This is a genomic window from Paraburkholderia sp. GAS448 (assembly GCF_050435685.1).
Classification (GTDB): domain Bacteria; phylum Pseudomonadota; class Gammaproteobacteria; order Burkholderiales; family Burkholderiaceae; genus Paraburkholderia.
This window is the reverse complement of sequence record NZ_JBNDKT010000024.1, coordinates 56117-112046: the sequence shown is the minus strand read 5'-3', so window position 1 is coordinate 112046 and position 55930 is coordinate 56117. Positions and strand designations below refer to the sequence as shown.

Below are 55930 nucleotides of genomic sequence, written 5' to 3'. Positions count from 1 at the left end.
CTTGAACGTCCCCAGCGCGAACTCGCCGAGCGTCACAGGATGATCGACGAGCTCATCGTAGTTATGCGCGCGATACTCGCCGAAGCCGTAGCGACGCGTGCCGCGCGCCTCGGGCAACGCGGTCGCGACGCGCCAGTTGCGGTATTCGTTGCCCGCAGGCTTCTGGATGTCGACGACACACTGTGCTTCCTCGTGCCCTACCGCCGATAGAAACACGCTCGTGCCGTTGAAGAATCCCGTCGTGTCGTCGAGATGCGCAGCACGCACCGATATATCCCACGCGTAGACCTCGTAACGCAGCGTCAGCTCGCCTTTGACCGGTGCGGCCTGCCACGACTGCTTGTCGGTTTTCTCGATGCGGACCTTGCGGCCCGCGTCGTTGAAGGCGCGCAGCGTTACGATGTTGCGCGCGAATTCGCGCACCATGTAGCTCCCCGGAATCCACACGGGCAGCATGAAACGCTGGCCGGCCGGATCGGGATCGGCGACGGTGACGGTGACTTCGAACAGATGGGCGGCGGGTTGCTTCGGGACGATGGTGTAGCGGATCGGCTTCATCGGCAGGACATCCGGCAAGGGGCGTTAAAACGGCAGGAGGCGCATGATGCGCCTCCTGATCGACGACGGGCGATGCGCGCCCTCAATGGACGGCGGACAGTTCCTTGTCCAGCCGGTCGGCCGGCACGGCGCCCGGCAGGCGGCGGCCGTCCGCGAGGAACACCGTCGGCGTGCCGTTGACGTTCATCTGCTGGCCAAGCGCCAGGTTCTTGTCGATGGCGGTCGTGTCGCAACTGGCAGCCGCCGTCGGCACACGACGGTCGAGCATCCACGATTCCCACGCCTTCGCGCGATCGGCCGAACACCAGATCGACTTCGACTTCGCCGTCGAATCGGCCGACAGCACCGGATACAGGAAGGTGTAGACCGTGACGTTATCGATCGACTTCAGCGTCGTCTCGAGCTGCTTGCAGTACGGGCAGTTCGGGTCGGAGAACACGGCGATCTTGCGCGCGCCGTTACCCTTCACGACCTTCACGGCGTCGCCGAACGGCAGGTTGGCGAAGTCGATCTTGTTGATTTCGGCCAGACGCGCTTCGGTGAGGTTGGTGCGCGACTTCGCATCGACGATGTCGCCCAGCACGAGGTAGTCGCCGGTTGCATCGCTATAGATGATCTGCGTGCCGAGGTTCACCTCGTACAGCCCCGAGATCGGCGACTTCGAGATGCTCTTGATCGTCGCGTCGCCAAGGCGCGGTTGCAGCGTGGCCTTCAGCTTGTCGGTGGTCTGGTCGGCCTGCGCGGAACAGCCGAGTGTGGCGGCGGCAACGGCCAGCGCCATTGCCGCGATACGGATACGTTTTTTCATGTTCGATTCCCTGAGTCAGTCGCACGCGCTGCGGCGTGCGTTCGTGTGTTCTGTGAAGCCCTGCGTGCCTGGCGTTCAGCCCAGCGCCGCCGACACCAGCCAGCGCTTGAGCAACGGCTGCGCGCCGACGAAAGCCATACCGGTATTGCGAACCGCGCGTGCAATCGTGCCCGGGACGGCGAAAAGCTTCTGCAGGCCATCGGTCGCGATCATCAGGCCATGAATGTCCTCGCGACGCGAGCGTTCGTAGCGACGCAGCAGCACCGTGTCGCCGAGATCGCGGAAGGCTTCCTTGCCGGCGATCACGTCGACGAGCGACGCCACGTCGCGCAAGCCCAGATTCATGCCCTGACCGGCCAGCGGATGAATCAGATGCGCGGCGTCGCCGATGAGCGCGACACGCGGCGCGATCAACCGGTCGACGGTCTGCAGCGCGAGCGGGAAGCCTTTGGCCGGTGTCACGCACTCGAGCGCGCCAGGCATGCCTTGCGTGACGCGCTCGACCTCGGCCGCGAGCTGCGCCGGATCGAGTTCCAGCAGTTCGCGTGCGTGTTCGCTGGCCGCCGACCAGACGAGCGACACATGTCCGTCCGGCAACGGCAGCAGCGCGATGATCTCGCCGTCCCTGAACCACTGATAAGCGGTATCGCCGTGAGGCCGCGCCGCCCTGAAGTTCGCGACGACGCCCGTCTGCCTGTAATCGTGCCGGCGAACCTTCGAGCCAATCTGTGCGCGCACCCACGAATGGGCGCCATCCGCACCGACAATCAGATCCGCCTCCAGCACATCGCCGTTCGCGAGGCCGATCGCTGCGGCGTCGGCCTTGACGTCGAGCCCCTGTGCGCGCGTATCGAGCCACGTCAGATTGGGCTGGAAACGCAGCGCAGCATCAAGCGCACGCTCGATCAGCGACGATTCGGCGATCCATGCCAGTTGCGGCACGGACGCCTGAAACGCGGAGAAATGGAGTTCGGCGGCGGCGTCGCCGAATACGCGCATGTCGTAGACGGGGGCGAGGCGCGACGGATCGAGCGCCTGCCAGACGCGCAACCGCTCCAGCAGCGCTTGCGAACTGGCGGACAGCGCATAGACGCGCGCGTCGAAGGCCGCCCCGGCCGGCAGCGCCGCGCAAGGCTGCGCGAGCAGCGCGACGCGCTTGCCGCCCTGCGTCAGCGCGAGCGCCGCCGTCTTGCCGACAAGGCCGCCGCCGATCACGACGGCGTCAAAGGTCTGATGGTGAACAGTCATGTACGCATTATAGCTGTGGGGATTCGCGGGGCCGGATGCGGCGTGCGCGGCATTTCCGCTCTTGTACAGGCGGCTTCCCGGACCACGGTTTTGAAGGAAAACAGGCCCGGCCAGGGCCGCGGCGTTCGCCGGCGGCACGGGCACGGCCACGGACAGGGTTACAATTGCGGTTTTCGGTGACAGCCGTCACCGGCACAAGACGTCCGCCTGCGCCGCGACGTCCGGCGCTGTCCCGCTCGCGGACTTTTGCCGGCGCGCAATGTCGATACCGGAGCTGTTCGTCCGCCCGTTCGATGCTGCACCCGCGTAAGGCACGTCACCACCCGATTTTTAGAGAAACTTCATGAGCCTCCAATGCGGCATCGTCGGCCTGCCTAACGTCGGCAAGTCCACCCTGTTCAACGCGCTGACCAAGGCGGGCATCGCCGCCGAAAACTATCCGTTCTGCACGATCGAGCCGAACGTCGGCATCGTCGAAGTGCCGGATGCGCGCCTTCAGGCGCTGGCCGCCATCGTCAAGCCGGAGCGCATCCTGCCGGCGGTGGTCGAATTCGTCGATATCGCGGGCCTCGTGGCCGGCGCGAGCAAGGGCGAAGGACTCGGCAACCAGTTCCTCGCGAACATCCGCGAAACCGACGCGATCACGCACGTCGTGCGCTGCTTCGAAGACGAGAACGTGATCCACGTCGCGGGGAAGGTCGATCCGCTGTCGGATATCGAAGTCATCAACACCGAACTCGCGCTGGCCGACCTCGCGACGGTCGAGAAATCGCTGACCCGCTACGCCAAGGCTGCCCGGTCGGGCAACGACAAGGAAGCGGTCAAGCTTGCCGCCGTGCTGGAAAAGGTCCGCGCCCAGCTGGATCAGGCCAGGCCAGTGCGCGCGCTTAGCCTGTCGGACGAAGAAGAAGCGTTGCTCAAGCCGTTCTGCCTGATCACCGCGAAGCCGACGATGTACGTCGCCAACGTGAAGGAAAACGGCTTCGAGAACAACCCGCATCTGGACGCAGTGCGCCAGTACGCGGAAGCGGAAAAGGCGCCGGTGGTCGCGGTGTGCGCCGCGATCGAAGCGGAAATCGCCGATCTCGCCGACGAAGACAAGCAAGTGTTCCTCGCTGACATGGGCATGGAAGAGCCGGGCCTGAACCGCGTGATCCGCGCCGGCTTCAAGCTGCTCGGCCTGCAGACGTATTTCACGGCCGGCGTGAAGGAAGTGCGCGCATGGACGATCCATATCGGCGATACGGCGCCGCAGGCGGCGGGCGTGATTCACACCGATTTCGAACGCGGCTTCATCCGTGCACAGACGATCGGCTTCAATGACTTCGTGGCCTTCAAGGGCGAACAGGGCGCGAAGGAAGCGGGCAAGATGCGCGCAGAAGGCAAGGAATATGTTGTGCATGACGGCGACGTGATGAACTTCCTGTTCAACGTCTAAGGACTGCGGCGCTCTCGCCGCTCATCCTGCAAACCTCGCGGAAAACCCCGTAAGCCCCGGTGGCTACGGGGTTTTTTCATGCCTTTGCAACAAGCAGGCGCCGCTCGCTGGTCATCCTTTCGCTTCAGAATCGCCGGTGCTAAATTGCGCCTTTCGGCATTCGCAAGCAAAAAAAGCCTGCTCACGTACAGCAGCGCCGCAACCCTGCGCCAGCAAGCCACGGAATATGACCGTTCATTGCATGCGCAACGAGGATCATCGCGTGACTGTCATCGAACGTAACTAGAATCGCGCAACCCAACCCTGCGCTTGACCCGAAGAAGGAGACCATCGATGAGTTGCAAGCCCCTGTTTCGTTCGCTTTCCTTTGCTGCGATGCTGGCCTTTGGCACCAGCGAGGCCGCCCACGCCGCAACAGAAATCCAGTTCTGGCACGCGATGGAAGCAGCACTCGGCGAGAGACTGAACGACATCGCGAACGACTTCAACGCCTCGCAAAGCGACTACAGGATTGTCCCGGTGTTCAAGGGCAGCTACGACCAGACGCTCGCCGCGGGCATCGCCGCGTATCGCAGCGGCAATGCTCCCGCGATCCTGCAGGTCTATGAAGTGGGCACCGCCACGATGATGCAGGCGAAGAAGGCCGTGATCCCGGTATCGGACGTGTTCAAACAGGCCAGTGTGCCATTCGACGAAAAGGCATTCGTGCCGACCATCGCGGGCTACTACAGCGATGCAAAGACCGGCCATCTGATCTCAATGCCGTTCAACAGCTCGACACCCGTGCTGTACTACAACAAGGACGCCTTCAAAAAGGCCGGCCTCGATCCCAACCAGCCGCCGAAAACCTGGGCCGAGCTGCAACAGGATGCGCAGAAGCTGAAGGCGTCGGGCATGTCATGCGGCTATTCGTCTGGCTGGCAAAGCTGGATCCAGCTCGAGAACTACAGCGCGTGGCATGGCGCGCCGTTCGCGTCGAGGAACAACGGTTTCGACGGCGCCGACGCGCAGCTTGAATTCAACAAGCCGCTCCAGGTCGCGCACATCCAGTTCCTGCAGAACATGGCGAAGGACGGCACGTTCACCTACGTCGGCCGCAAGGACGAGCCGGTATCGAAGTTCTATAGCGGCGACTGCGGGATCATCACGAACTCGTCGGGCTCGCTTGCCACGATCAGGAAGTACGCGAAGTTCAACTTCGGCACCGGCATGATGCCGTACGACGCGAGCGTGAAAGGCGCGCCGCAGAACGCGATCATCGGTGGCGCGAGCCTCTGGGTGCTGTCGGGCAAGGATCCGGCTGTCTACAACGGCGTGGCGAAATTCCTCGCGTATCTGAGCTCGCCGCCGGTGGCGGCAAAGTGGCATCAGGACACGGGCTATCTGCCCGTTACCACCGCAGCCTATCAACTGACGCAGCAACAGGGCTTCTACGAGAAGAATCCGGGCAGCGACACGGCGATCCGCCAGATGCTCAACAAGCCGCCGCTGCCGTACACCAAAGGGCTGCGTCTGGGCAACATGCCGCAGATCCGCACGATCATCGACGAGGAACTCGAGCAGGTCTGGGCACAGAAAAAGTCCCCGCAGGAAGCGCTCGACTCCTCGGTCTCGCGCGGCGACGAGTTGCTGCGTCGCTTCGAAAAGGCCGGCGGCTGAGCGCCGGCCACGTTCAGTCCGTGATCAGAACCGGTGCACGTCGTCAGGGCACCGTCTGACGCACTGAACGCCGGCTGGTTTCTGCGGGCGCAACCAACGCGCTCGCGTGCATCCTCTTCGGGAACACTCGATGGAAAAGCGATCCCGCTTCGGCACAGGCGTCCTGCCTTATCTGCTGGTCGCGCCGCAACTCGCGATCACGCTGCTGTTCTTTCTGTGGCCTGCCGGCGTGGCGCTATGGCAGTCCACGCAAACTCAGGATGCGTTCGGCACGTCCAGCGAATTCGTCGGGCTCGGCAATTTCAGACAGATCTTCGCCGACCCGCTCTATCTGGCGTCGCTCAACACGACGCTGATCTTCTGTTCGCTCGTCACGGTCGGCGGACTCGTCATTTCGCTGCTACTCGCGGCCTGCGCCGATCGCGTGACGCGCGGCGCAAAAGCCTATCAGACGCTGCTCATCTGGCCGTATGCGGTCGCGCCCGCCATCGCCGCCGTGCTCTGGTCGTTTCTCTTCAATCCGAGCATCGGGCTCGTGACCTATGCGCTCGCCCGATACGGCATCGTGTGGAATCACGCGCTCAACGCCGGACAGGCCATGTTCCTGGTCGTGCTCGCCTCGGTCTGGAAACAGGTCAGCTATAACTTCCTGTTCTTCTACGCCGGTCTGCAGGCCATTCCGCGATCGCTGATCGAGGCAGCCGCCATCGATGGTGCGGGTCCGGTGCGCCGTTTCTTCGGCATCGCGTTGCCCCTGCTGTCGCCGACAAGCTTCTTCCTGCTCGTCGTCAATCTCGTCTACGCGTTTTTCGACACCTTCCCGATCATCGATGCAGCCACCGGCGGCGGCCCCGCGCAATCGACCCGGACGCTGATCTACAAGATCTTCGCCGAAGGCTTTCAGGGGCTCGATATCGGCAGTTCAGGCGCGCAGTCGGTGGTGCTGATGTTGATCGTCATCGCGCTGACCGTCGTGCAGTTCCGTTTCATCGAACGGAGGGTCCAGTACTCATGATCGAGAATCGACGCGGGTTCGACCTCTTCTGCCACGCGGTGCTGATCGTCGGAGTGGTGCTGGTCGTGTTTCCGGTGTACGTCGCGTTTTGTGCCGCGACGATGGATGAGCACCAGGTCTTCAGCGTGCCGCTTTCGCTCGTGCCCGGCACGCATCTGTTCGCCAACATCGCGACCGTGTGGTCGCACGGCAGCGGCAACGCCGCGAGTCCGTTCGGCCGCATGCTGCTCAACAGCCTCGTGATGGCGCTCGTCATTACCATCGGCAAGATCGCTGTGTCGATGCTCTCCGCTTACGCGATCGTGCTCTTCCGCTTTCCGTTCAGGAATCTTTCGTTCTGGCTGATCTTCATCACGCTGATGCTGCCGGTCGAAGTGCGCATCTTCCCGACCGTGCAGGTGGTGTCGTCGCTGCACCTGAGCAACACATACGCCGGGCTGACGCTACCCTTGATCGCCTCGGCCACGGCGACCTTCCTGTTCCGGCAGTTCTTCATGACATTGCCGGACGAGCTGATGGAAGCCGCACGCATCGATGGCGCCGGGCCGCTGCGTTTCTTCTGGGACATAGTCGTTCCCCTGTCGAAGACGAACATGGCGGCGCTGTTCGTGATCACCTTCATTTACGGCTGGAACCAGTATCTGTGGCCGATCCTGATCACCAGCCAGCAATCGATGACGACGGCGGTGGTCGGCATCCGGGGCATGATCGCGTCCGGCGACACGGCAACTGAATGGCATCTCGTCATGACCGCGACGCTGCTCGCGATGCTGCCGCCACTCGTCGTCGTGCTGGTGATGCAGCGCTGGTTCGTGCGGGGCCTCGTGGATGCCGAAAAATAGGCGGCTCAGGCTTTTGTCCTCAACTGAAAACATCACGGTCGCGCATTTCGGGCATGGCGCGACCGTTCCGGATGCACTGAAAAAAGGTGAGCGGGAATGGCTGCACTGACGTTGAAGAGCGTGAAAAAGACCTACGACGGCAAACAGTTCGTGCTGCACGGCATCGACGTGGATGTTGCCGATGGCGAATTCGTCGTAATGGTCGGGCCGTCGGGCTGCGGCAAGTCGACACTGCTGCGCATGGTGGCAGGACTCGAGCGCATCTCCGATGGAACGATCTCGATCGACGGCAAGGTCGTCAATACGCTCGAGCCCAAGGACCGCAACATCGCGATGGTGTTCCAGAACTATGCGCTCTATCCGCACATGAGCGTCGCGCAGAACATGGGGTACGCGCTGAAGATCGGCGGCGTGGACCGCGCGACCATCGAGCGGCGCGTCGAGGCCGCGGCGAAGATTCTCGAGCTCGAACCGCTGCTGGCCAGGAAGCCCCGCGAACTGTCCGGCGGACAGCGGCAACGCGTCGCGATGGGCCGTGCGATCGTGCGCGAACCGGCGGTGTTTCTGTTCGACGAGCCGCTTTCGAATCTCGACGCGCGGCTGCGGGTGCAAATGCGCCTGGAAATCCAGCGCCTGCATGCGCGGCTCGCAACGACGAGCCTCTACGTCACCCACGACCAGATCGAAGCGATGACCCTGGCCCAGCGGGTGATCGTGATGAACCGCGGCCACGCGGAGCAGATCGGCGCGCCCACCGATGTCTACGAGCGCCCGGCGACAGTGTTCGTCGCCAGTTTTATCGGCTCGCCGGCCATGAATCTGCTGGAAGGCCGCGTGTCCGGCGACGGTACATTTTTTGAAGTGGCGGGCAGCGGGCCGAGGCTGCCGCTTGCCGGGCTGCCGGGCATCGGTGGGGAACTGGCGGCCGGACGCGAGTGGATTGTCGGCATCCGTCCGGAGCATATGACGCCAGGTCAGCCGGGCGTTGCGCACGTGACGCTCCCGGTCGACTCCTGCGAGTTGCTGGGCGCCGACAATCTGGTCCACGGTCGTTGGGGCAAGCACGACGTTACGGTGCGCCTGCCTCACGCACATCGGCCGGCGCGCGGCGAGGCGCTGGCAGTGGCGCTTCCCGCTCAACGTCTCCACTTTTTCGACCCGGCGACAGGCAAGCGTGTCAATTGACTGATCCGCCCTCACCGCAGGCATTGCGGCCTGGCCGATCAGCATAAGCCGGTGCCTTCGCCCTGGAGCGCGAAGTACAATGGCGTTTCTCCCACGCGCGCCGGCCTGCCGGCGCCGGCCGGGAACCCGACAAACCCATATCCATCCACCCACGACCGCCCGCGCTCGCGGCTGGCGGCGTCAACGCGTGACTTCAAGCAAATGGCCCAATACGTATTCACCATGAACCGGGTCGGCAAGATCGTGCCGCCCAAGCGTCAAATCCTCAAAGACATCTCGCTGTCGTTTTTCCCCGGCGCGAAAATCGGCCTGCTCGGCCTGAACGGCTCGGGTAAGTCGACGCTGATCCGCATCATGGCGGGCGTCGACAAGGACATCGAAGGCGAAGCCACGCCGATGCCGAACCTGAACATCGGCTATCTGCCGCAGGAGCCGCAACTCGATCCGCAGAAAACGGTGCGCGAAGCAGTCGAAGAAGGTCTTGGCGACGTGTTCAACGCGCAAAAGAAGCTCGATGAAATCTATGCCGCGTACGCAGAGCCGGACGCCGACTTCGACGCGCTCGCCGCCGAGCAGGCCAGATACGAAGCGATCCTCGCCACGGCCGACGGCGGCAGCCCGGAGCAGCAGATCGAAGTCGCCGCTGACGCACTGCGCCTGCCCGCCTGGGACGCGAAGATCGAGCATCTGTCGGGCGGCGAGAAACGCCGCGTCGCGCTATGCAAGCTGCTGCTGGAAAAGCCGGACATGCTGCTGCTCGACGAGCCGACCAACCACCTGGACGCCGAGTCGGTCGAATGGCTGGAGCAGTTCCTCACGCGCTTCCCGGGCACAGTGGTTGCTGTGACCCACGACAGATACTTCCTCGACAACGCCGCGGAATGGATTCTTGAACTCGACCGTGGCTACGGCATTCCGTGGAAGGGCAACTACAGCAGCTGGCTCGACCAGAAGGAAGAGCGGCTGAAGCAGGAAGAAGCATCGGAATCGGCGCGCCAGAAGGCAATCAAGAAGGAGCTGGAGTGGGTGCGCCAGAATCCGAAGGGCCGTCAGGCGAAGTCGAAGGCGCGGATTGCGCGCTTTGAAGAATTGAACAGCCAGGATTACCAGAAGCGCAACGAAACGTCGGAAATCTTCATTCCGGTCGGTGACCGGCTCGGCAATGAAGTGATCGAGTTCAAGAACGTGAGCAAGTCATACGGCGACCGTCTGCTGCTCGACAATCTGAGCTTCAAGATTCCGGCGGGCGCGATCGTCGGCATCATCGGGCCGAACGGCGCCGGTAAGTCGACGCTGTTCCGCATGCTGACCGGCAAGGAACAGCCGGATTCGGGCGAGATCGTGCAAGGCCCGACCGTGAAGCTCGCTTACGTCGATCAGAGCCGCGATGCGCTCGATGGCTCGAAGACCGTGTTCGAAGAGATTTCCGGCGGCGCGGACGTGCTGACGGTGGGCAAGTACGAGACGCCGTCGCGCGCCTATATCGGCCGCTTCAACTTCAAGGGTGGCGACCAGCAGAAGAATGTCGGTAACCTGTCTGGCGGTGAGCGCGGCCGGCTGCATCTGGCGAAGACGCTGATTGCGGGCGGCAATGTGCTGCTGCTCGACGAACCGTCGAACGACCTCGACGTCGAAACGCTGCGCGCGCTCGAAGACGCGTTGCTCGAATTCGCGGGCTCGGTGCTGGTGATTTCCCATGATCGCTGGTTCCTCGACCGGATCGCGACGCACATTCTGGCGTTCGAAGGCGATTCGCAGGCGACGTTCTTCGACGGCAACTATCAGGAATACGAGGCGGACAAGCGCAACCGTCTTGGCGAGGAAGGCGCGCGGCCGAAGCGACTGCGCTACAAACCGATCAGCCGGTAAGGAACGCGGGCGGCAACCCGGGCGGCGGTCAGGGCCACGCACCGTGAGCGACCCGGCGACGAGGAGGCAGGCATGGCGTTGTCGAAGGGCGGGCGCGTGGCCGTTGCAATCGCTGGCGTAGTTGCGGCGCTGATCGTCGCCGCGCTCGCCGGTCTCTATTTCGTCCAGCACGAAGTAAAAGAGCGCGTGATTCAGGCGCTCGGCCCGCTCGGCAGCGCCGACTCGATCGATGTCGGCCTGTCCTCCGTCCGCCTCACCAACGTCCGTCTGAAGCCACCCGAAGGCTGGCCCGCGAGCGACCCGCTGCACGCCGACGAGATCACGCTGACGCCCGACGTCCGCGAAATGATCCAGCAGCGCGTGCATCTGCGCAATGTCGTGATTAGCGGTTTCACCCTCACCGTGGTGCGAACCGCGGGCGGCAGCCTCAAGTTGCTGCCGAATCTGCGGGAGTCTTTGAGCAGCCCCAGCAGCGCCGGCCCGAAAAGTGCGAACGGTGCGAGCAGTACGAACGAAGCACCGCTGCCGCCCGAAAAGCTCTTCGATCACATCGAATTCCGACAGGGCACGTTCGTGTTCTACGACTTCGAAGTGAGCAATCCAGCGCACAGGATCATCGTTAGCGACGCGAACGCAAGCATCACTCACATCCATCTGCCCGATCTCAACGAACCCACCACAGTCGCCGTCAATGGCTCGATCAAGGGGCCATCGCATACCGGCACGGTTTCGTTCAACGGGTGGATAAAAATCGCCAGCAAGGATTCGCAGACCACTACGACGCTACGCGGCGTCGACCTCACGACGCTCGATCCGTATTTGTTGAAGAAACCCGGCGCGAAAGCGCAGGTGACGGGGGGCACGCTCGACATGACCGTCGAATCGACGGTGCGCAACTATCAGCTGCATGCACCGGGTACGGTAACGCTGCACAATCTGCAACTTGCCGACACCGATAATCCGCTCGACACCTTCCTGTCGATCCCGACGAGAGCTGCCGTTGCGGCGCTCAAGCAACATAACGGCGAGATCACGCTGCACTTCGTCCTCGACGGCAATCTGCGCGACCCGAGGTTTTCGCTGAACGAAAGCCTGATGACGAAGATCGCCAGCGGCTTTGCCTCGGCGCTCGGAGTGAGCGTCGAAGGCGTCGCGAAAGGCGCCGGCGAGACGGTCAAAGGTCTCGGCAATGCACTGCTGAACCTGATCGGCAAGTAATCGCCCGCATCGCACCGACGCGATACGGGTTGGAGCGCTCGTCAACTCAAACCGGCAGCCCTAGTTCGCGTAGTTTCGCATCGGTCTGCGCGGCGCTCGTGTGATGAACGCCATGCCAGCCGAGCGCGGTCGCGGCTTCGGCGTTCTTCCGGTTATCGTCGATGAAGACGAGTTCCGCCGGCTGGATACCTGGAAGATGCCTTTCGACGCGCTTCACCATCTCGGCGAAAATCGCCGGATCAGGCTTGACGAGTTTTACGCGGCCTGACACCACGATGTCCTTGAAGCGTCGCAGCACGGGGAAGTTTTCCCACGCATAGGGGAACGTCTCCGCCGACCAGTTCGTGAGGCCGAACAGCGGCACGCCTGCCGAGTCGAGTTTCTCGAGCGTTGCGATGCCATCGTCAAGCACCCCTGCGATCATCTCGTGCCACTGTTCATAGAATGCGCGGATCAGCGTTTCATGCTCGGGAAACTTCGCGATCAGTTCGGCGGTGCCCTCTTCGATCGTCTGGCCGCCGTCCTGCTGGATCACCCAGTCCATCGCGCAAACGTGGGTCAGAAACCAGCGGCGCTCCGTGTCGTCCGGAATCAGCATCCGGTACAGATATTCGGGGCTCCAGTCGATCAATACGCCGCCGAAATCGAAAACGACTGCCTTGATGCTCATGCGAATTCCCTCACAAGCACATCGGAAAGCGGGGTCACAGAGACGCGATTGCCCGCCATGGACGAATTTGCCCACACCCAGTTGTGATGAGCGACGATCTGCTCAGGCATGAGATGCGGTCTTTGCTGCGTGGTATGCAGATCGGAAACGACCGTGGTCCGGTAGCCGAGCGTGACGGCCCGGCGCGCTGCCGTGTCGACGCAGAACTCGGTCGCATAGCCGCAAACCAGCAGGCGGTCGATGCCGAGGCGCTCGAGCTGTGCGTCCAGCGTCGTCTCGTGAAACGAATCGCCGACGGTCTTATGCACGACGCAGTCATCGCCAGTTCGTAAAAGCGCCGGATGCAGTTGCCAGCTTTCAGTGCCGAGCGCGACTTCCGCGCCTGGTGCGCCGTCATGCTGGATGAAAAACACCGGCGCGCCCGCCACGCGCGCGGCGGCGGTAAGCCGGTTGATACCGTCGATCACTTCATCGCCTCGATACGACGCTGACGGGCCACAGAAAAACTCCCGCTGCACGTCGATAACCATCACCGCCACGCCTGCCATGTACCAGGTTCCCCGTATGAATTCGCGATACCGCCGGGCGCCTTGCCTGCCTCGCCCGGCAATGACTGTCTGCGCCGGCGGACCGCGTCAGGCCCGCGCGACAATGAATCGCAGGTTGCCGGCCCGCCTCAGACCGGTTGCGTACGCATTTCGAGCCACGCCTTCGCATCGCCGGAAACATGCGGCGACACGCGCGTGCGCACCGTCTCGTGATACGCGTTGAGCCACGCGCGCTCGTCGTCACGCAGCAGCGCGAGATCGACACAGCGTGTGTCGATCGGACAGAGGGTCAGCGTCTCGAACTTCAGGAAATCGCCGAACTCGGTCTGTTCAGCCGGGCGGTTCAGCACGAGGTTCTCGATCCGGATCCCCCACTTGCCCGGCCGGTAGATGCCCGGCTCGATCGACGTGATCATCCCTGCTTCCATTGCCGTCCACGCTTCGGCCGGCGCGTAGTGCGAAATCACCTGCGGACCTTCGTGCACATTCAGGAAGTAGCCGACGCCGTGACCCGTTCCGTGGCCGTAGTCCGCACCTGCCTCCCAGATCGGCGCGCGCGCAATCGAATCGAGCATCGGCGAACGGATGCCGCGCGGGAACTGCGCGCGCGACAGCGCCATCGTGCCCTTGAGCACCGTGGTGAAATCCCGACGGTGTTCGGCCGTGATCGAGCCGATCGGCACCACGCGCGTGATGTCCGTCGTGCCGCTCAGGTACTGGCCGCCCGAATCGATCAGCAACAACCCGTTGCCCTCGATCGTCGCGTGCGACGCTTCGGTCGCGCGGTAATGCGGCATCGCGCCGTTCGCGTTGAAGCCCGCAATGGTGCCGAAGCTAAGCGTGACAAACCCCGGCCGACGCGCACGCGCAGCCGTCAGGCGTTCGTCGATGGTCAGCTCGGTGATCGTTTCGCGACCCAGCGCACCTTCGAACCACGCAAAGAATTCGGCAAGCGCCGCGCCGTCCTGCTCCATCGTCGCGCGGACGTGTTCGGCCTCGGCCTCGGTCTTGCGCGATTTGAGGAACGTCGACGGGTTCACGGCCTCGACGATCTTCACCTGCGGCGGCACCGCTTTCAACAGGCCGAAGGTGATGCGGCGCGGATCGATCAGCAGCGTGGCGCCTGCCGGCAGGGCGGCGAGCGCGTCGGCGGCCCTGGCGTACGGCTCGACGCGGATACCGTCGCTCGCCAGCGAGTCGGCGAGCGCCTGCGGCACCTTGCCGTCAGCGACGAACAGGGACGCACGATCGAGCCCGATCAGCGCGTGCGCAACGAATACCGGGTTGTAGCTGACATCGGCGCCACGCAGATTCAGAAGCCACGCGAGATCGTCGAGCGTCGAGATGAAATGCCACTGCGCGCCCTTTTCCTGCATCGAACGACGGATCTGGTCGAGCTTGTCGGCGCGCGTGACACTCGCGTGCGGAGCCGCGTGTTCGTACACCGCTTCGGCCGGCAACGAAGGCCGCTGTGGCCAGATCGCGTCCAGCAGATCGACATCGGTGCGTAGCATGATGTCGCGCGCTGTTAGCGCTTCGGTCAGCGTGCGCGCAGCAGCGACGCCGAGCACAGCGCCGTCGACGCCCACCGTCGAGCCGCTCTCGACGTTCTGAGCCAGCCAGTCGACATGAGGCGTGCTTTGCTGGCCGGCCATCATCTTCATCAGTTGCACGCCGGTGCCGGCGAGTTGCGCTTCAGCCTGGACCCAGTAGCGGCTGTCGACCCACAGGCCGGCGAAGCTATCCGTCACGACCAGCGTGCCAACCGAGCCGGTGAAGCCCGACAGCCATTGCCGCCCCTGCCAGCGCCCGGGCAGATATTCGGAGAGGTGCGGATCGGCGGACGGCACCAGGTACGCAGCGAGACCTTCGCGCGCCATCGCACCGCGCAGCAACGCGATGCGTTCAGGAATGGAGGAAATTTCGGGGAGTCGGGCGTTCATTGTTCACCTGCAGGTTCATCGACGGGATAACAGGCCAACCGTCACGGCGACGGCGATCAGCGCAAAAGTGGTACAGGCCAGCCACTCGAGGGTATCACCATCATGGAAGACACCGGTCACGTTACCGGCCATCAGCGCAAAAGCCGAGCCGGTCACGCCGGCGATGAGCGCGGCCCACACGCGTACGCGACTGCCGCGCCGCAGCGGATGCAACCACCAGCCCACGAAGCCGACCACCGCGCCGAGGATCACGATTCCCACCCAGCCCATCAGCGACGCACCTCGTGCGCTTTCAGACTGATCCTATAGGTTCGGGTCGTTTCCAGAGCTAGCATTTTTGTCTCATTAACCAACAGGTCAGCACGGCGCTTTCCGCGTAGCGGTTGAGTTTAGGGGCCGGGATAACGTAAGGCAAGCCGCAGCACGGCACGTGCTGTCAGCCCATCCCGCCTGCCACGCTGAAAGCGCACCATGCGAATTGCCCTCATCGAGCCGGACCGGCGTCATGCCGAAATGGTTGTCCGCCTGCTGTTTGCGGGCGGTCACGCGTGCCAGCATTTCATCTCCGGGAAATCGTTCCTCGCCCACGCCGTCGGCGAAACCTTCGACCTTCTCCTGACCGACATCCGGCCCGGCGATCTCGCCGCCGAAGACGTCATTCCGCTCGCCCGCCAGATCCTGCCCGGTTTGCCCGTGATCGTCCTGATGACGGTGCCACGCGAAAGCGAGATCGTCGCAAGCCTGCGCGCCGGCGCCGACGATTGCCTGTCCAAACCCGTACGCGGTCCGGAAATGCTGGCCCGCGTCGATGCGTTGTTGCGGCGCGCCGGCGTCCTCCGCCCGTCCAACCGGCCGCGCAACGTGTTCGGTGACTATGCGTTCGATACGTCGGGCGGTGTCGTCGCGTTCCGCGGGGAGCGAGTCGAACTGACACCGAAGGAATTCCTGTTTGCGCTTCTGCTGTTCACCAACCTGTCGCGTCCAGTCTCGCGCGCGCAGATCCGCGAAAACGTCTGGACGCACAGCCGCGACGTTAAATCGCGCACGCTGGATACACACGCGTGTCGCCTACGCGCGAAACTCCAGCTACGCCCGGAGAACGGCTATTCGCTGACGCCACTGTACGGTTACGGATACCAGCTCGACCGGGTCGGAGCAGCGCACGCCGACCCGCAACCTGGCAGCGTCAATGAAAGAATCACGGAAACGCTATAATATTGGGCTAAATCATAGAGCCCCACGATTGCGTCCCTAATGTTGCGCCTCCTATGCAGCTTTTAACGATCGGAATCAATCACCACACCGCGCCCGTCGCTTTGCGCGAACGCGTGGCGTTTCCGCTCGAACAGATCAAACCTGCACTGGCGACCTTCAAGGAACTCTGGCTGGGGCCAGCAGCCCGCACAGCGCCGGAAGCGGCGATTCTGTCCACCTGCAACCGCACCGAACTCTACTGCGCCACCGACGACCAGGCCGCCCGCGACGCGGCGATCCACTGGCTGTCCCGCTACCACCACCTGGCCATCGACGAACTCGCGCCGCACGTCTACGCGTTGCCGCAGTCGGAAGCGGTGCGCCACGCGTTTCGCGTCGCGTCTGGGCTGGATTCGATGGTGCTTGGTGAAACCCAGATCGTCGGCCAGATGAAAGATGCCGTCCGCACGGCGTCCGAAGCCGGCGCGGTGGGCACGTATCTGAACCAGTTGTTCCAGCGCACCTTCGCGGTCGCGAAAGAAGTGCGCAGCACGACGGAAATCGGGGCGCAATCGGTATCGATGGCGGCCGCGGCCGTGCGGCTCGCGCAGCGCATCTTCGACAAGGTGTCCAACCAGCGCGTGCTGTTCATCGGTGCGGGCGAGATGATCGAGTTGTGCGCGACGCACTTCGCTGCCCAGCAGCCGCGCGAACTGGTGGTTGCAAATCGCACTGCCGAGCGTGGCGCGCGGCTCGCGGAGCGTTTCAACGGGCGCGCGATTCCTTTGTCCGAACTGCCTGCGCGGATGCACGAATTCGACATCATCGTGTCGTGCACTGCCTCGACGCTGCCGATCATCGGTCTGGGCGCCGTCGAGCGCGCCGTGAAGGCGCGGCGTCACCGGCCGATCTTCATGGTCGATCTGGCCGTGCCGCGCGACATCGAACCCGAAGTCGGCCAGCTCGAAGACGTGTTTCTGTACACTGTCGACGACCTCGGCGCGATTGTCCGCGAAGGCAACGCGTCTCGTCAGGCTGCGGTCGCGCAGGCCGAAGCGATCATCGAAACGCGCGTGCAGAATTTCATGCAGTGGCTCGATGCGCGGAGCATCGTGCCGGTCATCCGCCACATGCACACGCAGGCTGATGCACTTCGCCGCGCCGAAGTCGAACGTGCGCAGAAAATGCTCGCGCGCGGCGAAGATCCGGCAGCGGTGCTCGAAGCGCTGTCGCAGTCGCTCACCAACAAGCTGATCCACGGCCCGACGCACGCGCTCAACCGCGCCAGCACGGAGAACCGTGACAAGCTCATCGAACTGATGAGCGGTTTCTACCGGCACTCCGGCTCGTCCGACCCGTCCAACCGTTAGCGACGCTGCTGCCGCCAGCTGACGGGGCCACCCGTCGCGTTCCGACCCGGGCTTTCGGCCCGCTTCCTCGATACCCGCCGTCCTTTCCGGAGCCCGCTCCGATCCGTCCGATGAAAACGAGCATGCAAAGCAAGCTCGACCAGCTCACAACCCGGCTGGCCGAACTGAACGATCTGTTGAGCCGCGAGGACATCACCTCGAATCTCGACCAATACCGCAAGCTCACCCGCGAGCATGCGGAACTGGGCCCTGTTGTCGAGCAATACGGACTGTGGCGCCAGGCGCTCAATGATGAAGCCACCGCGCAGGAACTGCTGTCGGACGCGTCGATGCGCGATTTCGCCGAGGAAGAAATCCGCGCGGCACGTGAACAGAAGGCGAAGCTCGAAAGCGAATTGCAGACGATGCTGCTGCCGAAAGATCCGAACGATTCGCGCAATATCTTCCTGGAAATTCGCGCGGGCACGGGCGGCGACGAGTCCGCTCTGTTCGCTGGCGACCTGCTGCGGATGTACCTGCGCTACGCGGAACGAAACCGCTGGCAGGTCGAGATGATGTCGGCGAGCGAATCGGATCTGGGCGGCTATAAGGAAGTGATCGCGCGGATCGCCGGCGACGCCGCGTATTCGAAGCTGAAGTTCGAGTCCGGCGGCCATCGTGTGCAGCGCGTACCCGCTACCGAAACGCAGGGCCGCATTCACACGTCGGCGTGCACGGTCGCGGTGATGCCGGAAGCGGACGAAATCGGCGAAGTCGAGATCAATCCCGCCGATCTGCGCATCGATACGTTCCGTGCGTCGGGCGCCGGCGGCCAGCACATCAACAAGACAGACTCGGCGGTGCGCGTGACGCACCTTCCGACTGGCATTGTCGTCGAATGTCAGGACGACCGGTCGCAGCACAAGAACAAGGATCGCGCGCTAAAGGTGCTCGCCGCGCGCATCAAGGACAAACAGTCCCACGAGCAGCAGGCGAAGGAAGCCGCGACGCGCAAGAGCCTGATCGGCTCGGGCGACCGGTCGGAACGGATCCGCACGTACAACTTCCCGCAGGGACGTCTCACCGATCACCGGATCAACCTGACGCTGTATCGGCTCGAAGCGATCATGGATGGCGACCTCGACGAACTGATCGCCGCGCTTGTGAGCGAGCATCAGGCGGAGCTGCTGGCGTCGCTCGGTGACGCGGAATAACGCGCTGCCGCCATGGAAAATGTCGCTACGCTGTTGCGCGCCTCACCGCTGCCAGCGCTCGAAGCGCGAATTCTGCTCGCCCACATGCTCGGCTGGCGGCGCACGGAGTTGATCACGCGTAGCGATGAGCCGCTCGATGCGGCGCTGGTGGCTCGCTATCGGGAGCTGGAGGCGCGCCGTGTTGCGGGCGAGCCGGTTGCACAACTGGTTGGCGTGCGGGAGTTTTTCGGACTCGATTTCGAAGTCACGCCGCATGTGCTGATTCCGCGTCCGGATACCGAACTGCTGGTCGAGACGGCGCTGGATGCGCTGGACGGCCTGAGGCGGCCGTGCGTGCTCGATCTCGGCACCGGAACCGGTGCTATTGCCATTGCGATTGCCGATGCGCGACCTGACGCGCAGGTGTGGGCCGTGGACTGTTCGCCGGAAGCGCTGAAGGTAGCCACCCGCAACGCGATGCGCCTGCTCGATCCGGCGCGCCCTGGCGGGCTGTTGCATCTGGCGCAGGGCGACTGGTACGCGGCGCTCGCCGACGGCACGCTGCGCTTTCACACCATCGTGAGCAACCCGCCGTACATTGCGAGCGGCGATCCGCACCTGTCCGAAGGCGATCTGCGCTACGAGCCCCGCGGCGCGCTCACCGACGAAGCCGACGGCCTTTCCGCGATCCGCGCCATCATCTCAGGTGCCCCGGCGTGGCTTGCGCCAGGCGGGGCGCTGTGGATCGAGCATGGATACGATCAGGCCGGGGCGGTTCGCGCGCTACTCGACGCTGAAGGTTTGGCCGAGGTCCAGTCCCTACGCGATCTGGCGGACATCGAACGTATCAGCGGGGGCGTGCTGCCCGGCTGAAGTAGGGCTGGGCCCGCGGCACGCCGGCAGCTCAACCCCGGCGCGGCCCTCAGCCTGTGCAAACGAAATCCGCTATCATTTGAACCTATCCCGCAATCATTCCGGAACCGCAAGGTCAGTCATGGATACGCAACAACGCATCAAGCAAATCGTCGACGAAAACACCGTCGTACTCTTCATGAAGGGCAACGCACAGTTTCCGATGTGTGGCTTTTCGGGCCGCGCCGTCCAGATCCTGAAGGCATGCGGCGTCGACGAATTCAAGACCGTCAACGTCCTCGACGACGAAGGCGTGCGCCAGGGCATCAAGGAATACTCCAACTGGCCGACCATTCCGCAGCTTTACGTGAAGGGCGAGTTCATCGGGGGCTCGGACATCATGATGGAGATGTACCAGTCCGGCGAACTGCAGCAGCTGTTTGCCGCTGCGTAATTCCGCCCACGCGGCGCACGCCATGGAAACCCGGGCTGCGCCGCCGCGCCGGCTGATCATTGCCATCACCGGCGCGACGGGTGCCGTCTATGGCATCCGGCTGCTCGAAACGCTGAAGAAGCTTGGCGGCGTCGAGAGCCATCTGCTGATCTCCAGCGCCGGCTGGCTCAACATCCAGCACGAACTCCAATTGACCAAAGACGACGTGCATCCGCTTGCGGATGTCGTTCATTCTGTGCGCGACATCGGCGCAAGCATCGCGTCAGGCTCATTCGCAACCGACGGCATGATCGTCGCCCCCTGCTCGATGAAGACGCTCGCCAGCGTGGCGCATGGCCTCTCCGACAACCTGATCAGCCGTGCCGCTGACGTCACCCTCAAGGAACGTCGCCGGCTCGTGCTGATGGTGCGCGAGACGCCCTTGAACCTCGCGCATCTGCGCAATATGACGGCGGTCACGGAAATGGGCGGGGTGATCTTTCCTCCGCTCCCGGCGTTCTACAACCGGCCGGCGTCAATCGATGAGATGGTCGATCACACCGTGGCGCATGCGCTGGACCTGTTCGGGCTCGGCCCGGCGCTCGCGCCCGCGTGGCCAGGATTGCACGCCCCAGAGGAATAAAGGCACTCGCCATCGACACGCATTAACAACATCGGCGACACAATCAAATGTCTTTTTAGCCGTTTATTAATCGACGGTGCGGGCCTATATTCAATGCAACCGAAAACTTCCCGGTCGCAGCCGATGCGGCCTTGATGCAATGACCCACTTGCCTACCCTTTTCCTGTCGCACGGCGCGCCGACGCTGCCTATCGACCCATCGCTGCCGTCCAAGGAATTCGCCACGCTGTCGGCGCAATTGCCGCGCCCGAAGGCGATCCTGATGCTGTCGGCGCACTGGGGCACGGCGCAGCCGGTTGTCAGCACGTCGAGCGCGCCCGAGACCATTCACGATTTCTACGGTTTCCCGCGCCAGTTGTACGAAATCCAGTATCCCGCGCCTGGCGCACCGGACGTCGCGCAGCGCGCGGCCGAACTGCTCGGCCAACACGGCATTCCAACGGCGACGCAGCCGCACGGGCTCGATCATGGCGCATGGGTGCCAATGCTGCTGATGTTTCCGGAAGCGGACGTGCCCGTTGCCCAGTTGTCGATCCAGCCGCGCATGGATGCTGCGTATCACTTCAGAATCGGCCGCGCGCTGCAGGCACTGAAGGACGAAGGCGTAATGGTGATCGGCTCAGGCCAGATCACACACAATCTTCGCGCCGCCGATTTTTCGGCCCGTCCCGAGGACGCCGATCCTCGTGTGGAGGAGTTCACCGACTGGTTCGAAGCCCGCCTCGCCGCGCGAGACGTCGACGCGTTGCTCGACTATCGTGCACAGGCGCCGCACGCCGTGCTGATGCACCCGACCGACGAGCATCTGCTGCCCGTTTTCTCGGCCCTCGGTGCCGCCGACGACGACTACACCTTGTCGATCCAGTCGCTCGGCACCTATCAGCGTTCGTTGGCGATGACGAACTATGTGTTCGGCACCGCAGCCTGAGTCGAACTGGATGGATTGAGCGTCCGCGCTCCCCGCTGGGCACAAAGAAAAAGCCCGCCTGATTGTTCAGGCGGGCTTTTTCGTTTCGATTCAGCCAGCTCGGAAACAAACCACGACGCAGAAATTATGCGCCGATGCTTTCGAGAACGTCGTCGTGCGACTCGCACTCTTCAAGATACTCAGTGCGATAACCCGTACGCACGCCCCAGAAATAGAAGACCAGCGAGAAAACGATGACGACCAGCATGTCCCAGCCGTAGGGCAGCACGCCCCAGCCGCCAAACTCCTTGCTGCCGGTCAGCGACAGCACCGCCATCACCGGCAGATAGGCCACCAGCCACCAGGCGGCCTTCAGGTCGCGGCCCCAGCCACCGAAACCCGACTTCGCCTGGAAGTAGAAGTACACCGGCAGCGCGACGACCATCAGCAGGATGATTTCACCCGTCAGCGGCCACTTTGCCCAGTACAGGATCAGCGACGCGCAAACGAACGCGAACGGCGCGATCACTGACATGCCACGGATATGCAACGGCCGATGGAGGTCAGTTGCCGCGCGGCGCAGCGCCATCAGGCTGATCGGGCCCGTCAGATACGAGATCACGGTAGCCACCGAAATCACCGCTGCCAGCGAACTCCAGCCTCGGAAGAAGAACAGGAAGATGAACGACACCAGCAGGTTGAACCACATCGCCTGGCGCGGCACGCCGTACAGCGGGTGCACGTTGCCGAACATCTTCGGCATCGTGTTGTTGCGCTCCATCGCGTAGATCATGCGGGTGGTCGTCGCCATATAGGTCGTGCCGGTGCCACTCGGGCTGACGAACGCGTCGATGTACAGCAGAATCGCGAGCCAGTTCAGGTTTAGCGCAATCGCCAGTTCCGCAAACGGCGACGCGAAGTTGAAGTGGCTCCAGCCCTTCATCACATCGCCCGGGCTCACCGCGCCGATATAGGCGATCTGCAGCAGCACATAGATCACGAGCGCGATCAGGATCGAGCCGATCACTGCGAACGGCACGCTCTTCGAAGGATTGCGCGCCTCGCCTGCAAGGTTGATCGGGCTCTGGAAACCGTTGAACGCGAACACGATGCCGCTTGTCGCAACGGCCGTCAGCACCGCCGACCAGCCATACGGCGCGAAATTGCTCGCCTCGCCGAAGTTTTCCTTGTGAAAGCCGGTCAGCATGAGGCCGAGGATCGTCGCGCCCGGAATCAGGAACTTGAATACGGTGATCGCCGAATTGGCTCGCGCGAACAGTTTCACGCCCCAGTAGTTCAGCAGGAAGTACACGACGACCAGCGCCGCCGACAGCAATAAACCCGGCGTGGTCAGCGAACCATTGACGAACAGCGCATGCGTCCAGTCATAGGGCCAGGTGCTCATGTACTGGATCGATGCTTCCGCTTCGATCGGAATCACCGACACGATGGCGATCCAGTTTGCCCAGGCACTGATAAATCCGACCAGCGCGCCATGCGAGTAGCGCGCGTAGCGCACCATCCCGCCCGATTCCGGAAACATCGCGCCCAGTTCGGCGTAGGTCAGCGCGATCGCGAGAATCACGACGGCGCCGATCACCCATGCACAGATTGCTGCCGGCCCTGCAATTTTTGCCGCCTTCCACGCACCGAACAGCCAGCCCGAGCCGATGATCGAACCCAGCCCGGTCAGCATCAGCGCGAACGGCCCGATGTTTCGTTGAATAGAACTTTTCACGTCTTCTCCTGTATCAAAAGCATGTCGACTCCGCCCCCCTGCTCGTGACACTCGAAGACGGTCTCCTTCCATGCATGCGCAACGCCAACCAGCTGATGCAGGTGCAACCGCCACGCGGCGCGTAGTTTACCGGTTGCACCCACCGCGTGCAGCCGAATGCGCTATGGCCCTACAAAAAATTTGCTCGAATAGCAAGCTTTGTAAGCGAGAACCACTCTTGTCTCAAAATCTTGCGCATATTGGGGCAGTGGGTGTTGACCTTCATCCGAAATCGCCGTATAACGTTCGGGCAGGATTTCAAGCGGCGAGTGAAGGTCTTTCGTAGTTCGCCCATCAACGGTACTCCGGTTGGTCCCATTGCCCCTTCCTTGATTTTCATGCACCCATTGGGCTTCGGCCTTATTCACCATCTTTAGGAACAAGTAATATGGAAACCGGTACCGTCAAGTGGTTCAATGACGCAAAGGGCTTTGGCTTCATCACGCCGGACGGCGGCGGCGAAGATCTGTTCGCGCATTTCTCGGAAATCCGCACGGAAGGCTTCAAGACGCTGCAAGAAAACCAAAAGGTTACGTTTGAAGTGAAGACGGGCCCGAAGGGCAAGCAAGCTGCTAACATCAAGCCGGTGTAAGCACACGCTTCCTTCTGGACGCAAAAAAACCCCGCCTCGGCGGGGTTTTTTCATTTCTGGCGCCGCAATCCGGCGGCAGCCAAGGTATCAACGCCGCAGCGCCGTTCAGGCGATCAGCGGAAGATGCGCCGGGCGTGAATCCCGAGACCGGTCGCCACGCTCGCGAGGCGGTCGCCGAACACCGGCTTCGCAGCCGGAAATGCCGCCGCCAGCGCGTTCGAGAGGAACGCGAGGCCCGTCGAGCCGCCCGTGAAGTAGACGGCGCTGACGTCGCGTGTAGCGACGCCTGCGGCCTGCACGGTGTCGCGGGCGGCCTGCACGATGCGCTGCATGTCGTCGTGACCGGCCTGCACGAGTTGCGCCTCGTCGAATGCGAGGCGCAGATCGTCTTCAACCTGCTCCAGATCGATCATCGTTTCGCCCCCAGCGGAAACGCCGATCTTCGCCTCTTCCGCGAACGCTGCCAGTGCGTGCCCCAGCCGCCGCTCGACGACGCGCATCAGCCGGTCGTGCTGGCGCATGTCGACGTACAGATGCCGCATCAGGCCAAGTTCGCTGGCCCGCTTCGGTGAGTAGACCGTGTTGATCAGGTGCCAGGTCGCGAGATCGAAATACACGCGGCTCGGCAGTTCGCGACCTTCCGGATCCAGCGACTGGTAGCCGAGTTCACGCAGGATCGTCGCGAGCTCCACGCGGCGGTCGAAATCCGTCCCGGCGACGTGCACGCCGTGATGTGCCAGCACATCGTCCTTGCGCTCGATGCGCTTCATCCGCTCGGGCCCAACCCGCACCAGCGAAAAGTCCGATGTCCCGCCGCCGATGTCGGCCACCAGCACCAGTCCTTCTTCGGTCAGATGCGATTCGTAGTCGAACGCGGCCGCGATCGGCTCATACTGGAAGTGGATCTCGCGCAACCCGACGGAGCGCGCCGCCGCTTCCAGCTGTTGCTGGGCGAGCAGGTCGGCACGCGGGTCGTCGTCGACGAAAAACACCGGGCGGCCCAGCACCGCGCGCTCGATCGAAGCGCCCGCCGCCTTTTCAGCCTTGCGTTTGAGGTGGTCGACGAAGAGGCCGATCACATCCGTGTAGCGGATCGCTGAGCCGTCGCCGAGGTCCGTCGTGCTGTCGGCAAGCGCTGAACCGAGAATGCTCTTCATCGAGCGCATCAGCCGGCCGTCGAAGCCGTCTATGTAAGCCTCAAGCGCGGCGCGTCCGTATTCGCGGGTGTTTTCGTCGGTGTTGAAGAAGACGGCGGTCGGCAGCGTCGTGTAGTCGCCCTCAACTGGCGCAAGCCGCAGCGAGGCGCCTTCGGGCAAGGCGACAGCCGAATTCGAGGTGCCGAAGTCAATCGCGCAGTAGGTCATGGCAGGAATCGCTCACGGTTGGCGCGGACGGAAAGGGGACGGGCTTTGTATCATGAAAGCGCGACCGGCATCAACCGGCCAGGCGCAGGGTGCCACGGAACAAAAATTGCTCGATTGCACAGGATATGTCGTCAATTTTCAGGAGACCTTTAGCGATGACCGAGCCGTCCGCCGCTTCGACGCAGGAACATCGTTCCACACCAGTGGGGCCGCCGGAAAATCCAGGTAGCGGTCATGCCCGGCCGGCGATCATTAAAACCGATCTGCCGTCGCGGCTCGACCGGCTTCCGTGGGGTCGCTTCCACACGTTGATCGTCGTTGCGCTGGGCGTGACCTGGCTGCTCGACGGGCTCGAGGTCACGCTGGCGGGCGCCGTGGCGAGCGCGCTGAAATCGAGCCCGACATTGCGCTTTTCGAACGCCGAGGTCGGCCTGACCGGCAGTGCGTACATTGCGGGCGCGGTCCTTGGCGCGCTTGGCTTTGGCTGGCTCACCGACCGGCTCGGCCGCCGCAAACTGTTCTTCATCACCCTCGCGCTCTACCTGGCCGCAACCGTGGCGACGTCGTTCTCCTGGAGTCTGGCGAGCTTCATTGTGTTCCGTTTTCTGACCGGTGCGGGAATCGGAGGCGAATACACCGCCATCAACTCGACGATCCAGGAGTTCACCCCCGCGCGCGTTCGCGGCTGGACCGATCTTGGCATCAACGGCACGTTCTGGATTGGCGCGGCGCTCGGCGCGGCCGGCTCGCTGGTGCTGCTCGACAACAGCCTTCTCCCTGGCGACTGGGGCTGGCGCGCATGTTTCCTCATCGGCGCGGCGCTCGCGCTCGTGATCCTGCCAATGCGCGCCTGGATCCCGGAGAGTCCGCGCTGGCTGCTCACGCATGGCGAGCATCATGAAGCGACGACGATCGTCGAACGCATCGAAGCGCGCTTTCGCGACGATGGCCATACGCTCGCGCAGGACGGCCTCCATCAGCTAAGACTGCGCGCACGCGACCATACTCCCCTGCGGGAAGTGTTCCACACGCTTTTCACGCTGCACCGGCGCAGGGCGCTGGTCGGCCTTTCGCTGATGACCGCCCAGGCGTTCTGCTACAACGCGATCTTCTTCACCTACGCGCTCGTACTGACCGATTTCTACGGCGTACCTGGCGACCACGTCGGCTGGTACCTGCTGCCGTTCGCGCTCGGCAATTTCCTCGGACCGCTGCTGCTTGGACGGTTGTTCGACGTAGTCGGCCGCCGCAAGATGATCGCGGCGACGTACGCGATCTCGGGCGTGTTGCTGGCGGTCAGCGGTTACCTCTTCGAACAGCACCTGCTGGACGTGACGGCGCAGACAATCGCGTGGATGGTGATTTTCTTCTTCGCGTCGGCTGCGGCAAGCTCGGCATATCTGACGGTCAGCGAGTCGTTTCCGCTCGAAATCCGCGCGCTTGCGATTGCGGTGTTTTATGCGTTTGGGACGGCGCTCGGCGGGATCGCCGGTCCGGTGTTCTTCGGGCGGCTGATCGACACCCATCAGCGCAGTGCAGTGTTCACCGGCTATCTGGTCGGTGCGGCATTGATGGTGGCCGCTGCGCTGATCGCGGCGATCTGGGGCGTCGATGCGGAAAGGAAACCGCTGGAAAGCGTCGCATCCCCCCTTTCCGCAGTCGCAGACGGTGAATGAATGCGGCAACGGAACAATAAAAAACGCGCGGACAATGCCGCGCGTTTTCAGCAGGACAGGTCCAGCGGATGAACCGTCAGAAAGCCTTTTTCCATGCACCGCTGAACGCGATCTCGCCGAGCGGCAGACGCGTGCGCACCGACTTCTCGCGCTCGCGCAGCACCGGATCGAGCTTCTCGACCTCGCCATAGTGGCCAATCGAAATCATCGCGATGACGTCGACATCGTCAGGGATCTTGAACGCGTCACGGAATGCCTTGACGTCGAAGCCACTCATCTGGTGCGCGGCGAGACCCAGCGCATGCGCCTGCAGAACCAGCGCCATGGCTGCCGCGCCCGCATCATACGAGGCACAACGGTTCACTTCGCCCTTGCTCGTCAGCTTCTGCGTAGTGACTGCGATCAGGACGGGTGCCGGCGCATTCCAGCCCTGGTTGAACGGTACGAGCGTTGCAAAGGCGCGCTTGTACGCGACCTCGTCGGCGCTGCGATCGAAGACGACGAAGCGCCACGGCTGGGCGTTGTACGACGATGGCGCCCAGCGCGCCGCCTCGAGCACCGCATGCAGGTCGTTGCGGCTCACCGGTTCGCTCGAATACGCGCGCGCACTCCAGCGGCCAGCAATCAGTTCGTGGATGGGAACGGTGGTTGGAGCGGGTTTTGTGGTCATGCGCTTCTCTCGGTCGAAATCCATGTCAGCGGGCAAATGCCCGGGAGCCACATAGCATAACCGGCCTTCGCGCTCAGCGCCGTTCGTCCGCCCAGATAGTGGTGCGGACAGCGACATACCAGACGCAAACGGGGCGGCCTCCATGCCGCCCCGTCGCCCTCATCCCCTTCCGGGAAACGTGTCAGACAGGTTGCGCCGCCACCGAACGCTCGCCGCGGTTGATCTGCAGCACGATCACGGCCGCCACCAGACACAGGCCGCCGGAGATCATCGACGCCACCGTGTAAGTCCCAAGGCTCGCCCGCAGCATCCCTGCGCCAAGCGCCGCAAACGCCGCGCCGAGCTGATGGCCTGCCACGACCCAGCCGAACACGACCGGCGCGGCTTCCTTGCCGTAGACATCGGTCGCAAGGCGCACGGTCGGCGGCACGGTGGCGATCCAGTCGAGCCCGTAGAACAACGCAAACAGTGGCAACCCAAAGAAGTCGATACCAAACGCGTGCGGCAGATACATCAGCGACAGCCCGCGCAGCCCGTAGTAGAAGAACAGCAACACGCGGCTGTTGAAGCGATCCGACAGCCAGCCGGACAGCGTGGTCCCGAACAGGTCGAAGATGCCCATCGCTGCGAGCAGCGAAGCGCCCTGCACTTCGGTCATCCCGTAGTCGCCGCACATTGCGATCAGATGCGTGCCGACGTAACCGTTGGTGCTCGCGCCGCAGATGAAGAAGCTGAAAAACAGCAGCCAGAAATCACGCGTCCTGCTCGCCATCGCCAGGGTGCCGAATGCAATCGCCAGCGGATTCTGCTTCGTGACGCTGGCCGCGACCGGCGCATCGGCCGACTCGCCATATGGGCGCAGCGCCATATCCGACGGACGTTCGGGCAACAGGAACGCGACCAGCGGCAGCACGATGCCCGCAGCCGCCGCGACCACCAGCACCACCGGACGCCAGCCGTGATGCTGAGCGATCGCCGCGAGCAAGGGCAGAAACACCAGCTGACCCGTCGCCGAGCTAGCAGTGAGAATGCCCATCACGAGACCGCGATGGGTCGTGAACCAGCGGTTCACGACCGTCGCCGACAGTGAGAGCGCCGCAACGCCCGTCGAGCCGCCGACCATCACGCCCCAGATCAGGATCATCTGCCACGGATGCGTCATCAGCGACGACAGCGCCACACCGGCCGCCATCGTGCCAAGCGCGGCGAGCACCGTAGGACGCACGCCGAAACGCTGCATCGCCGCCGCCGCGAACGGGCCCATCAGGCCGTATAACGCGATGTTGACGGAGATCGCGAGCGAAATCGTCGCCCGGCTCCAGCCGAATTGATGCTCGAGCGGCACCATCATCACGCTCGGCGTCGCGCGTGTGCCCGCCGCCGCCAGCAGCACCAGAAACACCACCGCAACCGTGAGCCAGCCGTAGTGGAAACGACCGCCAACCAATCTCGCTGCCCAGTTCATCGGTTCTCCATGCTGCCACCGCCATAAGGCGGGGCCGCTTTTCATTGTTACGACTTTTGCAAGAGACTTGTGACCGATCTGTCACAATCGTGTTGCGATACTAGTTACTGGGCGGTAACATGTCAAGGGGACGTCAACTGAAGGTGGCATGGCCATGGCACAGAGCGAAACCTCAAAACCCGGCGCGACGCGCAGCACCCGCACGCAGACGGCCGGCCCGCAGGCGCAGCAGCATCTGCTGCGCGCGGCGGACGAGCTGTTCTATCGCGAGGGTGTGCGGGCGGTTGGCGTCGATGCTGTCGTAGAACGGGCTGGCGTCAACAAGATGAGCCTGTACCGGCAGTTTTCGTCGAAGGACGATCTGGTGATCGCGTATCTGGAGCGCCAGGACCAGCGGTTCTTCAACTACGTCGAGCAGAGCTTCGCAAAACATCCGGGAGAACCGGCGAAGCAGCTGATCCAGTATTTCGACGATCTGGTTGTGCGCGCGTCGGCGGACGATTACCGCGGGTGCCCATTCGTGAACGTGGCGGTGGAGTTCCCCGACGTCGCACATCCGGCACGCCAGTTCGTCATCGACAACAAGGCGCGCCTGATGGCACGGATCACCGCACTGGCGGCCGAAGCGGGGGCCGACGATCCCGTCGCGCTGGCGAACGCGCTGGGTCTGTTGATCGAAGGCGTGTATGCGGCAAGCCAGACTTATGGGCCAGGTTGCGGGCCGATTCTCGCTGCGCCGCGCGTCGCGGCGCAGTTGATAGCGGCGGCTTGTCCGCATGCGCCAAAGCCGGGCTGAGGTCGCAAAAATTCGCCCGCGGCGTGATGAGCCTGGCGAAGCCGACGGCCGCGTGCTTCATCGTTACGATCTGGCAAGCCTCTTGCGGCCATCATCCCCGCTAAAATACCGCCTTCAGTGCATTCCTCCGCCTCGCTATGCCGCTGTCCGCCGAATCCCGCGAAACGATCCTCTCCGCGACCCGTCACTGGCTGACGCGCGCGGTCATCGGGCTCAACCTCTGTCCGTTTGCGAAAAGCGTGCATGTGAAGAACCAGATCCGCTACACGATCAGCGAAGCCACCGATATGGAAGGCGTTCTGATGGATCTCGAAACGGAATTGCAGACGCTCATCGATGCCGACTCCGCCTCGATCGATACGACGCTACTCGTGATTCCGCATGCGCTGGCGGACTTTCTGGACTACAACGACTGCCTGTTTTTCGCCAACCGGATGCTGAAGCAGATGGGTCTCGAAGGCGAATTGCAGATTGCGAGCTTCCATCCGCAGTATCAGTTCGAAGGCAGCGAGCCGGACGACATCGAGAACTACACGAATCGCGCGCCCTATCCGATCCTGCATCTCCTGCGCGAGGCAAGCATCGAGCGCGCCGTGGATGCATTCCCCGATGCCGCCGACATCTATGCGCGCAATCAGGAAACGATGCAGCGGCTCGGCCTTGAAGGCTGGCGGAAGTGGATGACCGAGCCGTCTGAAGACTGATGCGGCAACGCATCGGTTGAAGTTTGAACCACGATCTGAATTACGCCGGCTCAGTCACAAAGAACCGTTCGCGCAGCTCGGTGAGCCCGAGCGTTTCCATCACTTCATTGAGCCGCGCCGCCGGGCGGGCACGTGGCAGATCCTTGTACTGGGCGATGATGAGTTCGTTCTTCATCGAGTGCTCCCAGCCGACCAGTTCCGTCACGCTGACCTGATAGCCGTGCGCCTCGAGTTGCAGGCAGCGCAGCACGTTCGTGATCTGGCTGCCGAACTCTCGCGTGTGCAGCGGATGGCGCCAGATCTCCGTCAGCGCCTGCCCCAGCGACCTGCTCTTGTTGCTGCGCAGCACACCCGCCACCTCAGCCTGACAGCACGGCACCACGACGATGTACTTCGCCTTTTTCTGCAAGGCAAAGCGGATGGCGTCGTCGGTCGCGGTGTTGCAGGCGTGCAGCGCGGTGACGATATCGATGGTCGGCGGCAGATGCTCCGACGTGATCGACTCGGCCACTGACAGGTTCACGAACGACATCCCCTTGAATCCCAGACGCGCCGCCAGTTCTTCCGACTTCGTCACGAGGTCTTCGCGCGTCTCGATGCCGTAGATGTGCGAACCGTCGTTCTGCTCCTTGAAGAACAGGTCGTACAGGATGAAGCCGAGATATGACTTCCCCGCGCCGTGATCGACGAGCGTCAGCTCACCCTTCGTTTCCTTCAAATCTTTCAACAGCGGCTCGATGAACTGGAACAGGTGATAGACCTGCTTCAGCTTGCGGCGGCTGTCCTGATTCATCTGGCCGTCGCGCGTCAGGATGTGAAGCTCCTTCAGCAGTTCGAGCGACTGATTCGGACGGATTTCGTGGGTTTTAGCCGGTTTCGGGGATTTAGCGGTTTTGGTCGACATCGAATTTGTGCAGCGCCAACTGCACCGCGAACGTGCGACAGATGACGGAAGGATTCAAAAGTTGCTGCCAGTTTACCCAAAAGCGCGAACAGGAGCCGGGTGTGTACGCGCCGGTCAGTCAGAAAACGGCAAGAGACAGGCATTTCACCCGGATTCACCTGAGACATTTTGTGTGCAAGGACATACGTCGCAGGACACTGCGCCGCCTGTCATCGGGGTGGTACATCGCTGCAGCCTGACGGCTCACAGCAGAAACAATAAAGACAGGCTGCCGGTCTGACAGGAACGGCAAGCGTGTGGGAGGTCGGCCACCGGAACATCGGGCCGAACGTCACCTAACCTGCAGCGCGCCGCGACACCGATGAGAAGCGTGCTCAGACGAAATTGAGGCTGCAATGGACGCGATACCGAACGGAAACGCGGAGCAGAAGTTTCAGGAACTGCTCACGAAGCTGCTGGCCACGCCGGCGTGGACGGAGAAGCAGCAGCTCGAACTGGAAATGGCGCGCGACATCTCGGTGGAGATGCTGCGACTGGCCGAAGTGATGCGCGATGGCCAGGTTGACATGGAAACGTCTCTCACGCTGCTCAAGTATGCAAAGGTACTCGACTTCGTGATGACGACGCTTGCGTCGCGGCGGGACATCAAGCCGCAAACGCTGCGCGTGATCTTCAAGCTAGCCGGGCTGAAGGTCGACGAAGCCTATCCAGGCTAGCTAGCGTCGCGGGGCGCGACTGCCCTGCGGCTCGCCGGCCGGCAAGCGGGTGACACAGTCACCTGGTTGCTGCGCGGCAATCATCGAAACCCGTACGTGTTCGTCCGTGCGGGTTCTTTAGCGTTTGAGACGCGTCATCAGCCGCGCATATGACGCTTTCAGATGACGCTGCATCATCGCATGCGCCTGCACGGGATCGCGGGCTTCGAGCGCTTCCAGAATCTCGCGATGCTCTTCGAGTGCTGCGGCCCACGTGTCATCGCCTTCGAAATGCACTCTCAGCTTGGATGACAGCGGGCTATGCCGCTCGTCGAACAGCTCGGCGACAGTCTTCACCAGTACTTCGTTATCCGACATCTGCGCGATGCACAGATGAAACTGGCGGTCGGCGGCAAGTGGCACCTGGCCAGCCGCAACTTCAGCCGCCATCCGCTCGTAGAGCGCACGGAGCGCCTTGAGCGCCTTCGGCTTCGCGAACGGTGCGACGCTTGCCGCGATCGCCCCTTCGATCAGCGAACGCGCGTCCATGATCTCCCGGGGACTTTCACCGAGTGCTTCCGGATCCGGCGTCGCCGTGGTGGCGGCGCGCGCGGTGACGTACACGCCCGATCCCATGCGGATTTCCACCCGCCCTTCCAGTTCCAGCGCCACCAGCGCCTCGCGAACCGACGGGCGCGACACGCCGAGCGTTTGCGCCAGCTCACGCTCGGAAGGCAGCCGCCCGTTCGGCGCGAAGCCTTGCTGCCCGATGAGCTCGCGTAGCTTGTCGGCGATCTGCAGGTATAGACGGCGCGTTTCGGCGGGTTTGACTGGCACAGTGGCTCCGGAAGACTAAACGGCAAAACCCGGCGACGCACGCCTGGCCGACCGGCCGACCGTGCTGCACCTGCTCGGGAAAAACGTGAATTGTAATCAGCCGCACCGTCCTCCGGCCTGCCATGCACCGGAAAGATCGATGCACGCGACGCAAACTGGCTTGACCAGATCAACTACTCGCTTCTATTATCGCCAACTGGTCAGGCCGAAGCGGTGTAAGTGCATAAAACGCATCGGCCGCACGCGCCCCGTCTTTCCGCTCTCCCGGGTCTTTCGATGATCGTCACGAACGTTACCTCGCGTGAGCCGTCCGGCACGCCCAGCATCGCAATGTCCACGGCGTCTCGCCGCTATCGCGCTGACGCGGTTGCGCCAACGGGGGGCTGAGCATGCCGAATCCCATTCTGCAATTTGGCACCAGCCGCTTTCTGCAGGCCCACGTGGACTTCTTTGTATCGGCGGCGCTAAAGAAAGGCCGCGCGGCTGGCAAGGTGACCGTCGTGCAAACGACGTCGAATCCCGAAAGCCGCGCCCGTATCGACGCGCTGCGCGCGACCTCCCGCTATCCGGTGCGAATCCGCGGCATGCGCCGTGACGAGATAATCGATACGGTCGTCGAATGTGACGCGATCGGCGAAGCGCTCGACGCGAACACCGATTGGCCGCTTGTGCTGCAACGCTTTGCGCACGATGCACGCGTCGTGATTTCGAATACGAGCGACAGCGGCTACGCCTGTTTCCCCGAAGACACAGGCGCCCTCTTGCGCAGCAATGCGCCGATGCCCAAAGGCTTCGCCGCCAGGCTCGTCGTGCTGCTGCACGCGCGCTTTCACGCTGGCGCGGCGCCTCTGACCCTGTATCCCTGCGAACTGGTATCCAACAACGGCGACACCTTGCGTGCGCTTGTCACCGGCATCGCTCGCGAATGGAACGCTGACGCGGCGCTGGTCGACTACATCGAACACACCTGCATCTGGGTGAACTCGCTCGTTGACCGGATCGTATCGGAACCGATCAGGCCCGTCGGCGCGATTGCCGAGCCCTATGCACTGTGGGCGATCGAGCGCCGAGACGGCATGGTGCTACCGTGCGAACACGAAGCGATCGTCGTCACCGACGATCTGGCACATTACGAGCGCCTCAAGTTGCTCCTCTTGAACCTCGGCCACACCTACCTTGCCGGGCGCTGGCAGGCCGACCGCCGCCCCGCCGACGAAAACACGCTGCACGCGATGCGCGATCCCGCACTGCGCGCCGACCTCGAAGCCGTCTGGTGCGACGAAGTGCTGCCTGTATTCGACGCACTCGGCGAGGCTGAAACCGCGCGCGCCTATCTCGTCGACGTGCGCGAACGTTTCGAGAATCCATTCCTCGATCACCGGCTGGCGGACATCGCGCGCAATCACGCGCGGAAGAAGGAACGCCGCTTGCGGCCAGTGATCCAGATAGCGCGTGAACTGGGGCTCAAGCTCGATCAGCCCCGGCTGCGCGCAGCACTCGGCGATCCGTGCACGAGTGCCTGGTAAAGCATCCGCAGCAGTGCAGTGCCGCCGTCAGAGCGGGACGCACAGAACAAACGGGCCGCATGACCGGCATCGCAGCGGACCGCAGAATCCACACTACAGATGCCGCCCCAAACGGAGGAGACGAAGTCATGAGGAAAATGCGCTGGGTGGTGATCTTTCTATGCTTCCTCGCAATTGCAGTGAACTACATCGATCGCGCGAATCTCGCTGTTGCCGCTCCTGAAATCGAAAAGGCGCTGGGTATTGGCCCGGCACAGATGGGGCTCGTGCTGAGCGGCTTTTTCTGGACCTACGCACTGATGCAGATGCCGTTCGGCTGGTTCATCGATCGCATCGGCGCACGGATCGCGTTGCCGCTGGCCGTCGCATGGTGGTCATTTTTCACCGCGGCAACGGCGGGCGCAACGAGCGTCGCGGCGATGTTCGGTTGCCGGCTGATGCTTGGCGTCGGCGAAGCAGGGGCTTATCCGTCGTGTGCGAAACTCGTCAGCCAGTGGTTCAAGCCGGCGCAACGCGCGCTGGCGACCAGCATCTTCGATAGCGGCTCGCGCGTCGGCTCTGCGCTGTCGATTCCCGTCGTCGCGCTGATCATCGCCACGATGGGCTGGAAGGCCTCGTTCATCATCACCGGCCTGCTGGGCGCTGTGTGGGTGGCCGGCTGGTTCATCATCTATCGCAGCCCCGCGCACGGCGACATGACGGGCGAATACGACATTGCACCCACCCCCGCCGCGCGCAGCGGCGCCCCGGAAGTGACGTGGGCGTCGCTGTTCCGCCATCGCACGTTGTGGGGCATGATGCTCGGCTTCTTTTGCCTGAACTTCGTGATCTATTTCTTCATCACGTGGTTTCCCAGCTACCTCGTGCAGACGCGCGGCTTCTCGCTGAAATCGCTCGGCACGCTCGGCATGATTCCCGCTCTGATGTCGATTCCGGGTGGCTGGATCGGCGGCATTGTCTCTGACGCGCTGTTCCGCCGCGGCTGGAGTCTGACTGCCGCGCGCAAGACCTGCATGGTCGGCGGGATGCTGCTGTCGTCGGTGATCACGCTGTCCGCATTCACGTCGGATGTTTATCTGATGCTCGCGTTCTTCGGCATCTCATACGGCAGTCTCGCATTCGCCGCCGCCAGCATCTGGTCGCTGCCCGCCGACGTCGCCCCTACGCCCAATCACGTCGCCTCGATCAGCGGCATCCAGAACTTCGCGTCGAATCTCGCGGGCATCGTAATCACGACCTTCACCGGTGTGATGGTCGCGTTGACGAAAGGCTCATTCACCGTACCGCTGGTCGTGGCCGGCGGATTCTGCTTTCTTGGCGCGTTCAGCTATCTTGTGATTGTGGGACGGATCGAACCGTTGCCCGCCACGCAGGGCGACCGTCGCGCGCCGGAGGGCGCGGAACCGACGGTTTGAGTTCGTGTCCAGGTTCGTCCACTGCCCATGTTCGAGGTCCACTCAATGTCGACTGCCACCCTCAGCGCTCACGCCGTGATCCGGCTGCATCCCAACGACGATGTCGTCATCGCGACCCGTCAGCTCGTGTCCGGCACCCGGATCGAGGCGGAAGATCTGGTTGTCTCCGGGCTGATTCCGCCGGGGCACAAGATCGCGACGCGCGCCATCGCCAAAGGCGAACCGGTGCGGCGCTATAACCAGATCATCGGAGTCGCGCGCGAGAACATCGCACGGGGGCAGCACGTGCATGTGCAGAACCTCGGCATGGCGGAGTTCTCGCGCGAGCATGAATTCGGCGTGGATCTCCATCCCACCGCTTATGTCAGCGAGCCTGCGCACTTCATGGGCATTCGTCGTGACGACGGACGAGTGGCGACGCGCAATTACATCGGCGTGTTGACCAGCGTGAACTGCTCGGCGACGGTCGCGCGAGCCATCGCCGACCACTTCCGGCGCGACGTGCATCCGGAGGCGCTGGCGGATTATCCGAACGTCGATGGCGTGATCGCACTCACGCACGGGCTTGGCTGCGGCATCGACATGCAGGGCGAAGGCATCAGGATCCTGCGCCGGACGCTGGCGGGTTACGCGATGCATCCGAACTTCGCGTCGGTGCTGTTCGTCGGATTGGGTTGCGAGACGAACCAGATCGACGGAGTGCTCGAAGCGGGCGGCCTGGCAAATGACCGGCCGCGGCTGCGCAGCTTCACGATTCAGGATAGCGGCGGCACGCGCAAAACGATCGAGCACGGCATCGCGATGGTGCGCGAGATGCTGGTCGACGTCAATCGCGCACAGCGCGAGCCCATGCCGGCATCGCATATCGTCGTCGGCCTGCAATGCGGCGGCTCGGACGGCTATTCGGGCATTTCGGCGAATCCGGCACTCGGCGCGGCCGTCGACCGCCTGGTGCGTCACGGCGGCACCGCGATCCTGTCCGAGACGCCGGAAGTGTATGGCGCGGAACATCTGCTGACGCGGCGCGCGGTCAGTCGCGAAGTCGGTGAGAAGCTGCTCGCGCGCATTGCCTGGTGGCAGGACTACTGCGATCGCAACGGCGCGGCGCTCGACAACAATCCTTCGGCCGGCAACAAGGTCGGCGGCCTGACGACGATTCTGGAGAAGTCGCTTGGCGCGGTCGCAAAAGGCGGCACGACGAATCTCGTCGAAGTCTACGAATACGCGCAGCCGGTGACCGCAAAGGGCTTCGTCTTCATGGATTCGCCGGGCTACGACCCGATGTCCGCGACCGGCCAGGTCGCCTCGGGCGCGAACCTGATCTGCTTCACGACAGGGCGTGGCTCGGCCTATGGCTGCGCGCCGTCGCCATCGCTGAAACTCGCCACCAACACCGCACTGTGGGAGCGTCAGGAAGACGACATGGATATCAACTGCGGCGGCGTAATCGACGGCACGGCGAGCATCGACGAACTCGGCGAAGCGGTGTTCCGGATGATGCTCGATTGCGCGTCGGGCACCCCGTCAAAAAGCGAACTGCATGGCTACGGGCAGAACGAGTTCGTGCCGTGGCAGGTGGGTGTCGTCACGTAGAGCGACGCTGACCGGCGGCACGCACTCGTAGTGTAGGTCTGCGATTACGCCTGTTGCGGCGTGTCGACGGGCGGCGTGCCGTCGTGAAAGAGCGTTTTCAGTTGCGAGCGCAGTTCGGGTGAATCGGCGTGCTTGTGAACCTGGACCGCGTGCTGCACGGCGGCTTCGAGCAGTTCGCCTTCTGAATCGGCAGATAGCGCCACCGTGCAACCCGTTTCACTCGGGAACTCGCGGCAGTCGATGTACTTGCGGGTCATGATCGTCTCCTCGGTCAAACAACAGCGGATGGGGCATGGGGATAACACCGGGCGAGAAGCCTGGCGGGGTCGGGAAGAAGCGGACGGACGTGGCGCGCAATGGCCTTCGTCGAGCGGGAAAGGATGTTGAAAGTATAGGTTTCGCCTGTTGCGAATTCAAAGCGGAGGGCCGTGTGCGTTGCCCCACCGGCCCGCGGGTGTGAAAATAGCGGACCTTGCGTCGCTGCCCGCCGGTTGTGCGCTCGCGCGGCCCAGCGACGCCGCATTTCCGCCGCCCTCACCTGAACCCGCCGCATGCCTGCTTCCTACGATTCCCCTTCTGTCGCCGTGATCGGCGGCGGCCCCGCCGGACTGATGGCCGCCGAAGTGCTGGCGCAACAGGGGTTGCGCGTCGATGTGTACGACACGATGCCTTCCGTCGGACGCAAGTTCCTGATGGCCGGCAAAGGCGGCATGAACATTACGCACTCGGAGCCATTGGCGCCGTTTCTGGGACGCTATGGCGCCCGCCGCGAGCACATCGCGCCGCTGCTCGACGCGTTGGGTCCCGATGCATTGCGTGGCTGGTTGTCGGGCCTGGGTGTCGAGACGTTCGTCGGCAGCTCGGGACGCGTTTTTCCGAGCGATATGAAAGCCGCACCGATGCTGCGCGCCTGGCTGCACCGGCTCAAGGAATCCGGGGTGCGATTCCACATGCGCCATCAATGGATCGGCTGGGCTTCCGTCGACGAGCAGCGTGATTCGAAGCAGCACGCGCTCCGTTTCGCGACACCCGATGGCGAGCTTCACGTCTTGGCAGATGCCGTCGTTTTCGCGCTGGGAGGCGCGAGCTGGCCGCGCCTGGGCTCAGACGCAACATGGGTGCCGATGCTGGAGGCGCGCGGGGTTTCGATTACGCCGCTGCTGCCTTCGAACTGTGGCTTCGACGCAGACTGGAGCGAACATTTCCGTGAGCGCTTCGCCGGACAGCCAGTGAAGCCCGTCGCCATCACCGTGACCGACGTAGACGGAAAAGTCCAGAATCGAAAAGGTGAGTTCATTTCGACGGAAACGGGCATCGAGGGAAGTCTCGTGTACGCGCTGTCGGCGGCAATTCGTGACCGGTTGCTGGCTGATGGCGAAGCCGTCATCCATCTCGACCTCGCGCCTGCGCATACGGTTGAGCACGTTGTCGAAGAAGTCACGCGGCCGCGCGGCTCACGTTCGATGTCGAGTCATCTGCACAGCAGGCTTGGCATCACGGGCGTGAAAGCAGGATTGCTGCGCGAATGTCTTTCGAAGGACGATTTCGCCGACACCACCCGTCTCGCCCACTCGATCAAGGCGCTGCCGTTGCGCCTCACTCGCATGCGACCGATCGAAGAAGCCATCAGTACAGCCGGCGGCGTCACGTTCGAGGCGCTCGACGCGCATTTGATGCTCAGGCAGATTCCGGGCGCGTTCTGCGCGGGAGAAATGCTCGACTGGGAAGCGCCGACCGGCGGCTATCTGCTGACAGCGTGTTTTGCGAGCGGGCTGGTGGCAGGACGCGGAGCCGCGGCGTACCTCGCCGCCGAACGCTAAACGCGAGCGGAATCACCCCGCGCGCCGATCAACGCAGGTGCAAGCGCCACAACGAGGTCACTTCTTTGACCCGCGCGGCATGCAGCGGATCGGACGCATCGGACGATTTCGGATGTCGCGGCTTGATGTCCTCGCGCCCGACCAGTTTCAGGCCCGCCTGATCGATCGCTGCCAGCAGGGCTTCGCGCGTGCGCAGGCCGAGATGTTCGGCAAAGTCCGAGAGGATCAGCCAGCCTTCGCCGTCCGGCGTCAGATGACTGGCGAGACCGTTCAGGAAGCCCATCAGCATGCGGCTGTCCGGATCGAAGACCGCGTACTCGACCGGCGACGCAGGCCGCGCCGGCACCCACGGCGGGTTGCAAACGATGAGCGGCGCCCGCCCCTCGGGAAACAGATCGGCTTGCACGACCCTGACCTGTCCGTCGTAGCCGAGTCGTGTGAGGTTCTCTTTCGCGCAGGCCAGTGCACGCGGATCCTGATCGGTGGCAATGATTTCTTTCACGCCGCGCATGGCCAGTACGGCCGCGAGGACACCCGTGCCCGTGCCGATGTCGAAAGCCCTTTCCAGCGAAGGCAATGGCGTGCCCGCGACCAGATCCACATATTCCCCGCGCACCGGCGAGAACACGCCGTAGTGCGGATGAATTCGATCTCCCAGCACGGGAATCTCGACGCCCTTCTTACGCCATTCGTGCGCGCCGATCAGGCCCAGCAACTCACGCAGCGACACGGCCGATTGCTCACCGGCCGGCGCGCCCCAGGTTTCCGTGCAGGCCTGCTGGACATTGGGGGCGCGACGCAGCGGGATCGTGTAGTCGCCATCGAGCGGGATCAGCACCATCCCGAGGATGCGGGCGCGCTGCGACTGCGCCAGACGATGCAGGTTGAACGCGTCTTTCAGCGACGACGCCTCCTTGCGCGGCTTGCGCTCCACGCGACGCGTCATCGCGTGCAATAGCTGGCGGGCGTTCTGGAAATCGCCGCGGTAAAGCAGCGCGGTGCCTTCGCAGGCGAGGCGATAGGCGGCGTCGGCGGTCAGGCGGTCGTCGGCGATCGTCACGCGCTTTGGCGGCGGGACGGCCGCTTCGGAGCGCCAGAGAATGGTGCGCGGGCCATCAGCCTCAGGCAGGGTGATCGTGGCGGGTGAGGTCATTGAGGTGCGTGAAAAATTCCGGAGGGCGGGACCGCGACGGCAAAGCATTCAGCCGCACGCAGCTTTGGCGCGATAGTACCGCTCACATCCGCGCACGTCTCGCTGTATTTCCGATGATTCAACGCTGCAGCGCGCAGGCGCCATGTCGCTGCACGCCATTGGCTCGCAACAAATGGCGTATCCGGTATCGGCGTCCCGCAGCGCCTGGTTCCAGTGGCGCTTCTAGTTCCGGTTCGACGACAGCGAAACGGCCGCGTGGGTTGAGCCCGTCTGCGCCGCGATGTCCTGTGCGCTCATGCCGCGATTGTCGCGCAGCGCCGGATTGGCGCCCCGTGCGAGCAGGAGCTTCACCGTATCAGCTCGGTCATAACCGGAGGCCCACATCAGCGCGGTCAGGTCGTTCTTGTAGAGGCGATTCACGTCGACGCCATTGTCCAGCAGCAGTTGAACCACCGCCGTCGATCCCTGGCCCGCCGCATATTCCATGGCCGTCTTGCCGACGCGGTCGGTGGCCGAGGGATCGGCACCGTGCGCAAGCAACATCCGCGCGATTTCGTCAGACCCGCCGTAAGCAGCAGCCATCAGTGCTGTGACGCCCTGCGCGTTCGGCTGATTGACCTTCGCCCCGTGATCGATCAGGGTGTGCGCCATGCCGGTCGCCCCCTTCTTGCAGGCCGTGATCAGCGCCGTATCTCCGATGCGATTGCGCGAGTCCACCGCCGCGCCCGCCGCCAGCGCGGCGTTTACCGAAGCCTCGTCGCCGCTTCGCGCGGCTGCAATCAATTGCTGGTTCGTGCCGATGTCCCCGTCCGCCCGGCTCACGCCAGAATGGGATCCGAGCCAACCCGCCAGCAGGACAACGCTCACCAGAACTCTCGTGGTCGTTTTCATGTGCACCTCGAAGTGTGCTGCGCCCTCCATTACGACCCGCCCGCCAGCGCTACTGCAGGTTGGCTGTATAGGCGCTCAGGTTCATGATGTCTTCATCAGACAGGCCCTTCGATACGCTCGTCATGTCGCCTGCGTCGTTGGTCCGCCTGCGCTCGCGGAAATCCTGCAACTGCTTGACGATGTACTGGTAGTGCTGACCGGCCACCCGCGGGATCTCGTTCTGACCCGTGAAACCTCCCAGATGACACATCGTGCACAACACTTCCGCCGCCTTTCGACGTCCTGCCTCAACCCGCACGGGATCCGCCTTGAACGGGACGGGCTCCGCACGCTGCGCCGCGAAGTAGTCGGCCAGATCGAGCATGTCCTCGCGCGACAAACCCGCAGCCATCGGGCTCATACGCGGATCGCTGCGGCGCCCTTCCTTGAAATCCCGCAGTTCAAGATAGATATAACGCGCGCTCTGGCCTGCCAGGATCGGGTAGTCGGGATTGGTCGAATTCCCCATCGGTCCGTGGCAGACCACACAGGTCTGCGCTTTCGTCTTGCCCGCCTCGGCGTCGGCGTGCGCGACGCCTGGCAGGCAAAAGATGCTCGTGCAATACGCCAGAACGCTCACCCACGCGCGCACTGCCGGCCAGCGCGCGCGTCCTTTCCCGATCGCGGCCGTCATGTCCCGTTCAGGGCAGCGCGAACACGATGACGGTATTGCCGCGTTTGAAGTCCAGTTGCGTGTTTCCGCCCGCCGCGACGGCGACGTACTGCTTGCCATGCACGGAATAGGACACCGCGGGCGCGTTCACGCCGGCACCAGACTGGAATTCCCAGAGCTTCTTGCCGGTGGTCGCGTCGAACGCGCGGAACATTCCATTTCCTTCGCCGTTGAACACCAGATTCCCGGCAGTCGCCAGCACGCCGCCGATCAATGGCTGCTCAGTCTTGTAGGCCCACGCGATCTTGCCGGTATCGACATTGACTGCCACCAGCCTGCCCCATTGCGCCTCCGACGGAATGGTCTTGAACGCGCCGCCAAGCCATAGCTTGCTGCCGCCCGGGTAAGCCGCATCTTCCACCTGGTAGGTCATGGGCTGGTGGAGGTTTGCCGCGTAGGCGAGGCGGGTCTTCGGATTGAAAGCCATCGGCGACCACTCCACCCCGCCATTCGCGCCGGGCAGCATGCGCGCGCCTGTCGCCGTAGGCAACGTCCACATGTCTTCCTGCGGAATCATCGCTTGAGAGTAGCGGATCAGCTTGCCGGTGCGGCGATCGTTGACGTAGATGTGCCCGGTCTTGCCGCCATGAATGATGGCGGGAACCATGTTGCCGCTCTTGTCGCGCACATCGATGAGGATCGGCGGGCTCACGGCGTCCAGGTCCCAGATGTCGTGCGCGATGTACTGGTAGTGCCACTTGTACTCACCGTTGTCCAGGTTCACCGCGACGAGCGAGTCGGTGTAGAGGTTGTCTCCCGGGCGAATGGCACCGTAGAGGTCAGGAGACGGATTGCCGACCACAAAAAACACCGTGTGCGTTTTCCGGTCGATCGAGGGCGTCATCCATACGCCGCCGCCGAGCGTCTTGTAGAAGTCACCGCCCTTGTCGGCAAGCTGCTTCTTTTCGGCGGCGATGTCGCGCTTCATGTCGCGGCCGGTGGCGTCGGTGGTCGCCCAGACACCTTCCTGACCGGTTTCCGGAATCGTGTAGAAAGTCCACAGCAGGTTTCCGGAGGCGGCATCGTACGCTTTCACGAAACCACGAATGCCGTATTCGCCGCCGTTGGTGCCGATCAGAACCTTGTCACCGACGACCGTCGGCGCCATGGTCTCGGAGTAGCCGAGTTCCGGATCGGCAATCTGCGTTTGCCACAGGACATTGCCGGTCTTCGCATCGAGCGCGACCAGTTTCGAATCCAGCGTTCCCATGAACAGCCGGTTGCCCGAAATCGCCACACCGCGGTTGTTAGGTCCGCAGCAGAAGGTGGTGATCGGTCCCATCTTGTGCTTGTAATGCCAGTACTCCTTGCCGGTCACCGCATCCAGCGCGTAGACGTGGTTGAACGACGTGGTGATGAACATGATGCCGTTCGAGACGATGGGCGCCGTCTCCATCGATTCGTTGACCGCTGTCTGGAAAAGGAAGACCGGCTTCAATTTCGCGACGTTGGCGCTGTTGATCTGCGAGCCGGGGTAGTAGCGCGTCTGCGCATACGATCCATTGGAATGAAGCCAGTCGGCAGAATGGGCGGCGGCCGTGTCCAGCTGTTGCTGGGAGACCGGCTCGAGCACGGGCGGCATGGGCGCCGACGTGGTCGTGGCGCTGCTTTGTACTTCATCTGCGCCGTATGCGGCGACGCTGATTAGCGTCGCGGCAAATAGCGGGATGCAAAGGGACCAGGTATTGCGGGATGAGTGCATGAGTGTCTCCTGATTTATTGCTTTGGGTGTTCGTCATGCGATCGCAGCGACTTTCTGCTTTACAGCAATGCCAATTGTCGGGATGGCACAAGACCCGGTCGCGCAAAACGACCAGGATACGGAAACGGGGATTACTTAATTACGGCGTGACGGTGCGCAAGATGGGAGCCGATGAACGCTCTCTCGTCAGAAAGCCGGCTCTAGTAAGAGTAGGCGATGATGCCCTTCTTTTCTACCGCTATCGCAGGGCTCTGGCTGCACGAAAGCGTACTGGGCGAGGTGAAGTGCTAGCGGTCATTCTGCCTGCGTCAATCCCGGCGAATTGACGCCAAACGGCGAATTGCGAATGTGCATTTAATCTCAACGCGTCGCATTTAACCGTTCAATATCAACACGCCGTCGAGAACGGTCGTTGTCGGACGCTTACCGCGGCGGATATCCCAAAAACATAGCCTCCCGGCGATCTGCCAGGTTTACGCCGTCACGAATGACGCGATCTGGCAAGGTGCTGAATGCGATCACTTAGAGTAGACATAGGGGCGGGGACACGTTGCGATTTGTATTACCGGACGGACTACCGGGGATTGTCCACCGGCAAAGACGCTTTCATACGGGCATCTCTGTCGGATCTGGCCGCGGCCCGTGGGGATAGTCCCGCGAAACGCGATGCACTGCGGTTCATCATGCACCACCGACCAGGCACGGACACCTGTGACCCGGCGACCGTCCTGAAAGATGCAGTGAGATCCGGCACGCTGATTGCGGTGGTGGAGCAGCAGCGGCGATCTTCGTGGGCGGACTGCCGTGGCGGCAACGAGCCCAAACCGCGCTCGATCACGTTCTCACCATCCCAGCTGTTCGGGGGCAGGGCCAGGATGGCGGGCAGCATCGGAGCGTCTGCCCCTGCATGGCCACGGCTTCCCGCCGAGGATGGCATTGCGATATGGTTCGCCAATCCGGGCGACGTGCTGCCCGATGGCACCATCGCGACGCCCGTTGCCACACCTCTCGCCGTTGCACAACCGTTCGAGTATGGCGACGATGCGCTGTCGGCCGACTCGATGGACCTTGCCGGCAACCTAACGCCCAACATGGGGCCCGCTGGAAGCTGGTACACGAATCCGGGTAGTGGTCAGATGCGTATGTATGGTCAGAATGGCTTTCCAGTCGTCGACTTTGATTTCGATCACGACCACGGCCAAGGCATCCCACACGCGCATAACTGGGAGGACAACGGCGGCCCCTTTCCAATTCGCGGACCCGGCATGCAGTTTTCGCCGCTACCTTGATGCCCCCGCCTGACCACTAGCCAGCCAGCAATGGCACCTTTACCGATCCTTGCCTTCATGAAAACCAAACATAGCTATCACGATGCAGAACTGGTCGGTTGCGCGTACTCGCGTACCAATTCCTCCCTTCTGCTCAATTTCGAATGCACTGACGGCACGACGCCGAAACTGCTGTTCTCCGGAGTCACGGCCGTGCGCGCCAACGACTTCGGCCAACAGAACGTGGTATCGCGCCTGCTGATCTCCCCGTCGCATGTATTCACCCGTGACGAGATTCGCACCTATGTGAATTGGGCGAACAGCCAGCACGACTATCGAGCCGCGATGACAAACGAGAAGGCCCAGACGATCGCCGCGACCGTTGCCGAGAAACAGTTCATCCTGTTCGTACTGGAGCCGTCCGTCGGTGCCGAAGTCGTCGCGCTATGCCAAGGTGTGCAGGAAATCGACTGAACCCGGCACGACGAAGGGCCGCGGCGCATTGCGTAGCGCCTCGCGAACAGAGCAGCTAAGGCAACAGACAGGCTAAAGTTCTTTGCACGCACCCGCAACAAGAACAGGACGACAACATGACGTGCGCCCTTGCAAGGCATTGCGGATCGTCGGTCGTTGCACCCCGCTGACACCCACGTTATTTTTTTGGTGGGTCGGTTGGTGGGTAGAACAAAAAATCACCTATCAAACCGTTGTCAATTGGACAACCTTGGCGGACACCGCCACAGCGATCGTCGGCGACTGAAAACGAAGCTGTCGCCGGTCAACATGCCGGCCGTGTTGACCAAATCGGGTTACACAGCGGTTACACGGAGCGAATAAACGAAAACGGGTTACACGCGAAATCGCTGTAACCCGTTGATATTACTGGTGCCCCCTGTCTGATTCGAACAGACCACCTCATGATTACAAGTCAAGTGCTCTACCAAATGAGCTAAGGGGGCGAGACCGCGATTTTACTTCATTTCACGACCTTGAGGTGAGCTCTTCCGCCACCTTTTGATCCATCGTCGTCGGGGCGTGGAGTATCGCCGGCATCGTCGTTCTTCTCCGCCGAAGACGACACAGCACTCCCCGTCTCCACTTCGACCGCAACCGGCGCGGCACCGCCAGCGGTAGCCGGCGACTCAAGCTCGCCCGCATCCTCTTCCGCGCCCGAATCCGCTGCCTCACCGCCTGCGGAATCGACCGGGAACGCCATGCCCTGGCCGTTCTCGCGTGCATAGATCGCGAGAACATTCGCCACCGGCACTTCGATCCTGTGCGACTTGCCAGAAAACCGCGCATTGAACTCGATCTGTTCATTGCCCATCTGCAACTGGCTCGTGGCCTCGAAGCTGATGTTCAGCACGATTTCGTTGTCCCGCACGAACTGCCGCGGCACACGCGTCTGGTTGTCGACCCGTACCGCGATGTGCGGCGTATAGCCATTGTCCGTGCACCACTCGTACAGCGCGCGGAGCAGGTAAGGCTTCGTGGAAATCTCTTGCATCAACAGTCCTCTTACCGGCCGAAGGCGTCACGCAGTGCGCAACGCCCTGGCCCCAAAGCCAAACTCAACGACGCATCACCTTTTCCGAAGGCGTCAGCGCTTCGATATAGGCCGGACGGCTGAAAATGCGTTCGGCGTACTTCATCAACGGTGCAGCGTTCTTCGACAGTTCGATCCCATAGTGATCGAGGCGCCACAACAACGGGGCGATTGCCACGTCGAGCATCGAAAACTCTTCGCCGAGCATGTACTTGTTCTTCAGGAAGATCGGCGCGAGCTGCGTCAGGCGATCACGGATGGCGATGCGCGCCTTCTCGTGATTCTTCTCGGCGGCCTTGCCCTTTTCGTTTTCCAGCGTGCCGACGTGCACGAACAGTTCCTTCTCGAAGTTGAGCAGGAACAAACGTGCGCGGGCGCGCTGCACCGGGTCAGCCGGCATCAGCTGCGGGTGTGGGAAGCGCTCGTCGATATATTCGTTGATGATGTTCGATTCGTACAGAATCAGGTCCCGTTCGACAAGAATCGGCACCTGACCATACGGATTCATCACGGCGATGTCTTCCGGTTTGTTGAACAGGTCGACGTCGCGGATCTCGAAGTCCATGCCCTTTTCGAACAACACCAGCCGGCAGCGCTGGGAGAAGGGGCAAGTAGTGCCGGAGTACAGAACCATCATGTTTACGTTTCCTCAAAAAGCTGAAGGGCCAGCGCGGAAAAACCGCCCAGCGGTCTTTCCCTCGCCGGCCCCACGCCGGTGACGGCGTGATTATTTGATATCTTTCCAGTACGCGGCGTTCAGTCGCCAGGCAAAAAAGCTCAGGATGCCAAGGAACATCAGCACCCAGACGCCCAGCTGCTTGCGCGTCTGCTGCGCGGGTTCGGACATCCACGAAAGGTACGACACAAGGTCGGCAACAGCAGAATCATAATCTACCGGCGACAACGTCCCCGGCGTGACCTGCTGGAAGCCGACGAATTTACGGATTTTCTCACCCGTTTTCTCGTCGGTTTCGTCCTCGAACTTCGCGGTGCGCTGGCCCTGAAGCTGCCACAACACGTGCGGCATGCTCACGTTTTCGTACACCAGGTTGTTCCAGCCCGTCGGCCGGGTGTTGTCCCGGTAGAAGCTGCGCAAATACGTGTACAGCCAGTCGCGATTGCGCGCCCGCGCCTCGACCGACAGATCCGGCGGTTGCGCCCCGAACCACGCTTTCGCGTCCTCGGGCCGCATGGCCACCGTCATCGTGTTACCCACCTTGTCGGTTGTGAAGAGCAGGTTCTTTTCGATTTCCTTCTGCGAAATGCCCAGATCGGTCAGGCGGCTGTATCGCATCAGGCTCGCACTGTGGCAATTCAGGCAATAGTTTACAAACAATTGTGCGCCATGCTGCAAGGAGGCGAAATTGTCCGCGTTATCGGGCGCGCGGTCGAGAGGGAAATTCTCCTGCGCGTGCGCCGGAGCCGCAAGCAGCGCGAAAGTCGCCGCGCCGATCAGCGCGAGCGTCGAAAGCAGTTTTTTCATTATGTTCTCCTGGCGCGCGATTAGTGAGGCTTGAACCGGACCCGTTCAGGCGGCTGTTTAAACCGTCCGAGCCGCGTCCAGAACGGCATGCCGAGGAAGAACGCCAGATAAATCAGTGCACAGATCTGCGCGATCAGTGTCGCGGCCGGCGACGGCGGTTTCGTGCCGAGAAACGCCAGGGTGAGGAACGCCAGCACGAAGATCCCGTAGAACACTTTGTGGAAGAACGGCCGGTAGCGGATCGACCTCACCGGTGACTGGTCGAGCCATGGCAGGAAGAACAGCGAAATCACCGCCGTGCCCATCACCACGACACCCCAGAACTTCGACTCGGTGAAATACATCGCCAGAATCACCAGTACCGCGAGCACCGGCAGCCCCGCTTTCCACTTGCCGCGTGCCCGCACCAGCGCGAGCAGGCCCAGCAACGCGATCACGATCATCAGGACGATCTTGAACGGGTCGGTGGTCGCGCGCAGCATCGCGTAGAACGCGGTGAAGTACCAGACCGGGGCGATTTCCGGCGGCGTTTGCAGCGGATTCGCCGGGACGAAGTTGTTGGACTCGAGGAAGTACCCGCCCATCTCCGGCGCGAAGAAAATGATCGCCGCGAAGATAATCAGGAAAATGCACGTGCCCATGAAGTCGTGCACGGAGTAGTACGGATGGAACGGGATTCCGTCGAGCGGGACGCCGTTCGCGTCCTTTTTCGCCTTGATCTCGATGCCGTCCGGATTGTTCGAGCCGACTTCATGCAGCGCCACGAGGTGGGCAACCACCAATGCGATCAGCACGAGCGGAATCGCGATCACGTGGAACGCGAAGAAGCGGTTCAACGTGACATCGGACACCACGTAGTCGCCGCGAATCCACAGCGACAGGTCCGGCCCGATAAACGGAATCGCCGAGAACAGGTTCACGATCACCTGCGCGCCCCAGAACGACATCTGGCCCCACGGCAGCAGGTAGCCGAAGAACGCCTCGGCCATCAGGCTCAGGAAAATCATGCAACCGAAGATCCACACCAGTTCGCGCGGCTTGCGGTACGAGCCGTACAGGAGCCCGCGAAACATGTGCAGATAGATCACGACGAAGAACATCGACGCGCCCGTGGAGTGCATATAGCGGATCAGCCAGCCCCACGGCACCTCGCGCATGATGTACTCGACCGACGCGAACGCGAGCGTCGCGTCGGGCTTGTAATTCATCACGAGGAAGATGCCGGTGACGATCTGCAGCACCAGCACCAGCAGCGCGAGCGAGCCGAAGAAGTACCAGAAGTTGAAGTTCTTCGGCGCGTAGTACTCGGAAACGTGCTTTTTCCACGTCGCCGTCATCGGAAAACGGCGGTCGATCCAGCCGACCACCCCGGTCGTCTCTACTTCATGTTCGCTCGCCATTTACGCTTCTCCTTTCTCGTCCTGACCGATCACGAGCGAATTTTCCGACGTGAACATGAAGCGCGGAATGTCGAGATTCTGCGGAGCGGGTTTGTTCTTGAAGACCCGGCCGGCCAGGTCATAGGTCGAACCGTGGCAGGGGCACAGGAAGCCACCTGGCCAGTCGTCAGGAAGATTCGGCTGCGCGCCCTCCTGGAAACGCGGCGTCGGCGTACAGCCGAGATGGGTGCACACCGCCACGGTGACGAGAATGTTCTTGCGTTCAGGCCGTGAGCGGAATTCGTTATCCGCATACTCCGGCATCGGCATCGAGAAGGGGTTTTTGGACAGCGGATCGGCCAGTTCCGGGTCGGCCTTTTTGATGTCGGCGAGCATGCGGTCGGTGCGATTGAGAATCCAGACCGGCTTGCCGCGCCATGCCACGGTCATCATGTCGCCGGGCTTCAGGTTGCTGATATCGACTTCGACCGGGGCGCCTGCTGCCTTGGCCCTTTCAGATGGTGCAAACGAACTAACAAAGGGTACAACGGCGGCTACTCCTCCTACACCGCCTGCTACGGTCGTCGCAATCAGCCAGGTACGGCGGCTGCCGTCGACGCGCTTATCTTCCTTGTCTCGCATCACACGCCCCACTTCTGAGTTGGATTTTTCCGTCATGTCGGCTCTACCGCCGCTAGTTTGCTCGAATGGAGTCGGCATTTACAAGGGCCGATTGCCAAAAAGCGTGCGAAGTCGTTGATAAATCAGGGTTTTCCCGCACGGATCGCAAACTTTTTTGTACCTCCTTTTAAGTGTTCCCTCCGTTATCGAGCCTTTTTGTCCACTAATCAGACCGGATTATGAATATCGATAAAAAGATGCTCGAGATCGAATGTCTCCGACAAATGTGTGCCGAGCGACTGGATACCAAAGCGTTCGGTTGCGTGGTGACCAGCCGCGAGGAACGCGACACCGCTTTCCGCTGCGATGTGAGTGGTCGGCTCGGAGATTTCACCGGTCAGAAAGACGTCGGCGCCGGCTTCGATCGCGGCGTCGAAATAACTCTGCGCGGCGCCCGTGCACCACGCAACGCGACGCAGTTCCCGATCAGGGTCGCCCAGCACGAGCGGCGTGCGGCCGAGCGTGTGCTCCACCTGCGCCGTGAAGTGCGCAAGCGTGATCGGCATCGGCAACGTGCTCATCCAGCCGAGGTCGTGATCGCCGAAACGCATGTCGTCGGCGATCCAGCCCATCTTTGCGCCGAGCTGCGCGTTATTGCCGTAATCGGGATGGTCGTCGAGCGGAAGATGGTACGCAAAGAGGTTGAGCTCGTTCTGGATCAGAAGCTTGATGCGGCCGTATTTGCGGCCGGTGATCTGCGGCGCCTCATTGCGCCAGAAGTAGCCGTGATGGACGAGCACGGCGTCCGCGCCCCACTCGACGGCAGCCTCGATGAACGCCGCCGATGCGGTCACACCGGTCGCAATCTTTTTGACCCGCCGACGCCCCTCGACCTGCAGCCCGTTGGGGCAATAGTCCTTGAACCGCGCGGTTTCCAGAAGATTGTTCAAGTACAATTCGAGTTCTATCCGATCCATATAAACCTCTAATATCTTCAGATGCTTAGACGCTTTTGGCTGCTGTTCGCCCAGGCGGTGACCGTGCTGTTGGCGTTGATGTTCATCATCGCGACGCTCAAGCCGCAATGGCTGCAACGTCAGGGTCAATTCGGCAAGCAGCTCGCCGAACCGATCGTCGCCCTGCGTGAAGTAGCGCCCGGCATCGGCAGCGGCAGCGGCCCCGCGCAGGGCTCTTACGCCGACGCAGCTCATAAGGCCATGCCGGCTGTCGTCAACGTGTTCTCCAGCAAGGATGGGTCGCTTCCGCCCGACCCGCGCGCGAAAGATCCGCTCTTTCGCTATTTCTTCGGCGACAAGAACAACCGCAAGCAGCAGCAACAACCCGCCGCCAATCTCGGCTCAGGTGTCATCGTGAGTTCGGAAGGTTACATTCTAACGAACCAGCACGTCGTCGACGGCGCCGATCAGATCGAAATTGCGCTCGCCGACGGCCGCACCACGAACGCCAAGGTAATCGGCGTCGATCCGGAGACGGATCTGGCCGTGCTGAAGGTCAACATGACCAATCTGCCGACCATCACGCTCGGCCGCATGGACCAGACGCGCGTCGGCGACGTCGTGCTGGCGATCGGCAATCCGTTCGGCGTCGGCCAGACGGTGACGATGGGCATCGTCAGCGCCCTGGGGCGCAATCACCTCGGCATCAACACCTTCGAAAACTTCATTCAGACCGACGCCGCGATCAACCCGGGCAATTCGGGCGGAGCGCTCGTCGATGTGAACGGCAACCTGCTCGGCATCAATACCGCGATCTATTCGCGCTCGGGCGGCTCGCTTGGCATTGGCTTCGCGATTCCTGTGTCGACGGCGCGCAGCGTGCTGGAAAGCATCATTACGACGGGCTCGGTCACGCGTGGCTGGATCGGCGTCGAGCCGCAGGACGTCACGCCCGAAATCGCCGAATCGTTCGGGCTTCAGCAAAAGTCGGGCGCAATCGTCGCCGGCGTGCTGCAGGGAGGACCGGCCGACAAGGCGGGCGTCAAGCCTGGCGACATCCTGCTCAGCGTGAACGGCGAAGACATCACCGACACGACCCGCCTCCTGAACGTGATCGCGCAGATCAAGCCCGGAACCGATGCGAAGGTTCACCTCGTGCGCAAGAACAAGGAGATGGATCTGGACGTGATGATCGGCAAACGTCCACCACCGCCGAAGCAGCCGGCCGAGGAAGGCGACAATCAGGGCGATGACGGAGGTTGACGGACGCAGCGTCCCGAGTCCTGAATGCGTCAAAGTGAAACCACCGGAGCCGAAATGACCAAGGGCAACCCGCTGACGGGTTGCCCTTTCGTTTTGCTGCATTCTTTTTGCCGCTGATCTGGCGCTCATCCGGGTGGCTACCCGCTTCGGTCAGGCTGCGACCGCGCCACCCGCTTTCGGCGTGAACCCGCGCTCAACTCGTCTGCTTGCTTTCTTCTTCGCTCACAGCGGCCCGTTTGCCTACAAACAGACGCGCCGCGATGATGCCGGCCTCATAAAGCACGATCAGGGGAACCGCAAGAATCAGCTGCGAAAAGACATCCGGCGGCGTCACGACAGCGGAAACCACAAACGCACCGACAATCACGTACGGACGGATCTCCTTGAGCTTCTTCACCGTGATGATGCCCATGCGCACGAGCAGCACGACGACGATCGGTACTTCGAACGTCACGCCGAACGCTATGAACATCGTGAGCACGAAGCTCAGGTAGTTGTCGATGTCGGTGGTCATCTGCGCGCCAAGCGGCGCGTTGTAATGCGCCATCACGCGGAAGATGGTCGGGAACACGACGAAGTAGGCGAACGCCATACCGCAGAGAAAGAGCGCGTAGCTGCTGGCGACGAGCGGCATCACCAGCTTCTTCTCATGCTGATAGAGACCCGGCGCGACAAACGCCCAGATCTGGTAAAGCACGAACGGCAGCGCGATCACCAGCGCAACCAGCATCGTCACTTTCATCGGCACGAAGAACGAGCCGGTGACGTCGGTGACGATCATCTTGCCGTCCTTCGGCAGGTTCTGCATCAGTGGGCGCGCGAGCAGCCGGAAGATATCCGGCGCCCAGTAGACGAGCCCAAGAAACACGACGATGACCGAAATGCCGGCGCGGATGATGCGGTCGCGCAGTTCGACGAGATGCGAGATGAAGGTTTCTTCAGGGGCTTCGCCCTGGTTATGCTGGGGGTCGCTCACACCGGCCCTCGGTTGAAGTATTTCGCAGGGGACATCAGAAGAAGCGTGTCGGACGACGCAGGCTCACCGGCGTATGCCGTGCAACGCGTGCCGCGCCCGACTGGACCCGCGTGCGCCGCAAGGTGGCGCGCTTGTACCAGTTCGGCATGGCGGTCTGTTTGACGCGCCAGTTCTTGCGCCTCGGGGTAGGGGTGATGCTGCTGCGCCACGAACCGTCACCCGCCGACGCGAGATTTTCCGTTGAAGCACCGCCCGCAATGCTCGGCGACACCGACGTCCCGGCATTCCAGGCATCGTTCAGCTCGGATTCGTGCTTGCGCAGATTGTCGTGAATCGTGTTCTCGACGTTGCTCGCCGCCGACTCGAACTCCGTCTTCATGCGACGCAGTTCGTCGAGCTCGATTTCACGCGTGACTTCGGACTTCACATCGTTGATGTAGCGCTGTGCGCGCCCGAACAGCGCCCCTGCCGTGCGCGCGACGCGCGGCAGGCGCTCCGGCCCGAGAACGACCAGCGCGACGACGCCGATCAGCGCCATCTTGGTTAGACCGAGGTCCAGCATGAAATGAGCTTTCCGTCAGTACGCGGGTGAAGGCAAATGAACGCGAATAAACGCGAACACGCGTGGCTTTAGCGGGAGTCGCCCGAATGCGGCGCCTTTTCCTTCGCGTCGACATCGACCGTACCGGTGCGCGGCAGTTCGCGCGTCGGCGTGTCAGCCGGCGTTTCCGCATCCTTCATACCTTCCTTGAAGCCCTTCACCGCGCCACCCAGATCGGTGCCGATGTTGCGCAGCTTCTTCGTGCCGAACACCAGCGCAACGATCAACAAGACGATCAGCCAGTGCCAAATACTCAACGAACCCATGAAAACTCTCCTTAACCCCGCCGCCGCGTCTGCACGCCTGTCTGCGGCGAAAACCGTCTGCCTTGCGGCCTGAATCGAAGCGCGTGCGCCTCACGTCAACAATACCGCCGAACTGCGTTGGCCGCACGTGCGCTTCATTATGAATGGATCGTCACGTCGCCGTTATTACATCGCTGCAATGTCGCCGCCATATCTGACCGCTCGCCATTTTGCTCGCTCAAAAACCGGCCGCGAAGGGCGTTCGCGGCGAACCCTCGCCACGCTCAGCCCATCCGCAGCCACGGACGCGGCCCGGCCAGAATATGCGCGTGCAGGTGGTACACCTCCTGTCCGCCGCCGGGGCCCGTGTTGATGACCGTACGGAAGCCGGTATCGCCACCGGTAAAGGCCACGCCGAGCTTGTCCGCCAGACGCGCGACCAGCACAAGCATTCTACCAAGCAGGGCGGCGTCTCCATCGGTGCAATTCGACAGCGTTGCAATGTGCTTGCGCGGAATCACCAGGATGTGAGTTTCGGCTGCCGGACGGATATCGCGGAAGGCGACGAATTCGTCGTCCTCGTGAACTTTGGTCGAGGGAATGGCGCCAGCGGCGATCTTGCAGAAAAGGCAGTTTGGGTCGTGGCTCATGGGCTTCCTGATGCACGGAATACGGCGGCTGACCGGCTAAATGGATGACGAGGCTGAACGGCTCGAACGAGGCACGTCAAAACCACGCGCGCGGATTCAGCAACGGCTTGTTGTCGTACAGATACAGCCAGCCTTTGATGATACGGTACAACATCCAGATGGCGACCGCCCACAGGATCGGCACGCCAATCAGCACGATAAAAAGCGCAAAGCCGATCAGATGGCCGATCACAGCCATCCAGAAAGTGCGGATCTGCCAGTCGAAGTGGGCTTCGTACGGCGTGCCGACAACGTCGGACCGCTTCACATAGTTGATGATGATCGCGATCAGCGCGGTAATCCCGCCGCTCAGCCAGTAGACGGCATAAAGCGCATACAGCACGTGCGTGAGCGTGCGCAGGCTGCGCTGGCGGTCGCCTTCGGTTGCGCTCTGGTAAGACGGAGGCGGGTATCCGCCTTGCGACTGTTCCATGTTTGCGTCTCCCTCAACAGTGCGTCTGGCCTGCCCGGATGCGCCGGGTGCGCGGGACAGATTCAGTCGCCGTTCTGTTCGCGCTCGCGGCTCTTGCGCAGCGCCTTTTCCTCGATGCCCGACATGCCTTCACGACGCTCGAGTTCGGCGAGCACGTCAGCCGGGCCAAGGTCGAAGTGCGAAAGCATCACGAGGCAATGAAACCACAGATCGGCCACTTCGCCGACCAGCGCCTTCGGCGCGCCGCCCTGACGCACGTCTTTGGCCGCCAGCACCACTTCGGTCGCTTCTTCGCCGATCTTCTTCAGCACGGCGTCGTCGCCCTTGTTGAAGAGTCGCGAGACATACGAAGCGTCCGGGTTGCCGCCCTTGCGGCTATCGATGACCGCGGCGAGGCGCTGCAGCGTGTCGTTCGTCGATTGCGTGGATTGCGTCATTTGTAAATGTGTTCGGGGTCTTTCAGCACGGGATCGACGGCAACCCAGCTGCCGTCGTCCGCCGAGCCTTCGAATTTCTGGAAAAAGCACGAGTGGCGCCCGGTGTGGCAGGCGATGCCCGACACCTGTTCGACCTTGAGAAGCACTACGTCTTCGTCGCAGTCGAGTC

Annotated in this window: 57 protein-coding genes and 1 tRNA gene (2 of these 58 cut by a window edge); 26 read left to right on the top strand and 32 right to left on the bottom strand. The window is 62.6% G+C overall.

From position 1 onward, the window contains the following. The 3 genes from P3T23_RS32895 to P3T23_RS32885 all read right to left on the bottom strand — a co-directional run. A protein-coding gene (locus tag P3T23_RS32895) for a M61 family metallopeptidase (RefSeq protein ID WP_429320246.1) crosses the window boundary here: on the bottom strand, nt 1-558 show its beginning. 1233 nt of this gene lie to the left of the window's left edge; the window shows 558 of its 1791 coding nt (coding positions 1-558); it begins with the start codon at nt 556-558; its stop codon lies off the left edge, out of view. 82 nt (nt 559-640) lie between these two features. Next, entirely contained in the window at nt 641-1366 is a 726-nt protein-coding gene (locus P3T23_RS32890) for a DsbC family protein (protein ID WP_429320245.1), read from the bottom strand. Between the two features lie 75 nt (nt 1367-1441). Then, complete coding sequence (locus tag P3T23_RS32885) at nt 1442-2614, bottom strand: UbiH/UbiF family hydroxylase (RefSeq protein ID WP_429320244.1); 1173 nt, start codon at nt 2612-2614, stop codon at nt 1442-1444. Nucleotides 2615-2957: 343 nt separating this feature from the next. On the opposite strand from P3T23_RS32885, the gene ychF reads away from it, so the two are divergent. The 7 genes from ychF (at nt 2958) to P3T23_RS32850 (ending at nt 11840) form a co-directional block, all read left to right on the top strand. Then, nucleotides 2958-4052, top strand: coding sequence for a redox-regulated ATPase YchF (gene ychF / locus P3T23_RS32880; RefSeq protein ID WP_429320243.1), 1095 nt, complete (start codon nt 2958-2960; stop codon nt 4050-4052). A gap of 333 nt (nt 4053-4385) precedes the next feature. After that, nucleotides 4386-5711, top strand: a complete 1326-nt coding sequence (gene ugpB, locus P3T23_RS32875; RefSeq protein ID WP_429320242.1) for a sn-glycerol-3-phosphate ABC transporter substrate-binding protein UgpB — start codon at nt 4386-4388, stop codon at nt 5709-5711. A 130-nt stretch (nt 5712-5841) separates the two neighbouring features. Then, the gene (ugpA, locus tag P3T23_RS32870; RefSeq protein ID WP_429320241.1) at nt 5842-6726 is read left to right on the top strand and encodes a sn-glycerol-3-phosphate ABC transporter permease UgpA; all 885 of its coding nucleotides are present in this window, start codon (nt 5842-5844) and stop codon (nt 6724-6726) included. Next, nucleotides 6723-7568 carry a sn-glycerol-3-phosphate ABC transporter permease UgpE gene (gene ugpE, locus P3T23_RS32865; RefSeq protein WP_429320240.1) on the top strand — a complete coding sequence of 282 codons (846 nt, stop codon included), beginning with the start codon at nt 6723-6725 and terminating at the stop codon, nt 7566-7568. The genes ugpA and ugpE overlap by 4 nt, the downstream gene beginning before the upstream one ends. A gap of 96 nt (nt 7569-7664) precedes the next feature. Continuing rightward, entirely contained in the window at nt 7665-8753 is a 1089-nt protein-coding gene (locus P3T23_RS32860; RefSeq protein WP_429320239.1) for a sn-glycerol-3-phosphate import ATP-binding protein UgpC, read from the top strand. Between the two features lie 201 nt (nt 8754-8954). Continuing rightward, complete coding sequence (gene ettA / locus P3T23_RS32855; RefSeq protein ID WP_429320238.1) at nt 8955-10622, top strand: energy-dependent translational throttle protein EttA; 1668 nt, start codon at nt 8955-8957, stop codon at nt 10620-10622. A gap of 72 nt (nt 10623-10694) precedes the next feature. Beyond that, nucleotides 10695-11840, top strand: a complete 1146-nt coding sequence (locus P3T23_RS32850) for a DUF748 domain-containing protein (RefSeq protein ID WP_429320237.1) — start codon at nt 10695-10697, stop codon at nt 11838-11840. A gap of 46 nt (nt 11841-11886) precedes the next feature. Here P3T23_RS32850 and P3T23_RS32845 read toward each other — a convergent pair whose 3' ends face one another. The 4 genes from P3T23_RS32845 to P3T23_RS32830 form a co-directional block, all read right to left on the bottom strand. Further along, entirely contained in the window at nt 11887-12510 is a 624-nt protein-coding gene (locus P3T23_RS32845) for an HAD family hydrolase (RefSeq protein ID WP_429320236.1), read from the bottom strand. Beyond that, on the bottom strand, nt 12507-13058 hold the full coding sequence (locus P3T23_RS32840; protein ID WP_429320235.1) for a cysteine hydrolase family protein: 552 nt from the start codon (nt 13056-13058) through the stop codon (nt 12507-12509). The genes P3T23_RS32845 and P3T23_RS32840 overlap by 4 nt, the downstream gene beginning before the upstream one ends. A 128-nt stretch (nt 13059-13186) precedes the next feature. Then, entirely contained in the window at nt 13187-15001 is a 1815-nt protein-coding gene (locus tag P3T23_RS32835) for an aminopeptidase P family protein (RefSeq protein WP_429320234.1), read from the bottom strand. A gap of 15 nt (nt 15002-15016) precedes the next feature. Further along, nucleotides 15017-15271: a hypothetical protein gene (locus tag P3T23_RS32830; protein ID WP_429320233.1), complete on the bottom strand. Its 255-nt coding sequence runs from the start codon at nt 15269-15271 to the stop codon at nt 15017-15019. Between the two features lie 201 nt (nt 15272-15472). On the opposite strand from P3T23_RS32830, the gene P3T23_RS32825 reads away from it, so the two are divergent. The 7 genes from P3T23_RS32825 (at nt 15473) to P3T23_RS32795 (ending at nt 21593) form a co-directional block, all read left to right on the top strand. Next, on the top strand, nt 15473-16216 hold the full coding sequence (locus P3T23_RS32825) for a response regulator transcription factor (RefSeq protein WP_429320232.1): 744 nt from the start codon (nt 15473-15475) through the stop codon (nt 16214-16216). 53 nt (nt 16217-16269) lie between these two features. Further along, nucleotides 16270-17565: a glutamyl-tRNA reductase gene (hemA, locus tag P3T23_RS32820; protein WP_429320231.1), complete on the top strand. Its 1296-nt coding sequence runs from the start codon at nt 16270-16272 to the stop codon at nt 17563-17565. Nucleotides 17566-17675: 110 nt separating this feature from the next. Beyond that, nucleotides 17676-18758, top strand: a complete 1083-nt coding sequence (prfA, locus tag P3T23_RS32815; protein WP_429320230.1) for a peptide chain release factor 1 — start codon at nt 17676-17678, stop codon at nt 18756-18758. Nucleotides 18759-18770: 12 nt separating this feature from the next. Beyond that, complete coding sequence (prmC, locus tag P3T23_RS32810) at nt 18771-19610, top strand: peptide chain release factor N(5)-glutamine methyltransferase (RefSeq protein ID WP_429320229.1); 840 nt, start codon at nt 18771-18773, stop codon at nt 19608-19610. Between the two features lie 121 nt (nt 19611-19731). Continuing rightward, complete coding sequence (gene grxD / locus P3T23_RS32805) at nt 19732-20043, top strand: Grx4 family monothiol glutaredoxin (protein WP_429320228.1); 312 nt, start codon at nt 19732-19734, stop codon at nt 20041-20043. Nucleotides 20044-20065: 22 nt separating this feature from the next. Continuing rightward, nucleotides 20066-20665 carry a UbiX family flavin prenyltransferase gene (locus tag P3T23_RS32800; protein ID WP_429320227.1) on the top strand — a complete coding sequence of 200 codons (600 nt, stop codon included), beginning with the start codon at nt 20066-20068 and terminating at the stop codon, nt 20663-20665. A 139-nt stretch (nt 20666-20804) separates the two neighbouring features. Continuing rightward, on the top strand, nt 20805-21593 hold the full coding sequence (locus P3T23_RS32795) for a DODA-type extradiol aromatic ring-opening family dioxygenase (RefSeq protein ID WP_429320226.1): 789 nt from the start codon (nt 20805-20807) through the stop codon (nt 21591-21593). A gap of 124 nt (nt 21594-21717) precedes the next feature. Here the strand turns inward: P3T23_RS32795 and P3T23_RS32790 are convergent, their stop codons facing one another. Continuing rightward, nucleotides 21718-23310: an APC family permease gene (locus tag P3T23_RS32790; RefSeq protein WP_429320225.1), complete on the bottom strand. Its 1593-nt coding sequence runs from the start codon at nt 23308-23310 to the stop codon at nt 21718-21720. Between the two features lie 427 nt (nt 23311-23737). On the opposite strand from P3T23_RS32790, the gene P3T23_RS32785 reads away from it, so the two are divergent. Beyond that, nucleotides 23738-23941 carry a cold-shock protein gene (locus P3T23_RS32785; RefSeq protein ID WP_007180251.1) on the top strand — a complete coding sequence of 68 codons (204 nt, stop codon included), beginning with the start codon at nt 23738-23740 and terminating at the stop codon, nt 23939-23941. Nucleotides 23942-24054: 113 nt separating this feature from the next. On the opposite strand, the gene P3T23_RS32780 is transcribed toward P3T23_RS32785, so the two are convergent. Further along, the gene (locus P3T23_RS32780) at nt 24055-25305 is read right to left on the bottom strand and encodes an Hsp70 family protein (protein ID WP_429320224.1); all 1251 of its coding nucleotides are present in this window, start codon (nt 25303-25305) and stop codon (nt 24055-24057) included. 155 nt (nt 25306-25460) lie between these two features. On the opposite strand from P3T23_RS32780, the gene P3T23_RS32775 reads away from it, so the two are divergent. Then, nucleotides 25461-26981 carry an MFS transporter gene (locus P3T23_RS32775; RefSeq protein WP_429320223.1) on the top strand — a complete coding sequence of 507 codons (1521 nt, stop codon included), beginning with the start codon at nt 25461-25463 and terminating at the stop codon, nt 26979-26981. A 76-nt stretch (nt 26982-27057) separates the two neighbouring features. Here the strand turns inward: P3T23_RS32775 and P3T23_RS32770 are convergent, their stop codons facing one another. Together P3T23_RS32770 and P3T23_RS32765 are read right to left on the bottom strand one after the other, a co-directional pair. After that, a complete protein-coding gene (locus tag P3T23_RS32770) occupies nt 27058-27651 on the bottom strand; it encodes a nitroreductase family protein (protein WP_429320222.1) in 594 nt (197 codons plus the stop codon). A 181-nt stretch (nt 27652-27832) separates the two neighbouring features. Continuing rightward, nucleotides 27833-29116, bottom strand: coding sequence for an MFS transporter (locus P3T23_RS32765; protein WP_429320221.1), 1284 nt, complete (start codon nt 29114-29116; stop codon nt 27833-27835). A gap of 154 nt (nt 29117-29270) precedes the next feature. Here P3T23_RS32765 and P3T23_RS32760 point away from each other — a divergent pair, with 154 nt between their 5' ends. Further along, nucleotides 29271-29912, top strand: a complete 642-nt coding sequence (locus P3T23_RS32760; protein ID WP_429320220.1) for a TetR/AcrR family transcriptional regulator — start codon at nt 29271-29273, stop codon at nt 29910-29912. Nucleotides 29913-30049: 137 nt separating this feature from the next. Further along, a complete protein-coding gene (locus P3T23_RS32755; RefSeq protein WP_429320219.1) occupies nt 30050-30616 on the top strand; it encodes a DUF1415 domain-containing protein in 567 nt (188 codons plus the stop codon). A 40-nt stretch (nt 30617-30656) separates the two neighbouring features. Here the strand turns inward: P3T23_RS32755 and P3T23_RS32750 are convergent, their stop codons facing one another. Beyond that, the gene (locus tag P3T23_RS32750; RefSeq protein ID WP_429320218.1) at nt 30657-31520 is read right to left on the bottom strand and encodes a class I SAM-dependent methyltransferase; all 864 of its coding nucleotides are present in this window, start codon (nt 31518-31520) and stop codon (nt 30657-30659) included. A 395-nt stretch (nt 31521-31915) separates the two neighbouring features. Between P3T23_RS32750 and P3T23_RS32745 the strand changes: the two genes are divergently transcribed. After that, nucleotides 31916-32236: a DNA-binding protein gene (locus tag P3T23_RS32745; protein WP_429320217.1), complete on the top strand. Its 321-nt coding sequence runs from the start codon at nt 31916-31918 to the stop codon at nt 32234-32236. A 117-nt stretch (nt 32237-32353) separates the two neighbouring features. Here P3T23_RS32745 and P3T23_RS32740 read toward each other — a convergent pair whose 3' ends face one another. Then, nucleotides 32354-33052: a FadR/GntR family transcriptional regulator gene (locus tag P3T23_RS32740; protein WP_429320216.1), complete on the bottom strand. Its 699-nt coding sequence runs from the start codon at nt 33050-33052 to the stop codon at nt 32354-32356. 389 nt (nt 33053-33441) lie between these two features. Between P3T23_RS32740 and P3T23_RS32735 the strand changes: the two genes are divergently transcribed. The 3 genes from P3T23_RS32735 to P3T23_RS32725 all read left to right on the top strand — a co-directional run bounded on the left by P3T23_RS32735 (nt 33442) and on the right by P3T23_RS32725 (nt 37586). Further along, entirely contained in the window at nt 33442-34578 is a 1137-nt protein-coding gene (locus P3T23_RS32735) for a mannitol dehydrogenase family protein (RefSeq protein WP_429320215.1), read from the top strand. A gap of 128 nt (nt 34579-34706) precedes the next feature. After that, nucleotides 34707-35993, top strand: coding sequence for an MFS transporter (locus P3T23_RS32730; RefSeq protein WP_429320214.1), 1287 nt, complete (start codon nt 34707-34709; stop codon nt 35991-35993). A 45-nt stretch (nt 35994-36038) separates the two neighbouring features. Next, the gene (locus tag P3T23_RS32725) at nt 36039-37586 is read left to right on the top strand and encodes a UxaA family hydrolase (RefSeq protein ID WP_429320213.1); all 1548 of its coding nucleotides are present in this window, start codon (nt 36039-36041) and stop codon (nt 37584-37586) included. Between the two features lie 44 nt (nt 37587-37630). Here P3T23_RS32725 and P3T23_RS32720 read toward each other — a convergent pair whose 3' ends face one another. Further along, nucleotides 37631-37843, bottom strand: coding sequence for a DUF1059 domain-containing protein (locus P3T23_RS32720; RefSeq protein WP_429320212.1), 213 nt, complete (start codon nt 37841-37843; stop codon nt 37631-37633). A 294-nt stretch (nt 37844-38137) separates the two neighbouring features. Here P3T23_RS32720 and P3T23_RS32715 point away from each other — a divergent pair, with 294 nt between their 5' ends. Continuing rightward, nucleotides 38138-39406: a TIGR03862 family flavoprotein gene (locus P3T23_RS32715; RefSeq protein WP_429320211.1), complete on the top strand. Its 1269-nt coding sequence runs from the start codon at nt 38138-38140 to the stop codon at nt 39404-39406. 28 nt (nt 39407-39434) lie between these two features. On the opposite strand, the gene P3T23_RS32710 is transcribed toward P3T23_RS32715, so the two are convergent. The 4 genes from P3T23_RS32710 to P3T23_RS32695 all read right to left on the bottom strand — a co-directional run bounded on the left by P3T23_RS32710 (nt 39435) and on the right by P3T23_RS32695 (nt 43864). Further along, entirely contained in the window at nt 39435-40559 is a 1125-nt protein-coding gene (locus P3T23_RS32710; protein ID WP_429320210.1) for a methyltransferase, read from the bottom strand. A 222-nt stretch (nt 40560-40781) separates the two neighbouring features. After that, a complete protein-coding gene (locus P3T23_RS32705; protein ID WP_429320209.1) occupies nt 40782-41450 on the bottom strand; it encodes an ankyrin repeat domain-containing protein in 669 nt (222 codons plus the stop codon). A gap of 49 nt (nt 41451-41499) precedes the next feature. Continuing rightward, nucleotides 41500-42123 carry a c-type cytochrome gene (locus tag P3T23_RS32700; protein WP_429320208.1) on the bottom strand — a complete coding sequence of 208 codons (624 nt, stop codon included), beginning with the start codon at nt 42121-42123 and terminating at the stop codon, nt 41500-41502. 7 nt (nt 42124-42130) lie between these two features. Continuing rightward, nucleotides 42131-43864, bottom strand: coding sequence for a pyrroloquinoline quinone-dependent dehydrogenase (locus P3T23_RS32695; protein ID WP_429320207.1), 1734 nt, complete (start codon nt 43862-43864; stop codon nt 42131-42133). Nucleotides 43865-44604: 740 nt separating this feature from the next. On the opposite strand from P3T23_RS32695, the gene P3T23_RS32690 reads away from it, so the two are divergent. Both P3T23_RS32690 and P3T23_RS32685 read left to right on the top strand, forming a co-directional pair. Beyond that, on the top strand, nt 44605-45153 hold the full coding sequence (locus tag P3T23_RS32690) for a hypothetical protein (protein WP_429320206.1): 549 nt from the start codon (nt 44605-44607) through the stop codon (nt 45151-45153). Between the two features lie 57 nt (nt 45154-45210). Beyond that, entirely contained in the window at nt 45211-45606 is a 396-nt protein-coding gene (locus tag P3T23_RS32685) for a hypothetical protein (RefSeq protein ID WP_429320205.1), read from the top strand. A 409-nt stretch (nt 45607-46015) separates the two neighbouring features. Here the strand turns inward: P3T23_RS32685 and P3T23_RS32680 are convergent. The 7 genes from P3T23_RS32680 to P3T23_RS32650 form a co-directional block, all read right to left on the bottom strand. Next, a tRNA-Thr gene (locus P3T23_RS32680) sits at nt 46016-46091 on the bottom strand. 17 nt (nt 46092-46108) lie between these two features. Beyond that, the gene (locus P3T23_RS32675) at nt 46109-46639 is read right to left on the bottom strand and encodes a ClpXP protease specificity-enhancing factor (protein ID WP_429320204.1); all 531 of its coding nucleotides are present in this window, start codon (nt 46637-46639) and stop codon (nt 46109-46111) included. A gap of 64 nt (nt 46640-46703) precedes the next feature. Then, the gene (locus P3T23_RS32670; RefSeq protein WP_090537322.1) at nt 46704-47315 is read right to left on the bottom strand and encodes a glutathione S-transferase N-terminal domain-containing protein; all 612 of its coding nucleotides are present in this window, start codon (nt 47313-47315) and stop codon (nt 46704-46706) included. A 90-nt stretch (nt 47316-47405) separates the two neighbouring features. Next, nucleotides 47406-48161, bottom strand: a complete 756-nt coding sequence (locus P3T23_RS32665) for a cytochrome c1 (protein WP_429320203.1) — start codon at nt 48159-48161, stop codon at nt 47406-47408. Between the two features lie 20 nt (nt 48162-48181). Next, on the bottom strand, nt 48182-49561 hold the full coding sequence (locus P3T23_RS32660; protein WP_429320202.1) for a cytochrome b: 1380 nt from the start codon (nt 49559-49561) through the stop codon (nt 48182-48184). Beyond that, the gene (gene petA, locus P3T23_RS32655; protein ID WP_429320266.1) at nt 49562-50182 is read right to left on the bottom strand and encodes a ubiquinol-cytochrome c reductase iron-sulfur subunit; all 621 of its coding nucleotides are present in this window, start codon (nt 50180-50182) and stop codon (nt 49562-49564) included. 206 nt (nt 50183-50388) lie between these two features. Beyond that, a complete protein-coding gene (locus tag P3T23_RS32650; RefSeq protein WP_429320201.1) occupies nt 50389-51138 on the bottom strand; it encodes a Nif3-like dinuclear metal center hexameric protein in 750 nt (249 codons plus the stop codon). Between the two features lie 21 nt (nt 51139-51159). Between P3T23_RS32650 and P3T23_RS32645 the strand changes: the two genes are divergently transcribed. Beyond that, a complete protein-coding gene (locus P3T23_RS32645) occupies nt 51160-52380 on the top strand; it encodes a Do family serine endopeptidase (RefSeq protein WP_429320200.1) in 1221 nt (406 codons plus the stop codon). 193 nt (nt 52381-52573) lie between these two features. On the opposite strand, the gene tatC is transcribed toward P3T23_RS32645, so the two are convergent. The 7 genes from tatC to hisI all read right to left on the bottom strand — a co-directional run. Continuing rightward, entirely contained in the window at nt 52574-53356 is a 783-nt protein-coding gene (gene tatC / locus P3T23_RS32640; RefSeq protein WP_429320199.1) for a twin-arginine translocase subunit TatC, read from the bottom strand. Nucleotides 53357-53390: 34 nt separating this feature from the next. Next, the gene (tatB, locus tag P3T23_RS32635) at nt 53391-53918 is read right to left on the bottom strand and encodes a Sec-independent protein translocase protein TatB (protein WP_429320198.1); all 528 of its coding nucleotides are present in this window, start codon (nt 53916-53918) and stop codon (nt 53391-53393) included. A gap of 68 nt (nt 53919-53986) precedes the next feature. Then, nucleotides 53987-54223 (bottom strand): Sec-independent protein translocase subunit TatA, encoded by a 237-nt coding sequence (gene tatA, locus P3T23_RS32630; RefSeq protein ID WP_429320197.1) that lies wholly within the window; start codon nt 54221-54223, stop codon nt 53987-53989. Between the two features lie 263 nt (nt 54224-54486). Continuing rightward, on the bottom strand, nt 54487-54852 hold the full coding sequence (locus tag P3T23_RS32625; protein WP_429320196.1) for a histidine triad nucleotide-binding protein: 366 nt from the start codon (nt 54850-54852) through the stop codon (nt 54487-54489). Between the two features lie 76 nt (nt 54853-54928). Further along, nucleotides 54929-55324 (bottom strand): DUF4870 family protein, encoded by a 396-nt coding sequence (locus P3T23_RS32620; RefSeq protein WP_429320195.1) that lies wholly within the window; start codon nt 55322-55324, stop codon nt 54929-54931. Between the two features lie 62 nt (nt 55325-55386). Beyond that, on the bottom strand, nt 55387-55761 hold the full coding sequence (locus P3T23_RS32615) for a phosphoribosyl-ATP diphosphatase (protein ID WP_429320194.1): 375 nt from the start codon (nt 55759-55761) through the stop codon (nt 55387-55389). After that, nucleotides 55758-55930, bottom strand: partial view of a phosphoribosyl-AMP cyclohydrolase gene (hisI, locus tag P3T23_RS32610; RefSeq protein WP_429320193.1) — the 3' portion only. Its footprint extends 235 nt past the window's final position; only the last 173 of its 408 coding nucleotides appear in the window; the start codon falls outside the window, past its right edge; it ends in the stop codon at nt 55758-55760. The genes P3T23_RS32615 and hisI overlap by 4 nt, the downstream gene beginning before the upstream one ends.

Excerpts from the sequence above, each read along its gene's own strand:
- P3T23_RS32885 (WP_429320244.1), bottom strand. The coding sequence starts at position 2,614 with ATGACTGTTCACCATCAGACCTTTGACGCCGTCGTGATCGGCGGCGGC.
- P3T23_RS32840 (WP_429320235.1), bottom strand. The coding sequence starts at position 13,058 with ATGGCAGGCGTGGCGGTGATGGTTATCGACGTGCAGCGGGAGTTTTTC.
- hemA (WP_429320231.1), top strand. The coding sequence starts at position 16,270 with ATGCAGCTTTTAACGATCGGAATCAATCACCACACCGCGCCCGTCGCT.
- P3T23_RS32770 (WP_429320222.1), bottom strand. The coding sequence starts at position 27,651 with ATGACCACAAAACCCGCTCCAACCACCGTTCCCATCCACGAACTGATT.
- ugpB (WP_429320242.1), top strand. The coding sequence starts at position 4,386 with ATGAGTTGCAAGCCCCTGTTTCGTTCGCTTTCCTTTGCTGCGATGCTG.
- P3T23_RS32735 (WP_429320215.1), top strand. The coding sequence starts at position 33,442 with ATGCCGAATCCCATTCTGCAATTTGGCACCAGCCGCTTTCTGCAGGCC.
- P3T23_RS32710 (WP_429320210.1), bottom strand. The coding sequence starts at position 40,559 with ATGACCTCACCCGCCACGATCACCCTGCCTGAGGCTGATGGCCCGCGC.
- P3T23_RS32890 (WP_429320245.1), bottom strand. The coding sequence starts at position 1,366 with ATGAAAAAACGTATCCGTATCGCGGCAATGGCGCTGGCCGTTGCCGCC.
- P3T23_RS32795 (WP_429320226.1), top strand. The coding sequence starts at position 20,805 with ATGACCCACTTGCCTACCCTTTTCCTGTCGCACGGCGCGCCGACGCTG.
- P3T23_RS32850 (WP_429320237.1), top strand. The coding sequence starts at position 10,695 with ATGGCGTTGTCGAAGGGCGGGCGCGTGGCCGTTGCAATCGCTGGCGTA.
- P3T23_RS32765 (WP_429320221.1), bottom strand. The coding sequence starts at position 29,116 with ATGAACTGGGCAGCGAGATTGGTTGGCGGTCGTTTCCACTACGGCTGG.
- P3T23_RS32755 (WP_429320219.1), top strand. The coding sequence starts at position 30,050 with ATGCCGCTGTCCGCCGAATCCCGCGAAACGATCCTCTCCGCGACCCGT.
- ettA (WP_429320238.1), top strand. The coding sequence starts at position 8,955 with ATGGCCCAATACGTATTCACCATGAACCGGGTCGGCAAGATCGTGCCG.
- tatA (WP_429320197.1), bottom strand. The coding sequence starts at position 54,223 with ATGGGTTCGTTGAGTATTTGGCACTGGCTGATCGTCTTGTTGATCGTT.
- P3T23_RS32665 (WP_429320203.1), bottom strand. The coding sequence starts at position 48,161 with ATGAAAAAACTGCTTTCGACGCTCGCGCTGATCGGCGCGGCGACTTTC.
- petA (WP_429320266.1), bottom strand. The coding sequence starts at position 50,182 with ATGCGAGACAAGGAAGATAAGCGCGTCGACGGCAGCCGCCGTACCTGG.
- P3T23_RS32715 (WP_429320211.1), top strand. The coding sequence starts at position 38,138 with ATGCCTGCTTCCTACGATTCCCCTTCTGTCGCCGTGATCGGCGGCGGC.
- P3T23_RS32670 (WP_090537322.1), bottom strand. The coding sequence starts at position 47,315 with ATGATGGTTCTGTACTCCGGCACTACTTGCCCCTTCTCCCAGCGCTGC.
- P3T23_RS32625 (WP_429320196.1), bottom strand. The coding sequence starts at position 54,852 with ATGAGCCACGACCCAAACTGCCTTTTCTGCAAGATCGCCGCTGGCGCC.
- P3T23_RS32675 (WP_429320204.1), bottom strand. The coding sequence starts at position 46,639 with ATGCAAGAGATTTCCACGAAGCCTTACCTGCTCCGCGCGCTGTACGAG.
- P3T23_RS32620 (WP_429320195.1), bottom strand. The coding sequence starts at position 55,324 with ATGGAACAGTCGCAAGGCGGATACCCGCCTCCGTCTTACCAGAGCGCA.
- P3T23_RS32685 (WP_429320205.1), top strand. The coding sequence starts at position 45,211 with ATGAAAACCAAACATAGCTATCACGATGCAGAACTGGTCGGTTGCGCG.
- P3T23_RS32760 (WP_429320220.1), top strand. The coding sequence starts at position 29,271 with ATGGCACAGAGCGAAACCTCAAAACCCGGCGCGACGCGCAGCACCCGC.
- ugpA (WP_429320241.1), top strand. The coding sequence starts at position 5,842 with ATGGAAAAGCGATCCCGCTTCGGCACAGGCGTCCTGCCTTATCTGCTG.
- P3T23_RS32750 (WP_429320218.1), bottom strand. The coding sequence starts at position 31,520 with ATGTCGACCAAAACCGCTAAATCCCCGAAACCGGCTAAAACCCACGAA.
- ugpE (WP_429320240.1), top strand. The coding sequence starts at position 6,723 with ATGATCGAGAATCGACGCGGGTTCGACCTCTTCTGCCACGCGGTGCTG.
- prmC (WP_429320229.1), top strand. The coding sequence starts at position 18,771 with ATGGAAAATGTCGCTACGCTGTTGCGCGCCTCACCGCTGCCAGCGCTC.
- P3T23_RS32730 (WP_429320214.1), top strand. The coding sequence starts at position 34,707 with ATGAGGAAAATGCGCTGGGTGGTGATCTTTCTATGCTTCCTCGCAATT.
- P3T23_RS32645 (WP_429320200.1), top strand. The coding sequence starts at position 51,160 with ATGCTTAGACGCTTTTGGCTGCTGTTCGCCCAGGCGGTGACCGTGCTG.
- P3T23_RS32775 (WP_429320223.1), top strand. The coding sequence starts at position 25,461 with ATGACCGAGCCGTCCGCCGCTTCGACGCAGGAACATCGTTCCACACCA.
- P3T23_RS32705 (WP_429320209.1), bottom strand. The coding sequence starts at position 41,450 with ATGAAAACGACCACGAGAGTTCTGGTGAGCGTTGTCCTGCTGGCGGGT.
- P3T23_RS32650 (WP_429320201.1), bottom strand. The coding sequence starts at position 51,138 with ATGGATCGGATAGAACTCGAATTGTACTTGAACAATCTTCTGGAAACC.
- P3T23_RS32725 (WP_429320213.1), top strand. The coding sequence starts at position 36,039 with ATGTCGACTGCCACCCTCAGCGCTCACGCCGTGATCCGGCTGCATCCC.
- P3T23_RS32860 (WP_429320239.1), top strand. The coding sequence starts at position 7,665 with ATGGCTGCACTGACGTTGAAGAGCGTGAAAAAGACCTACGACGGCAAA.
- grxD (WP_429320228.1), top strand. The coding sequence starts at position 19,732 with ATGGATACGCAACAACGCATCAAGCAAATCGTCGACGAAAACACCGTC.
- P3T23_RS32780 (WP_429320224.1), bottom strand. The coding sequence starts at position 25,305 with ATGACCTACTGCGCGATTGACTTCGGCACCTCGAATTCGGCTGTCGCC.
- P3T23_RS32830 (WP_429320233.1), bottom strand. The coding sequence starts at position 15,271 with ATGGGCTGGGTGGGAATCGTGATCCTCGGCGCGGTGGTCGGCTTCGTG.
- P3T23_RS32615 (WP_429320194.1), bottom strand. The coding sequence starts at position 55,761 with ATGACGCAATCCACGCAATCGACGAACGACACGCTGCAGCGCCTCGCC.
- P3T23_RS32745 (WP_429320217.1), top strand. The coding sequence starts at position 31,916 with ATGGACGCGATACCGAACGGAAACGCGGAGCAGAAGTTTCAGGAACTG.
- P3T23_RS32825 (WP_429320232.1), top strand. The coding sequence starts at position 15,473 with ATGCGAATTGCCCTCATCGAGCCGGACCGGCGTCATGCCGAAATGGTT.
- prfA (WP_429320230.1), top strand. The coding sequence starts at position 17,676 with ATGAAAACGAGCATGCAAAGCAAGCTCGACCAGCTCACAACCCGGCTG.
- P3T23_RS32785 (WP_007180251.1), top strand. The coding sequence starts at position 23,738 with ATGGAAACCGGTACCGTCAAGTGGTTCAATGACGCAAAGGGCTTTGGC.
- P3T23_RS32660 (WP_429320202.1), bottom strand. The coding sequence starts at position 49,561 with ATGGCGAGCGAACATGAAGTAGAGACGACCGGGGTGGTCGGCTGGATC.
- P3T23_RS32720 (WP_429320212.1), bottom strand. The coding sequence starts at position 37,843 with ATGACCCGCAAGTACATCGACTGCCGCGAGTTCCCGAGTGAAACGGGT.
- tatB (WP_429320198.1), bottom strand. The coding sequence starts at position 53,918 with ATGCTGGACCTCGGTCTAACCAAGATGGCGCTGATCGGCGTCGTCGCG.
- P3T23_RS32835 (WP_429320234.1), bottom strand. The coding sequence starts at position 15,001 with ATGAACGCCCGACTCCCCGAAATTTCCTCCATTCCTGAACGCATCGCG.
- P3T23_RS32700 (WP_429320208.1), bottom strand. The coding sequence starts at position 42,123 with ATGACGGCCGCGATCGGGAAAGGACGCGCGCGCTGGCCGGCAGTGCGC.
- ychF (WP_429320243.1), top strand. The coding sequence starts at position 2,958 with ATGAGCCTCCAATGCGGCATCGTCGGCCTGCCTAACGTCGGCAAGTCC.
- P3T23_RS32695 (WP_429320207.1), bottom strand. The coding sequence starts at position 43,864 with ATGCACTCATCCCGCAATACCTGGTCCCTTTGCATCCCGCTATTTGCC.
- P3T23_RS32845 (WP_429320236.1), bottom strand. The coding sequence starts at position 12,510 with ATGAGCATCAAGGCAGTCGTTTTCGATTTCGGCGGCGTATTGATCGAC.
- P3T23_RS32800 (WP_429320227.1), top strand. The coding sequence starts at position 20,066 with ATGGAAACCCGGGCTGCGCCGCCGCGCCGGCTGATCATTGCCATCACC.